Origin of the sequence: Massilia sp. TWP1-3-3, assembly GCF_049897805.1 — a bacterium.
Taxonomy (GTDB): Bacteria; Pseudomonadota; Gammaproteobacteria; order Burkholderiales; family Burkholderiaceae_D; genus Telluria_A.
Map to the genome: position 1 here is coordinate 1 of NZ_JAFCWX010000031.1, position 56464 is coordinate 56464.

Annotated in this window: 52 protein-coding genes (1 of these 52 cut by a window edge); 21 read left to right on the forward strand and 31 right to left on the reverse strand. The window is 64.1% G+C overall.

The genetic code is table 11. The features are described from left to right. The first annotated feature begins 78 nt into the window (after positions 1-78). The 4 genes from ACP7D4_RS22930 (at position 79) to ACP7D4_RS22945 (ending at position 4612) form a co-directional block, all read left to right on the forward strand. A complete protein-coding gene (locus ACP7D4_RS22930; RefSeq protein ID WP_426211507.1) occupies positions 79-1035 on the forward strand; it encodes a DUF4424 family protein in 957 nt (318 codons plus the stop codon). Between the two features lie 405 nt (positions 1036-1440). After that, entirely contained in the window at positions 1441-2559 is a 1119-nt protein-coding gene (locus tag ACP7D4_RS22935) for an acyl-CoA dehydrogenase family protein (protein WP_426211509.1), read from the forward strand. A gap of 9 nt (positions 2560-2568) precedes the next feature. After that, positions 2569-3432 (forward strand): phosphate/phosphite/phosphonate ABC transporter substrate-binding protein, encoded by an 864-nt coding sequence (locus ACP7D4_RS22940; RefSeq protein WP_426211511.1) that lies wholly within the window; start codon positions 2569-2571, stop codon positions 3430-3432. Then, positions 3410-4612, forward strand: coding sequence for a ferritin-like domain-containing protein (locus tag ACP7D4_RS22945; RefSeq protein WP_426211512.1), 1203 nt, complete (start codon positions 3410-3412; stop codon positions 4610-4612). Before ACP7D4_RS22940 ends, ACP7D4_RS22945 begins: the two co-directional genes overlap by 23 nt. 9 nt (positions 4613-4621) lie before the next feature. On the opposite strand, the gene ACP7D4_RS22950 is transcribed toward ACP7D4_RS22945, so the two are convergent. The 3 genes from ACP7D4_RS22950 to ACP7D4_RS22960 form a co-directional block, all read right to left on the reverse strand. Further along, positions 4622-5341 (reverse strand): hypothetical protein, encoded by a 720-nt coding sequence (locus ACP7D4_RS22950; protein ID WP_426211513.1) that lies wholly within the window; start codon positions 5339-5341, stop codon positions 4622-4624. 43 nt (positions 5342-5384) lie between these two features. Continuing rightward, positions 5385-6251, reverse strand: coding sequence for a restriction endonuclease (locus tag ACP7D4_RS22955; protein ID WP_426107693.1), 867 nt, complete (start codon positions 6249-6251; stop codon positions 5385-5387). An 89-nt stretch (positions 6252-6340) separates the two neighbouring features. After that, positions 6341-7162 (reverse strand): surface-adhesin E family protein, encoded by an 822-nt coding sequence (locus tag ACP7D4_RS22960; protein ID WP_426211515.1) that lies wholly within the window; start codon positions 7160-7162, stop codon positions 6341-6343. Positions 7163-7448: 286 nt separating this feature from the next. Between ACP7D4_RS22960 and ACP7D4_RS22965 the strand changes: the two genes are divergently transcribed. The 5 genes from ACP7D4_RS22965 (at position 7449) to ACP7D4_RS22985 (ending at position 10392) form a co-directional block, all read left to right on the forward strand. After that, on the forward strand, positions 7449-8255 hold the full coding sequence (locus ACP7D4_RS22965; RefSeq protein WP_426211516.1) for a TorF family putative porin: 807 nt from the start codon (positions 7449-7451) through the stop codon (positions 8253-8255). 13 nt (positions 8256-8268) lie between these two features. Then, a complete protein-coding gene (locus ACP7D4_RS22970; protein ID WP_426211517.1) occupies positions 8269-8679 on the forward strand; it encodes a hypothetical protein in 411 nt (136 codons plus the stop codon). Between the two features lie 78 nt (positions 8680-8757). After that, positions 8758-9240: a PDC sensor domain-containing protein gene (locus tag ACP7D4_RS22975; protein ID WP_426107697.1), complete on the forward strand. Its 483-nt coding sequence runs from the start codon at positions 8758-8760 to the stop codon at positions 9238-9240. Between the two features lie 15 nt (positions 9241-9255). Continuing rightward, positions 9256-10035, forward strand: coding sequence for a methyl-accepting chemotaxis protein (locus ACP7D4_RS22980; RefSeq protein ID WP_426211519.1), 780 nt, complete (start codon positions 9256-9258; stop codon positions 10033-10035). A 3-nt stretch (positions 10036-10038) separates the two neighbouring features. Continuing rightward, positions 10039-10392: a hypothetical protein gene (locus tag ACP7D4_RS22985; RefSeq protein ID WP_426211520.1), complete on the forward strand. Its 354-nt coding sequence runs from the start codon at positions 10039-10041 to the stop codon at positions 10390-10392. A gap of 12 nt (positions 10393-10404) precedes the next feature. Here ACP7D4_RS22985 and ACP7D4_RS22990 read toward each other — a convergent pair whose 3' ends face one another. From ACP7D4_RS22990 to ACP7D4_RS23020, 7 genes are all read right to left on the reverse strand, one after another. Continuing rightward, positions 10405-11277: a hypothetical protein gene (locus ACP7D4_RS22990; protein ID WP_426211522.1), complete on the reverse strand. Its 873-nt coding sequence runs from the start codon at positions 11275-11277 to the stop codon at positions 10405-10407. Positions 11278-11336: 59 nt separating this feature from the next. After that, positions 11337-11816 (reverse strand): hypothetical protein, encoded by a 480-nt coding sequence (locus ACP7D4_RS22995; protein WP_426211524.1) that lies wholly within the window; start codon positions 11814-11816, stop codon positions 11337-11339. Between the two features lie 306 nt (positions 11817-12122). After that, the gene (locus ACP7D4_RS23000) at positions 12123-12740 is read right to left on the reverse strand and encodes a tetratricopeptide repeat protein (protein WP_426211526.1); all 618 of its coding nucleotides are present in this window, start codon (positions 12738-12740) and stop codon (positions 12123-12125) included. 95 nt (positions 12741-12835) lie between these two features. Continuing rightward, positions 12836-14935: a bifunctional 2',3'-cyclic-nucleotide 2'-phosphodiesterase/3'-nucleotidase gene (locus ACP7D4_RS23005; protein WP_426211527.1), complete on the reverse strand. Its 2100-nt coding sequence runs from the start codon at positions 14933-14935 to the stop codon at positions 12836-12838. A gap of 100 nt (positions 14936-15035) precedes the next feature. Continuing rightward, the gene (locus ACP7D4_RS23010; RefSeq protein WP_426211528.1) at positions 15036-16022 is read right to left on the reverse strand and encodes a DUF535 family protein; all 987 of its coding nucleotides are present in this window, start codon (positions 16020-16022) and stop codon (positions 15036-15038) included. Positions 16023-16178: 156 nt separating this feature from the next. Continuing rightward, the gene (locus ACP7D4_RS23015; protein WP_426211530.1) at positions 16179-17594 is read right to left on the reverse strand and encodes a heavy metal sensor histidine kinase; all 1416 of its coding nucleotides are present in this window, start codon (positions 17592-17594) and stop codon (positions 16179-16181) included. Next, complete coding sequence (locus ACP7D4_RS23020) at positions 17572-18246, reverse strand: heavy metal response regulator transcription factor (protein WP_426107704.1); 675 nt, start codon at positions 18244-18246, stop codon at positions 17572-17574. Before ACP7D4_RS23020 ends, ACP7D4_RS23015 begins: the two co-directional genes overlap by 23 nt. A 195-nt stretch (positions 18247-18441) precedes the next feature. Here ACP7D4_RS23020 and ACP7D4_RS23025 point away from each other — a divergent pair, with 195 nt between their 5' ends. Then, positions 18442-19275 (forward strand): universal stress protein, encoded by an 834-nt coding sequence (locus ACP7D4_RS23025; protein WP_426211532.1) that lies wholly within the window; start codon positions 18442-18444, stop codon positions 19273-19275. A gap of 137 nt (positions 19276-19412) precedes the next feature. Here the strand turns inward: ACP7D4_RS23025 and ACP7D4_RS23030 are convergent, their stop codons facing one another. Then, on the reverse strand, positions 19413-19931 hold the full coding sequence (locus tag ACP7D4_RS23030) for a TadE/TadG family type IV pilus assembly protein (protein WP_426211534.1): 519 nt from the start codon (positions 19929-19931) through the stop codon (positions 19413-19415). A gap of 216 nt (positions 19932-20147) precedes the next feature. On the opposite strand from ACP7D4_RS23030, the gene ACP7D4_RS23035 reads away from it, so the two are divergent. After that, on the forward strand, positions 20148-23198 hold the full coding sequence (locus ACP7D4_RS23035) for a PAS domain S-box protein (RefSeq protein WP_426211536.1): 3051 nt from the start codon (positions 20148-20150) through the stop codon (positions 23196-23198). A 58-nt stretch (positions 23199-23256) separates the two neighbouring features. On the opposite strand, the gene ACP7D4_RS23040 is transcribed toward ACP7D4_RS23035, so the two are convergent. The 5 genes from ACP7D4_RS23040 to ACP7D4_RS23060 all read right to left on the reverse strand — a co-directional run bounded on the left by ACP7D4_RS23040 (position 23257) and on the right by ACP7D4_RS23060 (position 30274). Beyond that, positions 23257-24390, reverse strand: coding sequence for a sensor histidine kinase (locus ACP7D4_RS23040; RefSeq protein WP_426211538.1), 1134 nt, complete (start codon positions 24388-24390; stop codon positions 23257-23259). A 157-nt stretch (positions 24391-24547) separates the two neighbouring features. Next, entirely contained in the window at positions 24548-26899 is a 2352-nt protein-coding gene (locus tag ACP7D4_RS23045) for a phosphoketolase family protein (RefSeq protein WP_426211539.1), read from the reverse strand. Further along, positions 26896-28101: an acetate/propionate family kinase gene (locus tag ACP7D4_RS23050; RefSeq protein ID WP_426211541.1), complete on the reverse strand. Its 1206-nt coding sequence runs from the start codon at positions 28099-28101 to the stop codon at positions 26896-26898. The genes ACP7D4_RS23045 and ACP7D4_RS23050 overlap by 4 nt, the downstream gene beginning before the upstream one ends. Positions 28102-28134: 33 nt before the next feature. Beyond that, the gene (locus ACP7D4_RS23055) at positions 28135-28704 is read right to left on the reverse strand and encodes a hypothetical protein (RefSeq protein WP_426211543.1); all 570 of its coding nucleotides are present in this window, start codon (positions 28702-28704) and stop codon (positions 28135-28137) included. Between the two features lies 1 nt (position 28705). After that, positions 28706-30274 carry a L,D-transpeptidase family protein gene (locus tag ACP7D4_RS23060; RefSeq protein WP_426211545.1) on the reverse strand — a complete coding sequence of 523 codons (1569 nt, stop codon included), beginning with the start codon at positions 30272-30274 and terminating at the stop codon, positions 28706-28708. Between the two features lie 269 nt (positions 30275-30543). On the opposite strand from ACP7D4_RS23060, the gene ACP7D4_RS23065 reads away from it, so the two are divergent. Next, entirely contained in the window at positions 30544-31473 is a 930-nt protein-coding gene (locus tag ACP7D4_RS23065) for a DnaJ C-terminal domain-containing protein (protein ID WP_426211547.1), read from the forward strand. A gap of 23 nt (positions 31474-31496) precedes the next feature. Here the strand turns inward: ACP7D4_RS23065 and ACP7D4_RS23070 are convergent, their stop codons facing one another. Continuing rightward, positions 31497-32849 (reverse strand): glucoamylase family protein, encoded by a 1353-nt coding sequence (locus ACP7D4_RS23070; RefSeq protein ID WP_426211548.1) that lies wholly within the window; start codon positions 32847-32849, stop codon positions 31497-31499. A 264-nt stretch (positions 32850-33113) separates the two neighbouring features. Between ACP7D4_RS23070 and ACP7D4_RS23075 the strand changes: the two genes are divergently transcribed. Further along, complete coding sequence (locus ACP7D4_RS23075) at positions 33114-34256, forward strand: sensor histidine kinase (protein ID WP_426105658.1); 1143 nt, start codon at positions 33114-33116, stop codon at positions 34254-34256. A gap of 12 nt (positions 34257-34268) precedes the next feature. Here ACP7D4_RS23075 and ACP7D4_RS23080 read toward each other — a convergent pair whose 3' ends face one another. Beyond that, complete coding sequence (locus ACP7D4_RS23080) at positions 34269-35102, reverse strand: PEP-CTERM sorting domain-containing protein (protein WP_426211549.1); 834 nt, start codon at positions 35100-35102, stop codon at positions 34269-34271. A gap of 373 nt (positions 35103-35475) precedes the next feature. Here ACP7D4_RS23080 and ACP7D4_RS23085 point away from each other — a divergent pair, with 373 nt between their 5' ends. From ACP7D4_RS23085 to ACP7D4_RS23095, 3 genes are all read left to right on the forward strand, one after another. Further along, on the forward strand, positions 35476-35679 hold the full coding sequence (locus ACP7D4_RS23085) for a cold-shock protein (protein WP_426105661.1): 204 nt from the start codon (positions 35476-35478) through the stop codon (positions 35677-35679). 145 nt (positions 35680-35824) lie between these two features. Beyond that, positions 35825-36886 carry an AI-2E family transporter gene (locus tag ACP7D4_RS23090; RefSeq protein ID WP_426211551.1) on the forward strand — a complete coding sequence of 354 codons (1062 nt, stop codon included), beginning with the start codon at positions 35825-35827 and terminating at the stop codon, positions 36884-36886. Between the two features lie 4 nt (positions 36887-36890). Beyond that, positions 36891-37604, forward strand: coding sequence for a hypothetical protein (locus ACP7D4_RS23095; protein ID WP_426211553.1), 714 nt, complete (start codon positions 36891-36893; stop codon positions 37602-37604). Positions 37605-37612: 8 nt separating this feature from the next. Here ACP7D4_RS23095 and ACP7D4_RS23100 read toward each other — a convergent pair whose 3' ends face one another. After that, the gene (locus tag ACP7D4_RS23100) at positions 37613-37927 is read right to left on the reverse strand and encodes a hypothetical protein (RefSeq protein ID WP_426105665.1); all 315 of its coding nucleotides are present in this window, start codon (positions 37925-37927) and stop codon (positions 37613-37615) included. A 160-nt stretch (positions 37928-38087) separates the two neighbouring features. Here ACP7D4_RS23100 and ACP7D4_RS23105 point away from each other — a divergent pair, with 160 nt between their 5' ends. Further along, positions 38088-41225: a diguanylate cyclase domain-containing protein gene (locus ACP7D4_RS23105; protein ID WP_426211554.1), complete on the forward strand. Its 3138-nt coding sequence runs from the start codon at positions 38088-38090 to the stop codon at positions 41223-41225. Here the strand turns inward: ACP7D4_RS23105 and ACP7D4_RS23110 are convergent. After that, positions 41222-42682, reverse strand: coding sequence for a PLP-dependent aminotransferase family protein (locus ACP7D4_RS23110; protein WP_426211556.1), 1461 nt, complete (start codon positions 42680-42682; stop codon positions 41222-41224). The genes ACP7D4_RS23105 and ACP7D4_RS23110 overlap by 4 nt on opposite strands. Before the next feature lie 190 nt (positions 42683-42872). On the opposite strand from ACP7D4_RS23110, the gene ACP7D4_RS23115 reads away from it, so the two are divergent. Continuing rightward, positions 42873-43499, forward strand: coding sequence for a glutathione S-transferase (locus ACP7D4_RS23115; protein ID WP_426105669.1), 627 nt, complete (start codon positions 42873-42875; stop codon positions 43497-43499). Positions 43500-43560: 61 nt separating this feature from the next. Here the strand turns inward: ACP7D4_RS23115 and paoC are convergent, their stop codons facing one another. From paoC to ACP7D4_RS23145, 6 genes are all read right to left on the reverse strand, one after another. Further along, positions 43561-45756 (reverse strand): aldehyde oxidoreductase molybdenum-binding subunit PaoC, encoded by a 2196-nt coding sequence (paoC, locus tag ACP7D4_RS23120; protein ID WP_426105670.1) that lies wholly within the window; start codon positions 45754-45756, stop codon positions 43561-43563. 3 nt (positions 45757-45759) lie between these two features. Then, entirely contained in the window at positions 45760-46713 is a 954-nt protein-coding gene (locus ACP7D4_RS23125) for an FAD binding domain-containing protein (RefSeq protein WP_426105672.1), read from the reverse strand. Further along, entirely contained in the window at positions 46710-47393 is a 684-nt protein-coding gene (gene paoA, locus ACP7D4_RS23130) for an aldehyde dehydrogenase iron-sulfur subunit PaoA (protein ID WP_426105674.1), read from the reverse strand. Before paoA ends, ACP7D4_RS23125 begins: the two co-directional genes overlap by 4 nt. A gap of 140 nt (positions 47394-47533) precedes the next feature. After that, the gene (locus ACP7D4_RS23135) at positions 47534-48610 is read right to left on the reverse strand and encodes an NAD(P)-dependent alcohol dehydrogenase (protein ID WP_426105675.1); all 1077 of its coding nucleotides are present in this window, start codon (positions 48608-48610) and stop codon (positions 47534-47536) included. Positions 48611-48728: 118 nt separating this feature from the next. Further along, the gene (locus ACP7D4_RS23140; protein ID WP_426105677.1) at positions 48729-49406 is read right to left on the reverse strand and encodes a glutathione S-transferase family protein; all 678 of its coding nucleotides are present in this window, start codon (positions 49404-49406) and stop codon (positions 48729-48731) included. Next, positions 49403-50302, reverse strand: coding sequence for an alpha/beta fold hydrolase (locus ACP7D4_RS23145; protein ID WP_426211558.1), 900 nt, complete (start codon positions 50300-50302; stop codon positions 49403-49405). The genes ACP7D4_RS23140 and ACP7D4_RS23145 overlap by 4 nt, the downstream gene beginning before the upstream one ends. 102 nt (positions 50303-50404) lie before the next feature. On the opposite strand from ACP7D4_RS23145, the gene ACP7D4_RS23150 reads away from it, so the two are divergent. From ACP7D4_RS23150 to ACP7D4_RS23160, 3 genes are all read left to right on the forward strand, one after another. After that, positions 50405-50902 carry an acyl-CoA thioesterase gene (locus ACP7D4_RS23150; RefSeq protein WP_426211560.1) on the forward strand — a complete coding sequence of 166 codons (498 nt, stop codon included), beginning with the start codon at positions 50405-50407 and terminating at the stop codon, positions 50900-50902. 9 nt (positions 50903-50911) lie between these two features. After that, complete coding sequence (locus tag ACP7D4_RS23155) at positions 50912-51151, forward strand: hypothetical protein (RefSeq protein WP_426211561.1); 240 nt, start codon at positions 50912-50914, stop codon at positions 51149-51151. Positions 51152-51212: 61 nt separating this feature from the next. After that, positions 51213-51407 (forward strand): hypothetical protein, encoded by a 195-nt coding sequence (locus ACP7D4_RS23160; protein WP_426105680.1) that lies wholly within the window; start codon positions 51213-51215, stop codon positions 51405-51407. Positions 51408-51535: 128 nt separating this feature from the next. On the opposite strand, the gene ACP7D4_RS23165 is transcribed toward ACP7D4_RS23160, so the two are convergent. The 5 genes from ACP7D4_RS23165 to ACP7D4_RS23185 form a co-directional block, all read right to left on the reverse strand. Beyond that, positions 51536-52726 (reverse strand): hypothetical protein, encoded by a 1191-nt coding sequence (locus ACP7D4_RS23165; RefSeq protein ID WP_426211563.1) that lies wholly within the window; start codon positions 52724-52726, stop codon positions 51536-51538. Between the two features lie 148 nt (positions 52727-52874). Beyond that, positions 52875-53612 carry an SDR family oxidoreductase gene (locus ACP7D4_RS23170; protein ID WP_426105682.1) on the reverse strand — a complete coding sequence of 246 codons (738 nt, stop codon included), beginning with the start codon at positions 53610-53612 and terminating at the stop codon, positions 52875-52877. Between the two features lie 52 nt (positions 53613-53664). After that, positions 53665-54396: a phosphatase PAP2 family protein gene (locus ACP7D4_RS23175; protein WP_426105683.1), complete on the reverse strand. Its 732-nt coding sequence runs from the start codon at positions 54394-54396 to the stop codon at positions 53665-53667. After that, positions 54374-56014, reverse strand: coding sequence for a phosphoethanolamine transferase (locus ACP7D4_RS23180; protein WP_426211564.1), 1641 nt, complete (start codon positions 56012-56014; stop codon positions 54374-54376). Before ACP7D4_RS23180 ends, ACP7D4_RS23175 begins: the two co-directional genes overlap by 23 nt. A 139-nt stretch (positions 56015-56153) precedes the next feature. Further along, on the reverse strand, positions 56154-56464 hold the 3' end of the coding sequence (locus ACP7D4_RS23185; RefSeq protein WP_426211566.1) for a sensor histidine kinase. 952 nt of this gene lie beyond the right edge of the window; only the last 311 of its 1263 coding nucleotides appear in the window; its start codon lies beyond the right edge, outside the window; its stop codon occupies positions 56154-56156.

Here is a 56464-nt window from a genome sequence, read left to right on the forward strand (position 1 = left end):
CCGGCCCCCGCTGCGACGATGCCAGCCGGTCACGAGCGGTCGCGTCGCGGCAGAGCGTCCGATTGACCATCAGATATCGTGACCATCAAGCCATCAAACATCTTGCACGCGCTCACCTGGCTCGTCTTGGCACAGCCGGCCGCGAGGAGCGCCGCATTGCCTCCTGCAACAAGTCCGGTCGCGCTCAAGAAGCAGGTCCTCGATGTTTCCGCCACCTGGATCGATAACCAGCTCGACTTCGTGAACGAGTCAAACGCCGAGGTGACGCAGCAGATGGTGTATGCGCTACCGCAGTACCGGTCCCGGCTCGGCTCAACAAGCAGGCTTGTCGAGCCGGGCTTCGACCCAGAAAAGCCGCGGTGGCACAGGTTTGCGGTCGAGGTTGATGGCAAACCGGTGCCGTTCCAGCGTACGGTGGATGCCATCTACCAAGGCCGCTCCATCAAGACGAAACTTCAGCAGCTCGGCCTGAACGAAGACCAGATTGCCTACGGTTCAGTCGAAAATTTCGGCGCGATCAAGCAGTTGAGCGCCGGCCAGGTGCGGCAGCTGGTCGCACTCGGCTTGATGACCGGCAAGCCCGACCGAACCAGCGGCGCTTACTGGAGCGTCAAGGTCAGTTATACCTGGCAGCAAAAGTTCCTCCCTCATCAGAGCGTCCATGTCGGCCACAAGTTTGCCCCCAATGTCGTGCGCGGACTGGACGAAGTGCCCCGGTTGGCCGGCTTTTCCGAAAAATACTGTGCCGATAAAAACTTTATCACGGGTTGGAACAAGCTGCGCACGCATTCAGGCAGGCCCGTCAACGCCTTCTTCGTGTCGCACCTGCTGGTCGGATCGCCATACCATGTGATCGAAGATTTCACGCTCAAGCTCCGCAAAAATTTTGCCGACGACCTGGTTACACTGTGCTTCCCCGGCAAGGTTAAAAAAATTGGGGAGATGCAATACCAGCTTCATCTGCAAAACTTCCGCCCGGTCCAGGATCTGGAAGTGTACTTCGGGGCTGGCGAGCTGGGCCGAGGGGCTGGATAGCCTTGATCACTGCCTCGATCTCGACCAAAGATCGTGCGCCCCGATCGCATGGCCGAGAATTTCGCCGTGCTCGAATGTGCGTAATTCCCGCAGCCCGCAGGGCGACTCTGCTAAACTGCGCCAACTCTTGTGTTTGATTTGTACCGGCCCGCCGTAGCGCCGATGTCACCGCCACCATGGTGCATCGGGTCCGACGGCCCGCGTGTGGCTGGTGCGAACGTCCGGCACGAGGGTATGTACCGTTTCCAAGCGCTGCCACGGGCAGGTCGAGCAGAACATAGAGAGGTGCGCCGTGTGGATCGGGCCAATTCCGGTCGTCCGCATGCGTGTCCGGCCTTGTGCGCCGCCAAGCCCCATCTGTATTGCTCACCTGCATGCCGCGCCCTCCATTGAACAAAGGGACCCATGCCATACCTGCAAACACTCGACCAGATTATCGCCGCCACCATCGCCCCGGCCGCAACTGCCCTTGACCGCGACGCGCAATTTCCCCGCGCCGCCATCGATGCGCTTGGCAAAGCCGGCTTGCTGGGCTTGATCAGCAGTACCGACGTGGGCGGGATGGGACTGGGCCTGCTTGAAGCGGCCGGCATGATCGAACGCATCGCCAAGGCTTGCCCGTCAACCGCGATGGTGGTCTGCATGCACCTGAGCGCCACCACCGTGCTTGAAAAAACCGGCAGCGAACAGGTACGGCGCGACATCGCCGCCGGGCGCCACCTGAGCACCCTGGCCTGGTCCGACACCGGCACCCGCAGTCACTTCTGGGCGCCGGCCGGCACTGCGCGCAACGTCGCCGACGCCATCGCCATCGACGCCAGCAAGACCATGGTCACGTCCGCGGGCGAAGCCGACTCGTACATCTGGTCGACCAAGCCGCTGGCGCACGAAGGCGCCAGCACCTTGTGGCTGGTCGACAGCAAGAGCGCCGGCCTGAGCGAAGTCAAACCGTTCGACGGCATGGGTTTGCGCGGCAACCGTTCCTCGCCGCTGATTGCCGACGCGGTGCGCGTGTCGGCGGCCAACATGCTCGGCGCCGACGGCGGCGGCTTCGACATCATGATCGGCAGCGTGCTGCCGGTATTTTCAGTGCTGATCGCCTCGTCCTCGCTCGGGCTGATGGAAGCGGTGCTGGAAGCGGGCTGCGCGCACGCCAGCGGCAGCAAGCTGGAACACCTGGGCAGCACGCTGGCCGAGCTGCCGACGATTCGCGCCTACCTCGCGCGCGCCCGGATCGAAGCGGACCAGGTGCGCACGCTGCGCGACGACACGCTCGCCGCGCTGGCGGCCAACCGTCCCGACGCGATGCTGCGCGTGATGCAGGTGAAAGCGGCAGCGGCCGAAGCGGCTTTGACCGTCACCGACACCGCCATGCGCGTGTGCGGCGGCGCGGCCTTTCGCAAGGACGTGGGCGTGGAGCGCTATTTCCGCGATGCGCGGGCAGCGTCGATCATGGCGCCAACGTCCGACGTGCTGTACGACTTCATCGGCAAGGCCATCTGCGGCATGCCGGTTTTCGGATAAGGGGGCGCGATGAACACACCACTGATGATGGGCGCGGTCGCCTACGCGCCCAAGGTCGTCACGATCTGGGAAGGCTTCAAGGCCTGGTTTCGCGAGAACGGCGTCGAATTCGACTACATCCTGTATTCCAACTATGAACGCCAGGTCGAGGCGCAATTCGACGGCAGCATCGCCCTGGCGTGGAATTCGCCGCTGGCGTGGGTGCGCGCCGAGCGCATGGCGCGCGCCAGGGGCCAGCAGGTGCGCGCGCTGGCCATGCGCGACAGCGATTGCGACCTCACCTCGGTGCTGGTTACGCGCGTGGACGCGGCCGGCGGCGCCGGTTCGCTTGACGCGCTGCGCGGCAAAGTGATCGGCTTTGGCGCCATCGATTCTCCGCAGGCCAATCTGATCCCGCTGGACTATCTGCGCCAGCACGGCATGCTGGCCGGGACCGGCTTTCAGGCGCGCCGCTTCGACGTTTTGGGCGGCAAGCACGGCGACCATATCGGCGGCGAGCGCGATGCGGCGCTGGCCCTGATGGCCGGCGAGATCGACGCCGCCTGGATGATCGACAGTAACCACATGGCGTTCTCGCGCGAGGGCGTGCTGCCGGCCGGCGCCACGCGCATCATCGCGCGCACTGCGCACTTCGATCACTGCAATTTCACCGTCAGTCCCGGCGCGCCGGAGGCGCAGGTCGCGCGTTTTGGCGAGTTGTTGATGGCGATGAGCTGGGACGATCCGGTCGTGCGCCCCTTGCTGGAACTGGAAGGCTTGCGCGCCTGGCTGCCGGGCCGCACCAGCGGCTACGACGCCCTGATACGCGCGGTTGACGATGAACGCTTTTACAGCCCGGAGGGCATCATCCTTGCAAGCGATTATCGATATTGAGGAACTCGGGTTTGATGCCGGCGCCCACATCCTGCTCAAGCATGGCCTGCAGGGCGTGGCGCCGGGCGCCGAACTGGCGGTCGTGGGCAGCGCCGCCGGCTGGCAGGACCAGCTGGCGACCTGGTGCCGCAACCAGGGGCACCAGTGGCGCACCGAGCAACGCGATGGCCGCATGCACGCGCTGGTACGGCGCGGCGACGCGCAGGCCGGACGCTGGCGCGGCGCCATGCACAGCGGGCATGCCGATCCGGCGCAAGATGGCGCCGTGGCGCCGCTGGCCCAGGCGCGCTGGGGCCTGGCCGCGCGCGGCGCCACCATCGAGGCGGGCGCGCCCGAGATGCACTTCCGGCTCAATCAAAAAAGCGAAGTATGGGTCGAGCGCGCCGCCGACCTGTACGCGCAGGCCGCCGCGCTGCAATGGAATCCGGCCACCGCCATCGACTGGGATGCGCAGTTTACGCTGCCCGACATGGTTGAAGATGCCGTGGTCCAGGTACTGACCTACATGATTGAAAATGAAGTGGCGGCGCTGGTGGTGCCGGCGCGCTTTTTGGGGCAGTTGCATCCGCACTTTCGCGAAGTGCAGGCGGTGCTGGCGATCCAGGTCGCCGACGAGGCGCGCCACATCGAGGTGTTCACCCGGCGCTTGCGCCTGAAGGGCAGGGAGCCGGCGCTGTCGACCGCGGGCGGGCAAAATTCGCTCAAGACGCTGCTCGACGAGCCGGATTTTTCGATTGCCGAATTTTTGCTGTCGGTACTGGGGGAGGGCACCTTCGTGAGCCTGCTGCATTTCCTGCACTTGCACGCGCCCGACCCGGTCACGCGCCAGATCGCCCGCCTGGCCGCGCGCGACGAGGCCCGGCACGTGGCCTTTGGCATGATGCACCTGCAGGGGCGCATCGAACAGGAACCGGCGTTTCGCACGCGCCTGGCCAATGCCGTGCAGACGCGCAACGATGCGTTGGCGGGCACCTCGGGGCTGAATGAAGCAGTGTTCGACGCGCTGATCTTGCTGGCGGCGGGGGCATTGACCCCGAGCGCGATTGCGGACGGCTACGCCAAGGTGCAGCAACTGATGGTCGACATGGCCGACGGGCGCCAGGCGCGGCTGGAAAAGCTAGGCTTCGACAAACACGCGGCGCAGCAGCTGTCGGCGCTGCACACGCGCAATTTCATGTAGGGGCGCGCCCTATCGCTTGCATCTTGCCACTTCTGCTTGGCGGTCACGGATATTCTGTTGGGCTTCAGCATTCCCACGGAGGTAGTAATTGCTGGCGTCGATGTCCAGCTTTCGCCTTGCGCGCTCGTCTGGACAGGGGATGACAAGCGGTGCACTGCGGGCCCCCGTGTCAATGCGAGTGACGATGTTATTCTGCGTGTAGACATAGATGATTCGCCCCGGCCGCTCAAAGATGAGTTGATCCATCGTTGAGGACGCTGAGACGCTGCTGTTGCTTCGTGCAGGGTTCCCAAGTGCATCGCGCAGCTCATCACGCGTCATTCCAACGAGCGCTTCTCGCCTCGATATTGCGTCGCGGACGTGTTCACGCTCTGCAAGTCTTGTCGCCTGCCTCTTGTAATCCTGTACGGTCGAGGACTCGTTGACCGGTGTAACTGAAGGCGCCCTAATGGCTCGCTGGTCTCCTGAATCACAGGCGGTATTCTGGTACGCCATCTTCCCGCCAGCTTGAGTGCAGCGAAAGATTTCGGCGTGCAAGGAAGGTAGCAAAAGTAGTAAGGGAATTAAAACGGTGGGTTTTAGCCATCGATCCACAATTTGCTTCGACATTTTTTCTCGTTTAGGGTGCGCAGTAACATGGTAACTTTTGTTTGCTTTTTTGGCAATACGCGAATTTTTACCAAACGCATCAGTTCCCTCCGCAACTAACACGACGGCTGGCGTCCTCACGGTTTAGTCAGCAGAAAACATGTGAACGGGCTGACCGAAAGCGCTAGCCTGGCAATGTTCCCTTGCACTTTGGATAGCCGCTGCAGCCCCAGAAACGCTGGCCGATCGTGGCGCCACGCTTGGCAACCCGCTGCACCATCTGTATCCCGCACACGGGGCAATGCGGGATGGTTCGGCTATGCTCGGGTGCTGGCGCGGCGCTGCGATTGGGCGACGTTGTTTCCAGCGGCATTGTCGGCGGACTTGCCGTCTGGATCATGCGCGCAAGGCAAGCGCCGTCGAGCAGTTGCACCTTGCGGCCATCGGCAAAGCGCCGGGCATCGGGAGTGAAGGTGCCGGACGTAATCACAAAACCGCCGGTCGCGCCGTGCGCCGCCATGACGCCGTACAGCTCGCGCACGACATTGACGCTGACCTTGATCGTGCGCCACTGCTTGCACTGGACGAAGAACGTCTCGTTATCCTTGTTGAGAACGAGATCGATGCCGCCGTCGGCACCGCCGCCGCCGCGCTCGCTTACCGCATAGCCTTGTTGCCGGAACCACTGGCCGACAACCAGCTCGAACTGCTGCCACGTCATCGCGTTCAGTGCGCTGACACCGTCACCTGCAGCGACATCGTTCAGCAGCGTTGCACGTTGCTGCGCGCGCCGCGCGGAAACGACTGCGCCAACCAGGCAGATGAACGGCAGCAGGTACTGGCCAAAGCCGGCGAGGGTGCGCAACATGATCGCAGCGGCCAGGTTGCCCATCTGGCTTGAAGTAAGTGGCCCGGTCGCCGTCGGGGCGCCGGCAAAGGCGTGCAGGACGAGGTAAAACACGGCGGCAAGGACGACGCCAACCCACCACGGAAAATGGGCTACGATGTCCATCGCGTCTTCGGCGGGACTGGTTTTTCTTTGGCGCGACATGACTAATTGTTTCCGGCTTGGCCCTGATGAGGAAATACCATCGCGCTGGCGAGGCTTGTAGTTGGATCCTAACGGGCCAAGCCCACCCCTTATTTGCTTGCCAAATACTGCTTGTATTTGCAAACCACGGCGAGCTGCGTTGCATTCAAACTCTGAGGGGTGACCGCTTTCATCTTCTCGAGCGCTAACTCTGATGGTTTCACCGACTGCACAATTTTTCCGCTGAAGTCTGCTGCCACAAAGGCTGTCATCGACAGTGGCAGCATTTGTCCTCTGGCGCAGTCATAGTCGGCGAGCGCCTCAATCGATTGATATGAGTACGACTTCGCGCCCGGGATCGCCAACAGTTTTGGCGCCGGGTAGGCGATGCGAACCGCTGCTCGTACCATATTGCCTTTTACGACAACGCTTGCCCGGTCGAGAAATGCCTCGAGGGATGTGGACTTTCCAGCCGAAATCCAGTCGGAAGGCGTGACTTTGGCGCCACCGTTGGCCGCTTCGCACGCTACATCGAGCTGAACTTCGCCGATGGTCTCCGGCACTACCGCATCCATTTTTTCGGCCCGCGTTTGGTCTGGCTCAATTGCGTCGACTGTGCCCCCCAGACCATTGGCTCCCGCAGTCAAAAATCCCTGGATGAGGGCAGATTCCCGGTTTTTGCAATGGTATTTTCGAAGGATGAGTTCGGACTGGTATTGAATCCCTGTCCGTGGCTCTTTTTTCGGTTCAGCGTAGGAAGTGCGAACCCACGCTCGAACCGCGCCATCCTTCACAAGCACACTCGATTTGTCGATGGACATCTCAAAATGCACGTTGTTGCGGACCAGTTCCCACTCTGAAGCGTGCGCACTGACAGCGCAACTTCCACCAATTGCCAGTACGAGCAGCGATTTCTTTACTTTCTTAATCATTTTGCATCCCCATAAAATCTTATCATAGCGCACCAATAAATTGATACAAAGCAATATTTGTTTTTTATTTGTACAGGCCGGTGAATCCCCACACGGCGGACATCGACGAAAAATCCGCAAAACAACATTTCACACAATTGCCCTGAGTTCGAGTGGACATGGCGCAATCAGGAAGTCTATTCTTCAGCGTGTAAATATCCATTTCGCATAACGGCATAGCCGGGCGGTTGCGCCATCGCTGCCGCAACGGCCCCGGCAAACTTGCCGTTTTTTTACCATGAGCACCATGCAATTGTTAATTATCAGCCTGGCATTCGCCGTTTGCCTTGCGCCTCTGACCTCTCCCCGTGCCCTTGCCGCAGAAGCCCCACCGGCTGGCGCCGCCGCGCCGGCCGTTGTGCTCAACGCCACACTGGCATCGCAATATGTGTCGCGTGGCCTGCGTCAGAGTTGGGGCAAGCCGGCGCTGCAGGTCGGTGCTGACTTCACCCATCCCAGCGGTTTCTCGGTTGGCACCTGGATGTCGTCGGTCAGCAACCGTTTCGTGGAAAACGGCACGGTCGAATGGGACTTGTACGGTGGCTACGCGGGCACGGCCGGCGAGATCGCCTACAGCGCGCAGCTCTACTATTATCTGTACCCGGGCGCCGCATATACCGATACCGCTAGCGCCACCGCGACCACCTACAATGATGGCGAGCTGGCGCTAGGCCTCGCTTACAAGTGGCTGTACGCGAAATACATGCCTACCTGCACAGCCGAATTTTTCGGCATCGCCAACGCCCGCGGCACCGCTTACCTGGACTTCGGCGCCAATGTCGACCTGGGTGATGGTCACACGCTGATGCTCCACATGGGCAATGGCCGGGTGGCGGGCAAGGGCAACGATATCTGGAACTGGTGCGATGCGAAAGTAGGCGTCAGCAAAACTTTTGCCAAGGGCTGGAGCGCCACCGCGGCGTACACGCGCGCCTGGGGCAAGACCGATGTCTATGACAGCTACACGCTCGGCAAACCGAATGGCGCCGGCGTGACCGAGTCGTCCAAAGTCGGCAAAGGCACGCTGCTGGTCTCCATCGCCAAGACGTTTTAAAAGGAATTTGAGCATGAAAAATCTACACGGCGACGCCAACACCGCCAACACCGCCAGCAGCGGTGTGCTGCGGCTGTCGCTCAACGCCAAGATCTGCGTCGCGGCAACCGCGCTCGTCGTGCTCAGCCTCGGGGTGACGGCGGCGGTGATCGGCGTCAAGAGCAGCGCCAGCGCCCAGTCCGCAGCAATGCAGCTGACCCGCACGACTGCGCGCGAAGTCGCCGGTGCCTTGCAAACGCGCATCGGCGCCACCCTGGCAACGGTGATCAGCGTCGGCGACATGGTGCACTCGACCAATACGGCCAAGCTTCCACTGCAGCGCGAGCAGATCAATGAAGTGATCAAGTCCACGCTGGTAGCTTCCGGCGACCTGGTCGGCGCATCCGTGTCCATGGAGCCGGACGCGCTCAATGGCAAGGATTGACAATTTGCCGACCAGAAACCGCTGCACGACGCGAGCGGACGCTTCATCCCTTACTGGTCGCGCGACAGCGCCGGCGCCATGCACGTCGAGCCGATGGTCTTTGGCTCCGCGCCCGGCGCCAACGACTGGTACGACATTCCCAAGCGCAATGGCAAGGTGTTCTTTTCCGAGCCGTTCGAGTATCCGATCGACGGCAAGCAAGTGCTGATTGCCTCGCTGGTGGCGCCGATCATGATCGGCGGCGTCTTTCACGGTGTGTCGGACGGCGACTTCATGCTCTCGCGCTTGACCAAGATTTTGGCTGAACAAAAGGTGATGGCGGGCGGCAAGTTAAGCCTCATTTCCAATGGCGGCGTGTATGCCAGCCACCCAAGCGCCGCGCTGCTCGGCAAGAAAGCGGCCGATATCCCGGCGGCCGGTCTGGAGCGGGTGCGCCAGGGCCAGACGTTCGAATTCGAGGACGCCCAGGGTTACCTGCACCTGCTGCAGCCCATGCACATTGATCCCGACATTGCGCCCTGGAGCGTGGATCTGAGCTTTCCGAAGGCCTTGGCCACCTAACCTGCGCGCGAACTGGTGCTCTACACGCTGATGGTGGCGCTGCTTTGCGCGCTGGCCACCGCCGGCATCCTGGTGATGCTGGTCAACCGGCTGACCCGGCCGCTGCGCGTTCTCGGCAAGGCCATGACCCCCATGTCCAGCGGCGACGCCGACCTGCGCGTGCGGCTGGAGGTCAATGGCAAGGATGAGCTGGCCGTGATCGGCAAAGGCTTCAACGATTTTGTCGCCAGGATTCACGCGGTGCTGCTGAGGGTGCAAGCGGGCGCGGCGAACGTGGCCGCATCGAGCGCCGAGATTGCACAGGGCAACAACGACCTGTCGGCGCGTACCGAACAGCAAGCCAGTTCGTTGGAAGAAACTGCCGCGTCGGTCGAACAGTTGACCGGCACCGTCAAGGAAAACGCCGGCAATGCGCGCCAGGCCAATGAGCTGGCGGCCTCGGCCCAGGAGGTGGCAAAAAAGAGCGGCGCGGTGGTGTCCAAGGTGATCGAAACGATGACGTCGATAAATGCATCGTTCAACAAGATCGTCGACATCATCAGCGTGATCGATGGCATTGCCTTTCAGGCCAACATCCTGGCCTTGAACGCGGCGGTTGAAGCGGCGCGGGCCGGCGAACAGGGGCGCGGCTTTGCCGTCGTGGCCGCCGAGGTGCGCAATCTGGCGCAGCGCAGCGCAGCGGCCGCCAAGGAAATCAAGGTGCTGATCGATGATTCAGTGAACAAGGTTGCCGTTGGCAGCAAGCTGGTCGACGAAGCGGGCCTGACCATGCAACTGGTGGTCGACAGCGTCTAGCGCGTGACCAGCATCATGGCCGAGATTACCGTGGCCACCGACGAACAGAGCCAGGGCATTGCCCAGGTCAACGAAGCGATCGGCCACATGGATGGCGTGACGCAGCAAAATGCCGCGCTGGTCGAGCAAGCCGCCGCCGCCGCCGAGAGCTTGCAAGACCAGGCCGCGCAGCTGGAGGAAGCGGTGAGCCTGTTCAAGCTGGGCGAGCAAGCGCAGGCCAACACCAGGCCGCAGACGCGTCCGGTGCCAGCGCCGGCGGCCCGGCAGCTGGGGACTCTGGGCGCTGGCCGTGCAACGAAGCCGGCAGCCAGACGGCCAGCGGCGCAGGCGCCCGAGGAGGATTGGGAACAGTTCTGAGCGGCCAGTCGTTCAGCTATGGCATGCCTGCTGGGCCAGGCGAGATCCCATTTGCATGCCTTCGGCCACGTCCGCCTCCGAAGGTTCTTCGTCAAACTGTGCGCGCAGCTGGCGCATGCTGCGCGGGTGTTTTGCCGCAAGGCCGTTGGCGGCGCTGTAGGCGATTGCCAGCTTTACATTGCGTTCGCCCAATTGCCCGGCGTCGTAGGCGGTTGACAGCAGGCTCAGCGCAAAGTGATCGCACTGCTGCGCTGCGCGCAGAAGATGGGCAAGCGCTTCTGCTTTCCACTGGCTGCGCGCGGGGTCATCCGCATCGCCTTCCGGTGTCTGTCCTGGGCCAGGTCGGTCCATGTAAAAATCGATCTGCGCGTCGCTCTTTCCAGCGGTCGCGGCAATGGACAGGAAACGCATGCGTTCTTGCACTTCAGCGGGAGAAATGTTGGTACAGACTGTCTTGATTGCATCGCGCTCAAGCATATCGATCTTGCGCTCGCTTTGGTCGGCATAGTCCGCCACCGGCTCTTCGAGGTTGGCGCAAATGGACAGCGCCTGATACACCGCGTACGCGGCCTCGCCATTTCCGACGCGCGCAGCGCTCGCATGCAAGGCAAGCCATTGCGCCACGCTCAGGCCGTTCAACGCGATCTGGCGGCCGTTGCGTCCAACGTAGCGCCGCTGCGCCTTGGACTGGGGTGGTGCCGCCAGCGTCCACTGGCGCGCAGCAGCGCTGGTGGAAAAAGGCGATGACAGCGGCGTGCCCGGGTAATCTGGTGACACAGTCACCGTCGCAGCTGCGGCTGGCGTATCGTTGGTGCACAGGTACAGCGTGCCGTAGCAGGCGGCAACGAGTATCAGCATTGCGGTGATGAATTGCGCTCGATTCATTGCCCTCTCCTGTGGCGCGCAGCCGTAGCGCGGCGCGCGCCTGTCATCTCACCGTGAAATTAGTTCCAGAGGTAGCAATAGTTCTGGCTGCGTTCCAGGTTGATGCCTGGCGTGCCATCGCTTGCCAGATGCTTCACCCAGCCGTTTGGCTTGGTCCGTGTGGGCGTCGCGTTGCAGTTGCTGTGCACCCAGTGAATGCCGGTGCCGCTGGTGTAAGTAGCACCGCACAATTCCAGGCGTTCGTTGACCCGAATTGCTGCCAGCGAGGCCGGCATGGCTTGCGCATTTTTGATGTAATCGACGGCGTACACATTGTCCATCGCAACGTCGTAGCTTTTGCCATCCTGGTCAGCGCGCAGGTAAAGGCGGGTGTGGGACAGCATCACGCCGTTGATCGACGAACCCGACGCATAGCGCGGTGCCGAGGTCACGGTGCCGGTGATGAATGAGCCGCCGTTCGCAGTGCACATGCTTTGTTCGCTTGCCGAGGCTGACAGGGCGGGCAATGACAACAGCAGGACAATCAAAGATTTCTTCAATTTTTTCTCCGGTGCTTGGTGGAAGACGCCACAAATAAAGCTGCGCAGTCTGCGGCGTTGCGGTCAGCGAAATTGCCGATCGACGGGGTAAGTGTAGTACCTAAAACCACCGCAAAAACAATGGTTTTACTTTATCAACATTTGTCGATGCGTTTACGCGACAAGCGCCCAAATGACATTTTCTCGTCATAAACGTGGTGTATCGATGGGCGCACAGTTTTCGTTTAGTGCGATCGCTTAGTGCGATCGCTTAGTGCGATTGCTCAGTGCGATCGTTCAGCGCCCTTTTGCCCCATCACTGCGCACTTAAAAATGATTCCAGTTGTTGTGGCGGTGCTCGTTCGCTTCCTTGAGCAAGTGCTGCGCGCGCAGTGCGTCTTTGGACGACTGCGCATCGCCGTGCTGCATGGTCAGCGCCAGTTCCTGCATCGCCGCCGGGTACTCGTGGTCGGCCGCCTGTTCCAGCCAGGCGCGCGCGCGTACCGGATCGGCTCTGCCGGCCTCGCCGTCGCGCAGCATATTCGCCAACAGAAACATCGCGTGCGCGTTGCCGCGTCCGGCTGCGCGGTTCAGCCACGCCATGGCCAGCGCCGGATCGCGCGCGACGCCGTCGCCATTGCGGGCCAGCAGGCCCAGCATGAGTGCCGCGCGCGCGTGTCCCAGTGCTGCTGCACGCGCGTACCATGGCCACGCCGCACCGGGCGCCGGGGGGATGTGCGTGCGCAGGGCGTCGCCCAGCGCACAGGCAGCCTCGGCATCGCCACTGTCTGCGGCCCTAAGCAGCCAGCGCATGCCGTCGGCCGCGCGGGCAGGGCGCTGCGCGTACAACAGCCCCAGCTCGCGCTGCGCCGCCACCGCTCCCTGTTCGGCCCATTGATGCAAGCGCCGCTCGGCGGCGGTTGATTGCTGTTGCGATGCCTGCATCGCGAACGCTTCAATGCGTGCTGCGCTCGGCGCCTGCGGCGCACAGCCGCCCGCCGCCAGGAGCGCTATCCACAGCACAGCGCAAGGGCCATGCCTCACTTGCTCAGGTCCACGGCATACTTGGCAAAGCCGCCACTATCGAGCGCGCCTTCGGCGACGATCGTGGTGATGCCACTGGCGCGTGCCAACGCCAGGTGGCCGGGGGCCGAACGCAGGGTCACCACACCTGCCGTCGCCACCTTGACGAAGCTCCAGCTGCGCGCGCTGCCATGCGTGGCCAGCGTGACCTTGCCGCTGGTCTTGCCAATTTGCCGCAAGTAACTGCTCACGATCGCCTGGTTCGCGTCGGGCGAGCGGATGATGGTCTTGGAACCGTCGATCCCGGGGACGTTGCCGCCGCCGCCTGCGCGGTAATCGTTGGTGGCCACGATAAAGTCATCCGTATCCAGCACGGCCTTGCCCAGGTAAGTCAGGTTGACGACGCGGCTGCCGCCCGGCTTGGTCACGTCAATCTGGTACTTGAGGGCATTGTTTTCGCCATAAAACACGTCGAAATTGTAGATTGTGCCGTAAGACGGTACCAGGTCCTGTTCACTCGCGAGCGCCGGGTTGATCTGTGCAAACTGTTTCGCGGACGCCTCAAGCCACGCTTTCAGGTCGGTGCCCTTGATCTTTACGGCTTGCAAATTGTTATTGCCGTACAAGTAGAGGTCGCCGGGGTTGCGCACCTGCAGGCCGACCGGTGCCGCCGCGCTGGCGCCGGGTGCCACATCGGTGAAGTCGGTCGGGCCGTTGCGCCCCGCCTTGAAGGGCGCGCTGCACGTGATCACGGGGATCGCCTTGTAGCTGGCCAATACCGGATCGGTGCTGGTGGCGATCATGTTTTTCACGTAGTCGAGCTGCGCCTGGTTGACCAATTCGATCGCGCTGACATCGCCCACCAGGGCGAAATAGGCCGACATTTCAAAGTCGGTGGACACGCCCAGTGGCTGCGCGGCATACGCCATGGCGGCGGCGTGCTCATTGGCGACGGTTGCGGCAATGGCGGCGTCGGCGCCGACGTTGGTGTTGCCATCGGTATATTTGAAGCCGCGCGCTTCAACCGTGGTCTTGGCTGGCTGGGTCACCCATTTGCCGCCCTGGTAAGCCATGGTCATCCTGATGATGCCAAGGCGCCGGCCCCAGCTTTGCGCCATGACGGTTGGCACGCCATTGACGAAGCCGTTGACGGCGTCGACACTGGCGGCGGCCGGAATGGCGGCGAGCGACGGGTCGAGGGCCGGGCCGCCGGCTTCCTTCGCTTTTGGAAAGATAAGGTGCGAGTGACCGATCAGCAAGGCGTCGATGCCGGTCTTGGCCAGGTGGTAGCTCTGGTTCTCCATTTTCGGGCTATACGGACTCATGTCCAGACCGCCGTGCGACAGGGCCACGACGACATCGGCGCCCTTGTTGCGCAGTTCGGGCACGTACTGGCGCGCCGCTTCCTGGGCGCCGCCGACGGCGAGCTTGCCGGCCAGGTTCTTCTGGTCCCATTCCAGGATCTGGGGCGGCACGAAACTCATGATGCCGATGTTGAACTTGACCTTCAGCTTGCCGCCGTCCGGGGCGGTCGCGTCGAAATCGCGCGCCAGCAGCGCGTAGGGGGCGAAGATCGGTTTCGCGCTAGCCACCCCAGTTACGTTGGACAATACGAGCGGGTAGGCCGGCGCGCCGCAAGCGCCAGCCGGTTTGCTCACGCCGGGGATGCCAAACTCGGTGTTGGTAACCTGGCTCAGGAACGGCAGGCCGTAATTGAATTCGTGATTGCCCATGCCGCCGCCGTCGAACTTGAGCGCGTTCATGGCTTTATGGATGGCTAAAGTCGCGCTGCACGGCACCGGCGTCGCTACTGCTTGCAGGTCGCCGAGCATGGTGCCTTGGATATTGTCGCCATTGTCGAGCAGTATATTGTTCGGGTTTTCGATGCGTGCGGCGTTAATCAGCGTGGCGGTGCGTTCGAGTCCGAGTGTGACGTCCGGCGTCAGCGCGTAGTAGTTGTAGCTCAGCACGTTAGCGTGCAGGTCGGTCGTTTCTAGCAGGGCAAACGTGACAGTTGTGCCTTCGGGAATGACTGGACCATGGTCCTTGGGGCTGCAAGCGGCCAGGCCTGCCGCCGCCAGGGCGACGATCCACGTTGATACTGGTTTCATTGGCATCCTTGTCGTTATGAGAACAAAGGCGCCACTCTAGTAGCCGATTGTGACCGTGCAATGACCGTGCAATGACGCTCAAGTACAGCTCCATTGGTGCAAGCAATCAGGCCAGTGCGCTGCAGGCAGCATCGGCCACGCTCACCAGCAAGTGGTGGCGCTTTTTCGCTTCCGAGCGCTTGCTGGACGCAATCTGCGTCAAGTCCGGCGGCGCCGGGGCCATGCAGGCCAGTGCGAAGTTGCCGTCGCTTTGGCGCAGCGCGCCAAGTTCGCGCCAACTAGTGTCATAGTCAGCCAGCACGCGGCCCTTGCGGATTTGTTGCAACATCACGCGGTTGGCGTTCCCAACCAGTACCAGCGAGTCACAGGCGAACGCGCTGCCAACTTGTTGTATCAGGCGCATCAGCAAGGTGTGCGGACGCAGGCCATGCCAGTCGCGTGTTGCCAGCCGGATCCGCTCGCGCGCATCGGGCGCGCGGCCGCCTTGCAGGCATCCCACGGCAAGCTGATGGTGCTGCCCCGCGCGCATCACCGTAAAGGCGACGGAAAAAATGACGGCGGCACTGTCGCACAGTTGCAAGACCAGTTCGCCCTCGCGTTCCATGCACGTGATGGCGACCAGTTCGAGCCGGTAGTCCAGACCCGATTTTCCGGTAAATCGGGTCAGCACGCGTGGTGCTTGCGCGGCGAGCGCCACGAGCGCGCCGAGCTGGCGCTGCACGATGAAATCGTAGTGCGCACACAGTGCGGCCACGCGTTGCGGGCAATCGAGTCCGCGAAACAGGTACGGGCGGTAGATTTTCTTCAGGATCGCCGGCTGCGCGCCGGCCAGTTGCGCCAGGAACAGCGACGAATTCCAGTAGCTCAGCCACGTACGCGTCGCGCGCCAATTGAAGGCGACCCTGGCGCCAAGCTTGAGCAGTTCGCGCAAGTATGGCAAGCCGGGGGGCGCGCTCGACAAGCTCGCATCCCACGCAATGACGGGAAGCGACAGCGCTATGTTTTTCTCGACGGTGCCGCCGCACACTGCGCCGGGCGCCGCTGATGGGGCGGTGGAAGGGCCAATCATGCTCGTAGGTAGGGCTTGGTTCACGCGATGTCCTGTGGTCAGTGCAGCGAGCGGCCGTCGTGGCCGCCCTCGGGCAAGCGCGGGCGCGAGCTGTACTCATGCTCGGCAGGCCGGCGTGCACCAAACCAGAATCATGGCATATTGACATGGCGGGAGCATGACCCGAAGCTGACCGTTTGGTCAGGTTGGGTTGGCGGCGACGCCCGGAAAGACCAAGCGCGCCACGGTGCCGCGCCCCGCCACGCTGCTGAGCGAAGCGCTGCCCCCATGCAGTTGCATAATGGATTGGACGATGGCCAGGCCCAGGCCTGCGCCGGCGCCATGGCCGGAACGGGCATGGTCGGCGCGATACAGGCGGTCGAAAACGTAAGGCAAGTCTTTGGCGGCGATGCCTTCGCCGTTATCGCTGACCGTGATCTGCGCGCCATGTCCGGACAGCGCTTCGAGCGCGATGCTGATGCGCCCGCCAGAGGGCGTATGGCGCAGCGCATTGATGATCAGATTGGCCAGCGCGCGCCGCAGCAAGCCTGGATCGGCGGCCAGCACGGCAGCGCCACTGATGTCAAGCGCGGTTTCCTGCTCATCGGCAAGCGCCTGGTAAAAAGCGCATACACTGCCGACTTCGTCTTCAAGCACCAGTGTTTGCTTGTCCGCGAACGACTCGGGCGAATCGGTGCGGGCCAGGAACAGCAAGGCGTCGACCATGCGCATCAGGCGCGCGTATTCTTCAGTGGCCGAAACGATGCATTCGCGGTAATCGTCGCCCGAACGCGTTTTTGACAGCGCCAGCTCGGCCTCGCCGCGCAGGATGTGCAGGGGCGTGCGCAACTCATGGGCGATATCAGCGGAAAAACGCGAGACGCGCGCAAACGAATTGTCCAGGCGTGCCAGCAACTGGTCGAAATTGGCCGCCAGGGGACCGAGTTCGCGCGGCCAGCCATCGTCTGCAATGCGGCGGCACAGGTGCGCGGCGCCCAGTTCGTCGATGATGGCCGCCAGGCGCGATACCGGCTCCAGGCTGCGCCGCGCGATCAGGTGGCCGCCAACGATGGCGACCCCCAGCGCGGCCGCCAGTACGCTCAACATGATGCGCTGGTAGGACTTGAGCGTTTGTTCCTCGTCGCTGCGGTCGATCGCCACCTGCACCGTAAAGCCGGACCCGGCGCGCACGCGCGAATACATCACGCGAAATACGGCGTCGCCTCGCCTCCAGTCCCGGCCGCGGTCAGGCTTGCCCGAAACGGCATCCAACGCGGCCGCCGAATTGCCCGTCAAATTGCCGCCCTGCGCCGCCGTTTCCATCAATTGCTTGCCTTCGGCATCCAGGACCCGCATGGACGAGCCGGGCAGCATCACCGTGTCGCGATGCAGCCCCGCCGCGTTGCTCGGGTGCAGCGTCAACAAACGGCTGATGTCGGCGATCTGGCCCGTGAGCCACTGGTCGTCGTCGCGCCGCAGGCAGTCGGCCAGCACCAGATACAACATGGTGCCGGCCGCCGCCACCAGCAGCAAGCTGAGCACGGCATACCAGAGCGTCAGCCGAAAGGCGATCGAGCCGCGCCGGCCGGCGCCGTCAAGGCCTGGCCTCGAGGACATAGCCGACTCCCCGCAATGTGTGAATCAGTTTGCGCTCGCTGGGGTCGTCGACCTTCCTGCGCAAGCGGCGCACGGCCACATCGACGACATTGCTGTCGCCGTCAAAACTGATGTCCCAGATCTGTTCGGCCAGCCGGGTCCGCGTCAACACCTCGCCGGCATGGCGCAGCAGGTATTCGAGCAAGCGGTATTCCTGCGGCGCCAGGTCCAGCAGCTGGCCAGCGCGGGTCGCCTTGTGCCGGACCAGGTCCATGTCCAAATCGTCCAGGCACAGCATGTCGGCCTGGCGCGCCGGACCGCGGCGCGCGGCATTGCGTACCCGGGCGTGCAGTTCGGAAAAGGCAAACGGCTTGATCAGGTAATCGTCGGCGCCCAGGTCCAGGCCCTTGACCCGATTGGCGACCGCATCCAGCGCGCTGAGCAGGATGACCGGTTGGCGCGGCTTGCGATGCTTGATATGCGCCAATACCGCCCAGCCGTCTTGCCCCGGCAGCATCACGTCGAGGACGATGATGTCGTAAGCGCCGCCCAGGGCCAGGTCGAGGCCTTCCACGCCATCGACGGCGACGTCGACCACGTAACCTTCCTCCATGAAGCCGCGCTTGACGAACATGGCGGTCTTCGGTTCATCCTCGATGATCAATATCTTCATAGCTTCCCCGAACGGCACCGTTTGCACAGGCGTATTCTCGCAGAAAAGTCGCGCCCGACTGCCATTGGTCTTTGCATCGGCCGGGCCAGACCCGATTCTGGTCAGCATGGTCGGCGAATTTGATGCACATCATGGATGCTTTTGTAACAAAAGCTGTACATTTTGCTGTGATCAAAACTCAGTGAGGTGCTTGCAATGTACAAGACTATTCTGGTTCATGTCGACCAATCGCCCCGTTCGGCCGTGCGTACCGATATCGCCGCGCGCCTGGCCGCGCTGCACGACGCCCACTTGGTGGGGGGCGCCGTCACGGGCCTGGCTTCCTATCTGTTTCCACAAACCGGGCTCGATCCTGGCACGCCTGCCATTGCGTTTCCGATCGCCGAACTGCATGCCGAAGCCGACCGCGTCCTCGACCTGTTCGACCAGCGCGCCAGCCGGGCTGGCGTGAACTCCTTCGAACGGCGCCGCATTGACGACGAGGCGGGGGCGGGCATCAGCACGCATGCGCGCTATTGCGACCTGGTCGTCATCAGCCAGTCGGCCTACGATGAATTCACGCCCCGCCTGCGCACCGATTTCCCGGAGTACGTGGTGCTCAACTGCGCGCGGCCGGTGCTGGTCGTGCCGGCCAAGGGCGCCATTGGCGAGGTGGGCACGCGCATCACGGTGGCATGGAACGGCAGCAGCAATGCGGTGCGCGCGATCACCAGCGCCATTCCCATGCTGCAGCGCGCGCAAGCGGTGAATTTGGTGGTGTTGAACTCAGAAGGAGGCGACCAGCACGGCGACACGCCCGGTGCCGACATCGCCCTGTATCTCGCGCGCCATGGCATCCGGGTTGACGTCACCGCCGCCCAGGCCAGCGGCGACGCCGGCGAATCATTGCTGTCGCTGGCGGCGGACCAGGGCGCCGACCTGATCGTCATGGGCGCTTACGGGCATTCCCGCTTCAGCGAGATCCTGCTTGGCGGGGCCAGCCGGACCGCCTTGCTCACGTCCCCGATACCGCTGTGGATGGCGCACTAGGCGCAACGGCACGCTGGAATGCAAAACAACCCGCACGCTCGGCCGAGACGGCGGGTTGTTTTAAGGTTTTTCAAACTTGTTGAACGCAACTGCGTGAACGCAACTGCGTGAATGCAACTGCGTGAATGCAACTGCGCCTACTGGGTAGTTGGTGATCCAACGTAGGGAACATTCATCTCCGCTGTCACCAAAACCCCTTGATCGCCAACGATGCGCCACGTACTGTCGCTGAAAAATTCGTCAAACATGAGCATCTGGACGGTGACACGGATATTCTTGGGCTGTTGCGGTCCGCAGGGGAAACCGTTACACGACACGCCGACATAGACGGGGGAGTCCATCCCGGGCCTGAGCTCAGCTAATTCGATGGTGGCAATTTCCTTGGCAATGGCCACGTTGGCGCCGAACATCGATTGATTCCAAACCTCGTAGGCTGGCACGCGCGCCAGGTACAAGGCGGCATCATGCGCCGCCTTTTGCGCTACCGAGTAATGCATCAGTACGCGAGAGATAAAAATCGGCAACGCGAGCAGTAGCAGGAGGACGGGCAGGATAATGCCGAACTCAATCGCCGCAACGCCGGCCTGGCGCCGCCTTGAGACCGGCTTATCTCCGGGGGGCAGGCGTTTCCCCGTCAGGTGCAATGTATCAGTCATGTTCTACGCTCCCGTTTCCTTGGCGCTGCCAAGGTTTTGTCAAGTGTCACATCGATTGTAGGGGGCGGCCAAAGATCGAGATTGATCGAAGCCAATGATTGCAAGGCCGAAAATGAAGCGATGGGATGCCGCAAGCGCACGTGTGAAACAATACGTATCGTTGTTTGTTGGCAATAGGGGCTACAATCGAACTCACATCAGCCAAGGCGGTAAGCCATGTCCTCACCTTCTCCGAACGTCGAACGCGATCGCCTGGAAGCGCTGCACGCGACCGGCATGCTCGACACGCCGCCGGAAGAGCGGTTCGACCGCATCACCCGGCTTGCCGCGCAGTTTTTTGACGTGCCCATCTGCCTGGTGTCGTTGATCGATGAAGATCGGCAATGGTTCAAGTCGCGCTACGGGCTGGCCGAGAGGCAAACGGCCCGTTCCGACGCGTTTTGCGCGCACGCCGTCGAAAAACGCGAGCTGATCGTGGTGGAAGATGCGCAGCTCGACCCGCGCTTTGTGCACAATGTGCTGGTCACCGGCGCCCCGCTGATCCGCTTTTACGCCGGTCAGCCGGTCTTTGGCGTGGACGGCCACGCGCTCGGCACGCTGTGCATCATCGACAGCAAGCCGCGCCAGTTGACCGTCGCGCAGATTGCCGCCTTGCGCGACTTCGCGCTGCTGGTGCAAGAAGAATTCACCAAGGCCGCCGTCGCCGAATACGCGCTGCTGCGCAGCAAGGCGCTGCTCGCGTCCGAGGCCAAGTTCCAGGCCACGTTCGAGCAGGCGGCAGTGGGCATCGCCCACGTCGGGCTGGACGGCGCCCTGTTGCACGTGAATCGCAAGTTCGGCGAGATCGTCGGCTATCCCGAGGGTGCCCTGCGTCAACTGACGTTTCAGGACCTGACTCACCCCGACGACTTGCCCATCGATATGCAGTTGCTCAACGAAACCTTGGCCGGCGCGCGCCAGTGGTACTCGATCGAAAAACGCTATATTCACCGCCAGGGCCATTTTGTCTGGATCAACCTGACCGTCGCCCTGCGCCGCGACGAGCACGGCGCGCCCGACTATTTTATTTCGGTCATCGAAGACATCGGGCAAAAGAAGCACAGCGAACTGGCGCTGCATCGTCTCAACGACGAACTGGAAAGCCGGGTTGCGGCGCGCACCGCCGAACTGGAAACGAGCCTGGCCGAACTTGGCTGCGAAGTCGCGCAGCGCATTAGCGTGGCGGCGAGCCTGCGCCGCAGCGAAGAGCACAACCACACCATTCTGGAGGCGTCGCACGACGCCTTTATCGGCATCGACAGCAACGGCATCGTCAACAACTGGAACCGCGCCGCCGAGTTGATGTTCGGCTGGAGCGCCGACGAAGCGATGGGAATCGACCTGGCCGCCACCATCATCCCGCCCGAATACCACCAGGCGCACGGCGCGGGCCTGAAGCGGTTCTTGCAGACCGGGCAAGGGGACAACGTCAACCAGCGCCTGGAGTTGCTGGCGCTGACCAAGCGCGGCGTCGTCATCCCGGTGGAGATGACGATCAGCGCCTACAAGGTCAACGACCAGGTATTCTTCAGCGCCTTTCTGCACGATATCACCGAGCGGCGCGACGCCGCCGCCGCGCTCGAGCAAAAGCAAGCCTTGCTCGACGCCGTACTCGACGCGGTCGACGTTGGCGTACTGGCCTGCGATGCGCAAGGTGAACTGACCCTGTTCAACCGGGCGGCGGCGCAGTTTCACGGCCTGGCGCCAGGCGCGGCCGGCACCACGGCTTGGGCCGCGGTGGCGCGCAATATATACCGGGCCGACGGCAGCACGCCGCTGGCGCGCGAGGAATTGCCGCTGTACCGGGCGCTGGCCGGCGAGAGCGTGGCCAATGCGGAGATCACCATCGTGCGCGAGGGCGAGGCGGCGCGCTTTCTGTTTGCCAGCGGGCAGCGCCTGCTCAGTTCCAGCGGCCAGAGTATGGGCGCGGTGGTCGCCGTCAAGGATGTCACGGCCCTGAAAAACGCCGAGACGCTACGGGCAACCAATGAAAGCCGGCTGCGCGGCATCACCGAGAACCTGCCGTCGCTGATCGGCCATATCGACAAGGATGAGCGCTTCCTGTTCCTGAACGGGCATGCCTTGCGCTTTTACGGCAAGACCGCCGACGAACTGATCGGCAAGGAAGTGCGCACCCTGTATGGCGCTGCCGAGTATGGCGCCGTCAAACCCTACATCGATCAGGCGAAAGCGGGCGCCAAGGCCTCGTTTGAAAGCCAGATGGTGGTGGGCGGCAAGGTCCGGCACTTTTCCGCCGTGTATATCCCTGAAACTGGCGGCCAGCCGGGCGCGCGCGGCTTTTACGCCATGGCAATGGACATTACGGCGCGCAAGAACAGTGAAATCACCCAGGCCGAAAGCGAAGAGCGCCTGCGTACCATCACCGACAACTTGCCGGTATTGATCGCCTACATCGACAGCGACGAAGTCTACCGCTTTGCCAATGCCACGCATGCCAAGTGGTACGGCATCGCGCCGCAGGATATGCTGGGCAAATCCGTGATGGCGGTATTCGGCGCCGAACGCTACGCCGCCGTCAAGCCTTATTTGACGCGCCTGATGGCGGGCGAAGCCACGCAGTACGAGGCCACCGATGCCAGTGCCGCTCCGGTGCGCACCAGCCTGTTGGCCGGCATTCCGCACCTGAAGGACGGGCGCGTCGTCGGCGCTTACCTGATGACCACCGATATCAGCGCCGCCAAGCAGTACGAGGCCCAGCTTCAATTGCTCGCCAGGTCCGATCCCTTGACGGGACTGCCCAACCGGCGCAGCTATGAAGAACGCTTGCGCGAGGCGGCGCTGCGTGGCGTGCGCTCGGGCCGCGCGCTGGCGCTGATGTTCCTCGATATCGATTACTTCAAGCAGATCAACGACACGCTGGGCCACGCCGGGGGCGACGAGGTACTCAGAGAGTTCGCGCACCGCCTGCGCGCGGCGGTGCGTTCGACCGACACCGTGTGCCGTCTGGCCGGGGACGAATTCACGATCATCCTCGAAGGCGTGCTCGAGCTGTCCGAAGCGATTCCCGTGGCCGAGAAAATCCTCGCCGCCGTGCGCGCGCCGTTTTACGCCGAGGGCAGCTTTCGCACCGTCACCGCCAGCATTGGCTTGTCGTGCCAGGGTGCGGACGAGATCGACACGGCCGCGCTGGCGCGCGATGCCGACGCCGCCCTGTACCTGGCCAAAGCGGCGGGGCGCAACCGGTACGCCATTGCCCCTGTGGCGTGATGCCGTAACGCTGCGCGTGGCTGTCCTATCGCAAACGCGCCAGCAAGTGCGACGGACACTAGGTCGGCAATGTATGGCGCGGCAGGCTGATGGTAAAAACGCAGCCTTGCTGCGGCACATTGCGCACGCTCAGCTCGCCGCCGTTGGCGGCAATGCCCTGCTTGGCGATCGTCAGCCCCAGGCCGACGCCGGTGCGGTCTGTGCCGGATTGGGAAAAGGGCAGGAACATGGTCTCGGCCACGCCGGGAGCCAGGCCGCCGCAATGGTCCGCCACATCAATATGGATGTGCTCGCCCGACGCATAGGCTGTCAGCTGCACTTCGGAACCGGGTTTGGTGAACTTGAAGGCATTTTGCAGCAGGTTCGCCACGGCAGCGAACAGCACATCGCGCGCCCCGCCCAGGGCCAGGTCGGCATCAACTTGCTGGGAGCGCAAGGTGCACCCGCTGGCAGACGCCGACAGCGACGCGGCCGCGTGGAGTTCGGCGATAAAGTTCGCAAGCGAAAACGCGCCCAGGGCGAGATGGTCCTGGTAATCGGTGCGCACTTCTTCCAGCGAACTTGCAATCAATTTTTCAAGGCTGCTCAGACTGCGTTCGAGGATCGATCCGGTCGCCCCTGCAAGGCCTAGCTGGCCAGCCCTGGCGGCGGCAAACGCGAGCGATGCGGTGCCGAGCAAGTTTCTGACTTCATGCGCGAAAAATCCCATTTTTTTGCCGGACTCCAAGGCATGGGCCTGGGCAGCAAGGGCGTCACGCTGAAAGCTGAACTCGGTGACAGCGTCGCAGATGGCGTTGTCCAGGCAGCGGTTGAGCGTACGAAATTCGTCGACATGGAACGGCACGCCGCGCTCCACGGCCAGGTCGGTGATGGCCTGGCACAGGTCGCCGTAGTCGTGCACGACCTGGTCGACCGTGAGTCCAAGCTCCAGCAAGTCCTTTCCATGCTGGGCAGCCGACACGCTGACCTCCGACAAGGCTGTGCCGCCGCCGGCCGGGCCGGAGACGCGGCGGCTGTCAAGCGGGCGCTGCGTTTGCTCGATCTGCAAAGTACGGATCAGCTGGTCCAGGAACATGGGAATGCCATCCCTGAGCTGGGTTTCGCTGGCCGAGCGGCCAACCCGCTGGCCAACCTTGACCCGGCAGCGCTGCGCCAGCTCTTCGCGGTTGTTGGACAGGAAATCGTGCATCATGCGGGCCTCCTTTGCTCAAGCCCATTGTTGAGCCATACCGCAGAAATGCGTAGCAATCTAAACGATGAATAAGTCTAGCACGACATTTCCTGTTGTAAAACATACAGTTAGTGGCAATAAGGCGAATACCAGATGACGGTCAATGCGCGCGGCCGCGTCAGCCTTGCCACTGCCAGTTCAGAATCGCCGGCATGTCGATGCCGTGCTCGGTGATATGACTGCGGTGGGCGGCCAATTGTTCCTCGACAAACAGGCGCGCCTGCGCTTGAAACGGCGCCAGCAGCGGCGTGTGTTCGACCACGGCGGCGTACAGGCGGAAACGGTCGACCCGATTGAGCACCACCATGTCGAATGGCGTCGTGGTCGTGCCTTCTTCCTGGAAACCGTGTACGTGGAAGTTGTCGTGGTTGGCGCGCCGGTAAGTGAGACGGTGGATCAGTGCGGGGTAGCCGTGATAGGCGAACACGACCGGTTTGTCGACCGTAAACAGGTCGTTGAATGCCCGCTCGTCCAGGCCGTGCGGATGGGCGTGCGGCGGTTGCAGCGTCATCAGGTCGACGACGTTCACGAAGCGCAGCTTCAGTTCGGGAAAGTGCGCGCGCAGCAGTTGCACGGCGGCCAGCGCTTCGAGCGTGGGCACGTCGCCGGCGCAGGCGAGCACGGCGTGCGCGTTGTCGTCGCAGTCGTTGCTGGCCCATTCCCACACGCCCGCGCCGGCGTTGCAGTGGGCGATGGCCGCCTCGATGTCCAGCCACTGCGCTTCGGGCTGCTTGCCGGCGACAATCACGTTGATGCGGTTGCGGCTGCGCAGGCAATGGTCGGTGACGGCCAAGAGCGTATTCGCGTCCGGCGGCAAATACACGCGCACGATGTGCGCTTTCTTGTTGAGCACATGGTCGATGAAGCCGGGGTCCTGGTGGCTCGAACCGTTGTGGTCCTGGCGCCAGACGTGCGACGAGAGCAGGTAGTTGAGCGAGGCGACCGGCGCGCGCCAGGCAATCTCGCCGGCCGCCTTGAGCCACTTCGCATGCTGGTTGAACATCGCGTCGATGATGTGGATGAACGCTTCGTAGCACGAAAACATGCCATGCCGCCCGCTGAGCAGGTAGCCCTCCAGCCAGCCTTCGCACTGGTGTTCGCTGAGCATTTCCATCACCCGGCCATCGGGCGCGAGGTGCTCGTCGCCGTCGATGATGGCGCCGGTAAAGCAGCGCGCGCTGACCTCAAACACCGCGTCCCAGCGGTTCGAGGCCGCTTCGTCCGGACTGAAGAGCCGGAAGTTGTGCAGGTTCAGGCGCATCACCTCGCGCAGGAATTGCCCTTGCACGCGCGTCGATTCGGCCACCGTCATGCCCGGCGCTGGCACGGCAACGGCGTGCGCGCGCAGGTCCGGCATGGTCAGGTCGCGCAGCAGTTTGCCGCCGTTGGCGTGGGGGGTTGCGCTCATGCGGCGCGCGCCGGCCGGGGCCAAGGCGCGCAGCGCGGGCAGCAGGCGGCCTGCTTCGTCAAACAGCGTCTCGGGCCGGTAGCTTGCCATCCATTGCGCCAGGATCTCCAGGTGCCCCGGTTTGTCCATCTGCCCCATCGGCACCTGGTGCGCGCGGAAGGTGCCGGCGCTCGGCTTGCCGTCAATCTCAAGCGGGCCGGTCCAGCCCTTGGGCGAGCGCAGCACGATCATCGGCCAGCGAGGCCGTCCGCTAAAACCGTCCGTGCGCGCCGCCTGCTGGATGGCGTGGATGCGCGCGGTGACGGTGTCGAGCGTGTCGGCCATCAGGCGGTGCATGGTAGCCGGATCGTCCCCTTCCACGAAGAACGGCTCGTAGCCGTAACCGGTCATCAGGGCGGCCAGTTCGTCGCGCGGGATGCGCGCCAGGATGGTGGGGCTGGCGATCTTGTAGCCGTTCAGGTGCAGGATCGGCAGCACGGCGCCGTCGTGCACCGGGTTGAGAAATTTGTTCGAGTGCCAGCTGGTGGCCATGGGGCCGGTTTCCGCTTCACCGTCGCCGATCACGCAGGCGACGATCAAGTCCGGGTTGTCGAACGCGGCGCCGTAGGCGTGCGAGAGCGCGTAACCGAGTTCGCCGCCTTCGTGGATCGAGCCTGGCGTGTCTGGCGCCACGTGGCTGGGAATCCCGCCGGGGAACGAGAACTGGCGAAACAGTCGCTGCATGCCGGCGCCGTCTTGCGCAATGCCTGGATAGACTTCGCTGTAAGTGCCGTCCAGGTAGGCGTTGGCGACCATGCCGGGCCCGCCGTGGCCCGGACCGGCGACATACAGCACCGACAGGTCGTGCCGGCAAATGGCGCGGTTCAGGTGCACATAAATGAAGTTCAAACCGGGCGTGGTTCCCCAGTGCCCCAGCAAGCGCGGCTTGATGTGTTCGGGCCGAAGCGGCGCGCGCAGCAGCGGGTTGGCCAGCAGGTAAATCTGGCCCACCGACAGGTAGTTGGCGGCGCGCCACCAGCCATCCATGGCTTGCAGCGTTGCGTCGGAGGTGGTGTCAGTCATGCCGTGCTCCCTTGATGTGGCGCTGCCAGCAGCAGGCGTGCTTCCTCGGCCAGCATCCATTGTTCGTCGGTGCGCATGACGCGCACCAGCACCTGGCTCTGGCCGCCTGAAATGACGGGGCGGTGGGCATTGTTGTGGTCCGGGTCGAGCACGATCCCCAAGTGGTGGAGGCGTGCGCAAATGCGCGCGCGCACTTCGGCGCTGTGTTCGCCCACGCCGCCGGCAAAGACCAGCGTGGCGACGCCGTCGAGCGCGCCGGCCATCGCGCAAATGGCCTTGCGCGTCTGGTAGACGAATAGTTCGACCGCGTCGGCGCAGCCGGTCTCAAGGCCCTGGTTTTTCAGCAGCACTTGCAGGTCGGCGCTGCGGCCCGAGACCCCGAGCAAGCCCGATTCATGGTTGAGCATGTGGTGGAACTGGGCTTCGCTCATTGGTTCTTGGCGCATGCAATGGCGCGCCAGGCCGGGATCGATGTCGCCGGAGCGCGTGCCCATTGGGATGCCGCCGGCCGGCGTCAAGCCCATGGTGGTGTCGCAACTGGCGCCATGTTCGACCGCGGTGACGCTCGCGCCCCCGCCCAGGTGCGCCAGGATGAGCTTGCCGTTGGCCGCGTCCGGCCCGTCCAGGCGCGCCAGTTCGCGCATCATCCATGCACACGACAAGCCGTGGTAGCCGTGGCGGCGCACCCCGGCCGCGCTGAACCGGTGCGGGATGGCGAGCGTGCTGGCCGCCGCCGGCATGCAGGCGTGAAAGCTGCTGTCGAAGCAGGCGACGTGGGTGGCGTCGGGAAAGCGCCGGCGCAGCGTTTCGATCAGGTGTACTTCTTGCGGCAAGTGTTCGGGCTCGTCGCGCACGGCGTCATGCAATTGGCCCAGCAGGGCCGCGTCGATTTCCCGGGTGCTGCTGTGCGCTGCGCCATGCACGATGCGGTGGGCGACGGCGCGCAGGCTGCCTGGCGCGATCCGTTCGCCCAGCCAGTCGAGCAGGACGTTGACGGCGGTGACGCGTTCGGGAATCGGGAAGTGGCGCGTGACGGTGTCGGCCGGGTCACCCTGTACGCGCAAGCAAGCCTGCTTGCCGCCGATGCCGTCGATGCTGCCGGCAAACACCAGGTGCAGCGCCGGCTCGGCGCGGTACAGGGCAAATTTGATGCTGGATGAACCCGCGTTGATGGCGAGGTAATGCGATGCGGTGCTGGCCATATAGTCTCCGTTGCGCTAGTTGCGCTAGTTGCGTTACATGATGGGATGGTCCGATCGCGCGGTGTTGGCTTGCACCACGCTCACGCGCGCCTGGCGCAGGTTCTCGAACACCCTGATGCGCCCCTTCAGGGGCCACCAGTCGTACAAAAAAATTTGCACCGGGCGCCACATGGCCACCCAGCCGATGATGGTCAAGCTTTCATGGGCAATTCTCGCGCTCTGGCCGGGAAGAACGCTGGCCAGCGCCTCGGCCAGCAGCAGGCAGGCGATGACGAACACCAGGCCCACGGCCAGGCTCAGGCGGCCCAGGCGCAGCAGTTGCCGCAGTTCGCCGCGCACCAGCTCAATCTTATAGGCGTAATGGTTGTGGACGGCGCCCGCCACCAGTTCCCGGGCGTCGCCGGTCTCCGGCAACTGCTCGACATGGATGGTCAGGTGCAGGCATCTGTCATGCGGCAGCGACAGGGCCCAGTTTTCGATGAATACTTCGCATGCGCGGTCGAGGTCCTTGTTGAGAAAAGGCGTCGGGTCGAGCGAATTGAACAGCTGGCGCAGTTCGCGCACGCGCAATTCCAGCGTCTCGGTCGGGTGCGCGCCATGCATCTCAAGGCGCCCCAAGCGCCTGCGCCAACTTGTCGTCGCGCTGGTAGATATCGTTGGCGAACAGGGCGCGTCCGCTACGGTCGGTGGCCGCGGTGGCATAAAACAGCACCACCGGAATGGTCTGGCCCAAACGCACGGTGCGGTTGGGGCCGGGCGCCATGGCCGTCGCGATGGCCGCAGGCGACCAGTGGGCCTGGTCGGCCAGCACGAAGGCGGCCAGCTCGGCCGGACGCTCGACCCGGATGCAGCCGTGGCTCAAGTCGCGCCGCACCTTGCCGAACAATTCCTGGGCCGACGTGGAGTGCAGGTAAATGTTCATCGTGTTGGGCATGGCGAACTTGACGGCGCCCAGGGCATTTTGCGGGCCCGGGCGCTGGCGCACGCGCACGGCGCCGCTGCGCAGCGCGGCCGCCGAGGCGCCGCCCTGCACCTGCCCGTTGGGGGCAACCAGTTCCATGTTGTTTTGCCTGAGGTAGCCGGGATTGCGCGCCAGCTTGGGTGCAATTTCGGCCACGGCTATACTGCGCGGTACGTTCCAGTAGGGATTGAATTCAAGATAGCTCATCTGCCCGATGAATAGCGGCGTCTGGGTGCGCGCAGCCTTGCCCACGATCACGCGCATCTCGAGCGGCTCGCCAATGTCGGCGGCGCTGGTATCGAACGCCCACAGGCGGTAAGCGGCAACGTTGACGACGATGACGCGGCCCGGGCGCAGCGGCGGCAGCCAGCGCATCCGTTCGAGCGTGAGCGCGAGCTGGCGCACGCGACGGCTGAGCGGCACCTTGAGCGCTGCGATGGTGTCGCGGCCCGGCTGCCCCGTTTCATCCAGGCCGTGGCGGGCCTGGAAGTGCTTGATGGCGGCGGCCAGATCGTCGCTGTAGCGGTCGGGTTCAGTAGCTGCGTCGCTCCCGTCCAGGTCGCCCAGCAACTGCAGGCGCTGGCGTAGCAAGCCCAGGCCCGGGTAGCGCGATCCCGCGACCAGCTTGCCGTTGGCGGGCAAGGCCGGCGGCGACCAGGCGCCGGTTTGCCCGGCCTGCGCGGCCAGGGTGCGGTACTGCTGCAGCGTGGCCTGGATGCGCTTGTACTGCGGCAAGGCGGGCGCTGCGGCACTGACCGCTTCGCTCAGGCGCTGTTCTGCAAGCGCCTGGCGCAAGTACGCGACAGCGTCGAAGCGCGCTGCCCCCGCCGGCGGTGTGGGTACCCGCACATCCGGCTTGACGCGTCCGCCATGCAGGTCGGAGATGAATTGCAGCATGGCCTGGCTGAGCGCGTGGTCAAAAGCGTCGGCGTCGGCCGGGTTGCGCGACGCATAGCGGGCGGCCAGCGCATCGACGTCGTAGTAGGCGCCGTCCAGGCCATGCTCGCTCGCCGTGCGCAGCAAGTCCAGCGCCAGAGCGGCCTGGCCGCTGGCGCTCCACAACAGCGCCGGCTGCTCGCCGTTGTACAGGCGGGGCAGCAACAGCGCGGCATCGACGGCGGGCGTGCCCCGGGGCGCAGCCAAGGCGCAGGGCAGGGCTAGTGCAAGCAGCGCGACGGCCGCCGCCAGGCGCAGGGTAAATGGGCGGCTCATGCAGGGCAAGGGCGCGCGACCAGACCCGTCGGGGCAAAGAAAATGGGAGAAATCATGTGGTGCTCCAGGGTGGCGATCAGGCTGGCGCCGACGGAATCGGCAAATAGCCATGCTAGGTGGCGAGGTCCTATAAATCGTTGATCCACATCAAAACGCGCGGAATCGGCTACTCTAGGTGCACTAGGTCAATTTTGATGCGCATCAACGTTATGTCACTGCTGTGTTCGTAGACTGGCCCTTTTTAATGCCCTCGCTTCATCAGGAACCACGTGAAATTCAAGGATTATTACCAGACCATGGGCGTTGAGCGCACCGCCAGCGCCGACGACATCAAGCAGGCGTATCGCAAGCTGGCCCGCCAGTTCCACCCGGATGTGTCCAAGGATGCTTTAGGCAAGGAGAAATTCCAGGAGATCGGCGAGGCATATGCCGTGCTCAAGGACCCGGAAAAGCGCGCAGCCTATGACCAGTTCGGCAAAGCGCCAGCGGGCGCCGGCATGTCGCCCCCGCCCGGCTGGCAACGCAACAGGAATCCGAACGGAGCCGGCTTTGACGACCTCGATCTGGGCGACCTGTTTGCCGACTTTGGCCGCGCCGGCAGAGGCGGCGCGCGGCGCAGGCCGTCTGCCGCGCGCGGGCAGGATATCGACATCACCGCCACTGTCTCGCTTGAGCAGATCCATGGCGCCGGTGAAATTGAAGTGCGTGCCAGCCTGCCCGAAGTCGATGCGCAAGGCGCACCGCGCCGCGTCAGCCGCACGTTTCGCATTTCGGTGCCGCCCGGCGCGGCCGATGGGCAGCGACTGCGCCTGGCGGGCAAGGGCGGTCCCGGCCAGCACGGCGGCCCGGCCGGTGATTTGTATGTGGTCTTGGCGGTGGAGCCGCACCCGCTGTACCGCGTCAGCGGGCGCGATCTGTACATGGATCTGGCGCTGGCGCCGTGGGAGGCGGTACTGGGCGCCGCAGTGCGGGTCCCCACGCTCGACGGTCCGGTGGAGCTGAACGTCAAAGCCGGCTCCAGCGGCGGGCAGCAATTGCGCCTGGCCGGGCGCGGCTTGCGCGCCGCCGACGGCAGCGCCGGTGCGCTGCATGCCGTGATCGTGATCAAGGTGCCAACGGTCGTGAGCGACGCCGAGCGCGCCCTGTACCGGCAATTGGCCGATGCATCGGACTTTCAGCCGCGCGCGCGCGCCGCATGAGGCGCGGACAAGTCACTGTGCAGCTAGGGCATGCCAGGCGCGGCGTCAAGCCAGCCGCCGCGAAAGCCGGCGCGCCGCAAGCCTGAACCGATGTAGGGACAAGCGCGCATCAGGCGCCAGGGCAGGCCGCTGCGGTAGTTTTCAATCATCAGCAAGACCGGCCCCTGGTCGATGCCGAAGTGCCAGGGCGACACCCAGCCGTGCGGCATGGCTTTGCTGCGGAAGGTCGCGTTGAACGTGGTTTTATAGCCATAGCGGCAATGCAGCGCCGGCGTGCGCGCGAACTGCGCGATGGTCGGCAACACGATTTCGGGGGCGAAGGGGAGCGCGGCGATCACCGCCCATGGCGCGATGGTCCCGTCATCCGGGCCGTGCGGCACGCCGCGCGCGACATAGTCGAAGAACCGGCGCTTGACGCCATCGATGACCCGGGTCGCCGGGCCGGGCCCGTCGCTGGCGGTAATGCCCCAGCAGGTTTGGCCGTAGCCGATCAAGCGCTGCGGATTGTCGATCGCGTAGCGTTGCTGGACCAGCGTGGCGCGGCGGCTGTTTTCAAAGTAATCGATGCCGTGAGCGCGCATGAACTGGTCATCGATGCCCCGAAAGTCAATCCAGACATGCGAGAGCTGGTGCGTGAACAGCGACCCGGACTGCAGGTAGGGCACGCCGTAGCAGTGGTCCCAATGGTAGAACGCGCACCATGCCTGGTAGCTGGCAGAAGGCAGCGGGAAGGTGGGTGAACCCAGGCCCAGGATATACAGCAGCAGCGCTTCGTTGTAGCCGGTCCAGCGATGCTTGAGAAAGCCGCGGCCGCTCTTCCAGCCCATCGTGACGGTGTCGCCCCTGTTTTGCGCCCACTGCCAGTCGGCGCGCCGGTACAGTGCGTCGGCCAGCGTGCAAAGTTCCTGCTCGTCTGCGTCGGGCCGATTGAAATAGCACGCCGCGCCCAGCGCGCCGGCCAGCAGGAATGCGCTGTCGATGGTCGACAGTTCGCACGTACCCGCGCGGCGCCCGCTTTCCATGTCCAGGAAGTGATAGTAAAAGCCGTGGTGGCCGGTGGCGTCGGCCTGCGGTCCTTGCGGGCTGTTCCAGAAAAAGCGCAGCGTGGTCAGCACAACGCGCAGCGCTGCTTCGCGCCCGATGAGTGCACGCTCGACCGCGACCGGATAGGCCAGCAACGCCATGCCAACGGCGGCGATGCTGGCAGGCCAGCCGGGAACGTTTTTGTCGCGCACCAGGCCGTTGGCCGGGTTGGTCTGGTCGATAAAGTAAGCGAACGAGCCGCGCTGCAGGAAATCGAGTTCCGCTTCGTCGGACTGCATGAGCGCAGGGACGTCAATCATGCGCGCGGGGACGTCGTGCTGATGCGTGGGCATGGTGGATTTTGGCGTTGGTGGAGCATCGTCACAGCGTTGCATACTAGCCTAAACGAAACGCGACGAGACGGTGCGCTACTGAACGGACGGTGTTTTTTTATACTCTTGGTTTCTTTTTCCGCACTACCAAGACCGAACGCGATTTTTCGGTTGCAACAGTGTAAACTGAGCGCAGAGTGACGTTTGATCGCGCAAGCACTGGCAGCGTCACGTTACTGGATTCCTTGGGGTTTTATGCGGCTGTCAAAATTTATCCTGAAAAACATGGAAGTTATTCTGCAAGAGTGGGAAGACTTCGCTGAAACCTTGTATCCGGTGACGTCGGCCAGCAAGGCAGAGTTGCGCGACCATGCGAAAGAGATGTTGAAAGTCATCTGCATCGACCTCGATACGGCGCAGGCGACGCAGGTGGGAATCGAAAAATCGCAGGGACTTGCTCCTGCTGACGAAGCCGAAACAGCGGCCCAGTCCCACGCCGAAGATCGCTTGCTGTCCGGGTTCTCGATCGAACAGTTAATGGCCGAATACCGCGCCGTGCGCGCCAGCGTTTTGCGCCTCTGGCAAGAAAAAATGCAAAAGGCCGATGAGCTCGACTTGCAGGACATGCTGCGCTTTAATGAAGCGATCGATCAATCGTTGACGGAGGCGATCGCCAGGTATTCAGCCATGTTGCGCGATTCGCAGCATATTTTTCTATCCATTCTGGGCCATGATGTACGCAACCCGCTGGGCGCCATCAGCATGGGAACCCAGCTCATCATGCAAGATGAGGCCCTGCCCCAAAAGCACCAGCGCGTCGCATCCCAGGTTCTCAAAAGCGCGCAGCGCGTCTCCGAAATCGTCGCTGACCTGCTTGATTTTTCCACCAGCCACCTGGGCGGCGGCATTCCCGTCACGGCTGCGCCTATGGATTTTCGGGTTGAATGCGAAACCGTGGTCGATGAAATGAGGATTTTCCATCCCGGACGGATGTTCGAACTTGCCATGCATGGCGACCTGCATGTGCATTGGGATCGCGCGCGCATCGCCCAGGCACTCTCTAATCTGGTCGCCAACGCCGTACAGCACGGCGCGGCCACGGAGCCGGTATGGATCACGATCAGCCGTGAGCAAAGCGATGTTGTCTGGGTCGTCCAGAACGCGGGAGCGGTGATCGCACCAGCCCGGCTAAGGACGATGTTCGACCCGGTAAAGACGTTTTCGATCAAGTCAGCGAGCGAACGCAGCGCGAGCCAGACTCACAATCTCGGCCTGGGCCTGTACATCACGCATGAAATCGCCACCGCGCACGGCGGCAAGATCCGGGTAACTTCCACCCCATCGCACGGCACCACTTTCACCTTGCGCATTCCGGCCAACGCCGTGCCGGCAGCATCGGCCCATGCGCGCCTGACCGGCAACGCTTAAGCGCTGGCGCGGTTAGCTTCGTCGGCGCAGGCGCGTGGCGCCAAAGCCGGCCAGGCCCAGGGCAAACAGCAGGGTGCTCCCTGGCTCGGGCACGGCGGCGGCGGCGGGGGCCGTCTCAAAATTAAACACCGTTTTCTGGTTGCCGAAGCCGAAGCCGACATTGTCGACAAAGCCGCCAAAGCTGCCGTTCCAGCCTGAACCGATGCCAAATTCAATGCCGGTGATCGCCGTCGCCGCGCTCAGCTGGTCGGCCGGACCGGCCGGACGCGGACCGTTCATCCATTCGGCCAGCGTGGTGCTGTAATCTTCGACCGTGTTTCCCGGACTGGTTTGGCGCTGCCAAAAATTGCCGTCCACGATATTGCTGCTGTTCCATTGGCCGGTGACCATGCCGCCACCGTTGTAGACCTGCTCCCACACCAGGTAGCCGCGGTCGGTTGTGGTGCGGCTGTCGCCATCGGTGTCGTAAGCCAGGCGCAAGGCCGGCTGCAGGTGAGCGGGTGCGCCGGCACCGCTGTTGCGGTACCAGTCGTAGCTCAGCGCGTCCAGCGTGCCCAGCGTGCGACCGCCGACAAAGCCCCAGTAGTAGGCAAAGTCTGCCTTGCCGCTGCCATCGGTCAGGCTCATCGCGACCGACCCGTTGCCGCTGCGCGGCGCGCTGGCGGTGATGCCGGCGGCGGTGGTGGAGGTGTAGCCGTTTTGCGTGCTGCGCAGGTTGGTCAGATACCAGGCATTGAGCGCGGGCGAGGCGCTCATGTCGGCCGGCGTCACGGTGATCACGGCTGCATGGGCCTGGCCGGCGAGGGCGGCGGCAAGCGCCAGGCTCTTCAAGACAAAAAATTTCATGGAATCGGTCTCCGTAGTGTATCGGCAAGCGCTGCCCAACCGCGCATCTTAGCGCAACTTGAGGTAATAGTGAGTTCTATTTGGAAACACTCCCGCGCTCGTTCAAGTAGTCGGCGGCGCCGTCGACGCCATCGGCATGTGCGTCAATATCGGCCCGCGCACGCGAACGGAGCGCGCAATGGCGTGTTTCGAGGCGTTGCAGGCCGTCGGCGCAGCAAAACACCGACAAAAATTGCAAATAAACCGGTTTTTGTGAAGTGCGTGCGACTCAGGCTGGCAATGTAGACTTATAATCACGGCAGTTGGTCGCTTGTGCATCGGTCCACGATGTGCATAGTTGGCGCCACACTTTATTATTTTGGAGATAGACATCATGGCATCAGGTATCGTGAAGTGGTTTAATGACGCAAAAGGTTTCGGTTTCATCACGCCGGACGATGGTGGCGAAGACTTGTTCGCGCACTTCTCGGCAATCAATTCCGCCGGTTTCAAATCGCTGGCCGAGAACCAGCGCGTCACGTTCGAAGTAACCGCGGGTCCTAAGGGCAAGCAAGCATCGAACATCCAGCCGCAGTAATTTTGCGCGCAGGACTAAATCAAGCCTCTGTGGAGGCTTTTTTTTCGCCCGTCTTTCCGTGGCGCCGTTTGGCCAGCCAACAGCTTGCAGAACAAGACCTTGCAATAGCGTATGCTGCCATGATCCTCACTTTGCGTTTTCATCCATGAACAATTCAGATTTACAGGCCAAAACCCTCGTTCTGCTGCTCGTTCTCGTCACGCTCGCGTTTTTCTGGATACTGACGCCGTTTCTGGGCGCCATTTTCTGGGGGACGGTCCTGGCGATCATGTTCTCGCCATTCCACCGCTGGGTGCAGCGCAAGCTGGACAAAAAGCCCGTGCTGGCGGCGCTGACCACGCTGGGCATCTGCCTGTTCCTGGTAATTTTGCCGATGATACTGATTGCCGTGAACCTGGCCAGCGAAGGCACGGTCCTGTACAACAAGCTCGAGTCGGGCGAAATCGACGTCCGCGTCAGCCTGCAAAATCTCTTTACCGCGCTGCCGGCGTGGATGCACGATTTGATGGCCCGTTTTGGACTGGACAGCATCAGCACGCTGCAAGCCAGGCTATCGCAGGCCGCAGTGCAAGGCAGCAAATTCATCGCCACCAATGTGCTCAACTTCAGCTTGAATGCGTTTGACTTCATCGTCAGTTTTTTTGTGATGCTGTATCTGCTGTTTTTTCTGCTCATGGACGGCCCTGCGCTGGCCGCGCGCATCCAGCGCGCCATTCCGCTCAGTACGGTGCACAAAAAACATTTGTTCGACAAGTTCACCACCGTGATCCGGGCCACGGTCAAAGGCAATTTTCTGGTCGCGGCCGCGCAGGGCGGCCTGGGCGGCCTCGCGTTCTGGGGGCTGGGCGTGCAGGGGCCGCTGCTGTGGGCGGTCGTTATGGCTTTCCTCTCGCTGCTGCCGGCCGTTGGCGCGGCCATCATCTGGGCCCCGGTGGCGCTGTATTTTCTGGTCACGGGCGCGATCTGGAAAGCGGTGATCCTGACCGCCTTCGGCGTGCTGGTGATCGGCATGGTCGACAATGTGCTGCGTCCCATTCTGGTGGGCAAGGACATCAAGATGCCCGATTATCTGGTGCTCATTTCGACCATCGGCGGCATGGCCATTTTCGGGCTGACCGGTTTCGTGGTCGGGCCTGTGGTGGCCGCACTGTTCATTGCGCTGTGGGACTTGTTTTCCATCCAGCATAACGACCAGGTCCAGGGTTGATGCCATGCTGAAACTGCGTGCGCAATTGAGGCGGCTGTACCTGCTTGAGGGCAGTTTGCCGGCAGACCAAGCCGCCGGCCCCGTCCTGCTGACCCATGACGGGCATACCCGCGCCATCGTCATTGACTTTGACAAGCTGCCGGGCGAGGACGACGCCCATTGGCGCCTGTTATGCCTGGTGGCCAATGGTTTGCAAGGCGAACTCGATCTGCCGGCGCCGGCGGTGAGTATCTCGGGCGAACACGGCTTTCGCCTGTGGCTGTCGCTGGCAGCGCCGATTCCCCTCGGCGTGGCGCGGCAATTCGTGACGCTGCTGCGCGAAAAGTATTTTCCAGACTTGCCCGTGCCCCCTGACGCCATCAGCCGGCCGGTGGCGCTGCCGCCTTGCCTGCATCAAGGCAGCGGAAGGTGGGCGGCGTTTATCAACCCTGGTCTGGGCGCCTCGTTCGCCGATGAAGCGGGCCTGGAAATGGCGCCGCCGTTGGCCGGGCAAACTGCGCTGCTGGAACACCTGGCGTGCATCAGCGAGCCGCAATTTATGCACGCCATGGCTTTGCTGCAACCTGCCCGTGGTGCGCCGCCGGCGCAAACGCGCGCGGCAACGCCTCACGGCTTGCTGCTGAAAGATGCAACTCTGGAAGAGATCGTCAATCATTTGCATGCAATGCAGATCGAACCGACGTTCCGGCACTTGATCGCTCGCCGGCCGGACGCGTAACCGGCAGTTCAGGAAACGGCGAACGGCGTGCCGAATACGCCTACCGCAAGCGCCACCCAGACCAGCAGCACGGCCAGGACCAGGCCGGCGCCAACGAGCGCGCGCTGCCCGGCGCTGCGTAGCTGGCGCGCGACGGCGACATATATCAGGCCGCTGCCGGCGAGCAGCGCTGCCATCACCGAAAAATCGGACAAGCTCCAGTTCACCTCGCTGCTGAACTGCATGGCCACCAGGGGCAGCATCAAAACCGCCGCCGTGCCTGCCAGTAGGCGCAACAGGTTGCTGCCGAGTGTTCGCTGGTCGTTGCCGCTCGTGCTGTTCATGATCTTGCTCCTGGTAGATGGATTGCGCTAAAGATCGCAGCGAAATAGGAACGCACCATGCGTTCCGTGTGAAGTTGCGCTGGACAAACGTGCGGAAACTTTATTGGGAGCAACCGGCGCGATCCGATAGAATGGTTTCAGTCGCATTGAATGAAGCCCAATGGAACTCTTGACCTACTTTCGCTCTGCAAGATCGGCACCGCTCGGGCGGCACATCGTGGCGCTGCTGCTGTGCGCCATTGCAGGCGCTGCTGCCGGCTCCGCTGCGGCGCAGTCGGCCAACCACATGCGCTTTACCCGTCCGCCCAACCTCGTCACCGACGATCCGTCGATCGTCTCCATGCTGCAGGACCGCCAGGGTTTCATCTGGCTGGGCGCGCTCAACGGCGGCCTGTACCGGTACGACGGCGGCGAGGTGGTCAAGTTCCTGAATGACCCCAAGGACGACAAAAGCTTGCCTGGCGAGCGCGTCAATACGCTGTTCGAAGACAAGGCCGGCAGCATCTGGGCCGGCACCACCCATGGACTGGCGCGCTTCAATCCCGAGACGAGCGACTTTACCCGCTTCGTGTCCTCAAACGCGGCCGGCAAGCACCAGGTCATCCGCAAGATCATATCGGACGGCAAGGGCGGCATGTGGCTGGGCACCTGGGGCGGCTTGCAGCACTTCGACAGCGCAACGGGCAAGTTCACGCTGTACCTGCTCAAGCCTGGCGCGCCTGATGCGATTCGCTCCGACAGCGTCGAGGCGCTGGCCTTGGACGCGCGTCTTGGCCTGTGGATCGCCCTGTATCCGAGCGGGCTGGACTACCTGGCCCCCGGCGGCGCCAGCTTCCAGCACTTCCGGGTCGACTCGCCGGAAAAACCGGACAGCGTCGTCGACAAGGTCGAGGCCTTGCAGATGGATGCCCATAACCGCCTGTGGATCGGCACCCGGCGCGGCGCCTACCGCTGGCGCGACGGCAGCGCCTGGGACACGCGCATGCGCATGCCGTCGCCCGACGTCAGGATCAACAATTTTTATCCCGCGCGCGATGGCGGCATGTGGGCCGCCACCATGAACGACGGCGTGCTGCGCTGGTCGGCCACGGCCGACGAGCCGCTCAACTACGGCTACCGGCCCAACGATCCGTATTCGCTGCCCACGCTCAGCTTCCAGTCGGTCATGCAAGACCGTTCGGGCATCTTGTGGGTCGGTTCGTACAACGCCGGCGTGATGGTGGCCAACCCCGCCAGCAAGGGCTTTGCGCGCATCATCCCGCCTGAATTGCCTTTCGGTACCCGCCAACCCAACAACACCACGGTGGCCATCGCCCCCGCGCCGAACGGGCGCATCTGGCTGGGCGGGCTGAACGGCCTGGCCTTGCTGGACCCGGAGACCGGCAAGGTTGACCAGTATCTGCGGGCCGAAGCGGGCCGACCGGGCGCGCTCGGTTCCGATACCGTGGTCAGCTTGTACCAGCAGAGCGATGGCCCACTGTGGGCCGGCACCGTGGCCGGCCTGAACCGGTTCGACCCGGCCAGCGGCAGCTTCTCCGCCATTCCCTTTCCAAATACGAACAATTCGATTACCGCGATCAGGCCCGGCTCTGGCGGCAAGCTGTGGATCACCACCAACGCCAGCGTTATCCATTACGACCCGGCCAGCGGCGAGCATCGCATTTACGCGGCCGAGAAGAACAATCCCAAAGGGCGCACCATGCTGCGCGCTAACTGCGTACTGGAAGACAGGCAAGGCCGCGTCTGGATGGGTTCGGAGTATGCCGACGGGCTCGACATGCTCGAGCTGCGCAGCGGCGTGTTCCGCCATTTTTTGCATGACGATGCCGACCGCGCCAGCATGGCCTCGAACTTCATCACCGCGCTGCACGAGGATGGCGCCGGGCGCCTCTGGGCCGGCACCGCGCAGGGCCTTAATGAAATCGTCACCGCCGCCGACGGCAAGATCAGTTTCAAGGCTTACCCGGCGGCCGGGGGCGACAAGGTGTTTTCGGTCCAGAGCGATGTGCGCGGCCATCTCTGGCTGACCACCTTGTCGGCGCTGATCCGGCTCGATCCCGCCACCGGCCGGGCCAGCAAGTATGGCGCCGCCGATGGTTTGCTGGACAGCTACCGGGTCGGCGCGGGCTATGCCGGAGCGGACGGCAAGCTGTATTTTGCCGGCGGCAGCGGCGTGATCGTGGTGCAGAGCGACGCGGTGCAGGTGGACGAAAGCGCGCCGGGCGTGTCGATTACCGACGTGAGCGTCTTTAACCGCTCGCTGACGCTGGCGCCGCGCCCGGCCGGGGTGCAATTGAGCGGGCCGGTCACCGCACCGCGCAAGCTGGTGCTCACGGCCGAGCAATCGGTGTTTTCCATTGGATTTGCGGCCCTGCAATACAGAAATCCCGGCAAGAGCACGTTCTTGTACAAGCTTGAAGGGTTCGACCGCAACTGGGTGGGCGCCGACGCATCGCACCGCAGTGCAACCTATACCAATCTCGATCCGGGAAACTATGTGTTCAAGGTCAAGGCGGCCAATGAGCGCGGCGTGTGGAGCGAGGAGGCCGCCAGCCTGGTGGTGACGGTGTTGCCGCCGTTCTGGAAAACCTGGTGGTTCCGCCTGCTTGGCGGCGCGCTGGCCGTCGCGGCGCTGGCGCTGGCCTACCGGATTCGGGTGCGCGCGCTGACGGGGTACAAGCGCAAGCTTGAGTCGGTCATTGCGGCGCGTACGGCCGAACTGGCCGAGAGCAACGCCAAGCTGGCGGCGCTGTCGCTGACCGACGGCTTGACGGGCCTGACCAACCGGCGCGGCTTCGACGCCGCCCTTGCCGACGAATGGGCGCGCGCTTGTCGCAGCGGCACGCCGGTGGCGCTGGCGATGCTCGACGTTGACCATTTCAAGTTGTACAACGATGCGTATGGCCACCAGGCCGGCGACCAGTGCCTGCGCGCGATCGCCGACGTGATCGCCGCGCACGCGCGCCGTCCCGGCGACGTGGCGGCGCGCTACGGCGGCGAAGAATTCGCGCTGCTTACGCCTGCCACTGACGGCGCGGACGCGACCGCGATTGCGCACATGGTGTGCGAGCGCATTGCCGCGCTGGGGCTGGTGCATGCCGGGTCGTCGTACGGGATCGTCACCGTCAGCATCGGCATCGGCTCGCTCATTCCCGATGCGGGCAATGGCCCTGAAATGCTGATCCGGCTGGCCGACGACGCGCTGTACCGGGCCAAGCGCGAGGGGCGCAGCCGGGCGCTATTGAACCTGGCGACCGGCGAGACCGAGTTGCCTGACGTGCCTGACGTAATCCGCTAGCGCCGACTGGCGCGCATCACCCGCACCAGCATCTTGACGCGTTCATCCATGGCAGCTTCGTCCACCTGCGAATACCCAAGTACCAGGCCATTCCAGCCATGCTGGCGCAGGCCGGTGGCATGCGCGCTCAAGGCGCGCGCGACGATGCCCTGTTCCAGCGCGGCGGCGGTGACATCGGCGTCCACCAGCGCCGCATCGTTGAACTGCAGCGACAGATGGATCCCGGCCGAGCTGCCATGCACCGAGACCGCCTCGCCCGCGCGGCGCGCCAGCGCGGCGAGCAGCAGGTCGCGCCGGCCCAGGTACAGCCTGCGCATGCGGCGCAGGTGCATGCCGAACTGGCCGCTGCGCATGAAGTCGGCCAGGGCCAGCTGGTCGGCCACGCGCCCGTGCGGCGCCATGCGCGCCAGCACCGCGCGCAGCGGCGCCGCCAGGTTCGCCGGCACCACCATGAAACCGGTGCGAAGGGCCGGGAACATGGTCTTGCTGAAGGTGCCCAGGTAAATCACCGGTGCGTCCGGCGTCAAGCCCTGCATTGCGGGCAAAGGCGGGCCCTCATAGCGAAATTCGCTGTCGTAGTCATCCTCGATGATCAGGGCGCCGGCCGCCTTGGCCTGCTGGAGCAAGGCCAGCCGGCGCGGCATGTCGAGCACCGTCCCGGTGGGATACTGGTGCGAGGGCGTGGTGTAGATCAGTTTGGGCTTGTACTGCTGCCAGTCGTGCGCGGTCGGCGCGATGCCGCCCGCGTCCACCGCGATGCCGATGGTGCGCAGCTGCGCGGCGCGAAACGCCCCCAGCGCGCCTACGTAGCCCGGGTTCTCGATCCACGCCGTGGCGCCGGCGTCGGCAAACGTGGCGGCGCATATTTCCAGGCTGGACTGGGTGCCGTTGGTGATAAACACCTGGCCGGCGTCGCAGCGCACCGCGCGCGAGGCGCCGAGGTAGGCGCTGATTTCCTCGCGCAGCGACAGTTCGCCCGCCACGTCGGCGTAGTTCAGTTCATGCTCGCCCACGCCGCGCCAGGCGCGTTCGAGCGTGCGGCGCCACAAGGGCACGGGAAAGGCGGCCAGCGCCGGCACGCCCGGCGCAAAAGCGCCCACTTCGGCTCCCGATGCGGGCAGGGCGGGCACACCCTGCATGCGGCGCGCGATGGCGCCACTGGCCGGCGCAGCGGCGCTGCTGCGTGTCTTGGGCAGCGCCAGCGGCGCGACGACGGTGCCGCGCGGGGTGGCCAGGATCAGTCCTTCGGTCGCCAGCTGGTCGTACGCATAGAGCACGGTATTGCGCGCGATGCCCAGATCGGTGGCCAGGGCGCGGCTGGCCAGCAGGCGCGTGCCGGCGGCCAGGCTGCCGTTGACAATCGCCGCGCGCAGGCAAGCGTGGATGATGCGCTGGCGCGGCCAGGCGTGCATGTCCTGGGTGTGCTCGAAACTGGTCAACAGGACCTTGTAATCCATGTGGGAGTTCGTCGAATGGCTGGAGGGGGCGAGTGTAGCGCGTTTTCGCGGCGGCCGGTGGTTCTAAAAAATGCGCACTAGTTGGCTCTATCCGTGGGCCAGCTCGCGCCGCCATCTTGCGACATGGGGAGCGCATCGGCGGCGCGCGGCCAATTGAGGTAAAGTGGTCTTTTTCATCACGAAGGCCGCCATGCGCTTAATCGGTATGCTCGACTCGCCCTATGTGCGGCGCGTTGCAATTTCCCTGGACCTGCTCGGCGTCGCGTTCGAGCACGAATCGGTCTCCGTGTTCAGCACCTTTGCGCAGTTCCAGGCCATCAATCCGGTCGTCAAGGCGCCCACGCTGGTGTGCGACGATGGCGGCATGGTCATGGATTCGTCGCTCATCTTGCAGTTCGTCGAGGCGGGCGCGGGCCGCTCGCTCTGGTCCGCCAATCCGCGTGACCTGCAGCAGGAGTTTGGCGCCGTCAGCCTGGCGCTGGCTGGTTGCGAAAAAGGCGCGCAGATCGTCTATGAACGCAGCCTGCGCCCGGCGCAAGCCCAGTATGAACCGTGGGTGGAACGTATCACCGGCCAGATGCTGGCCGCATTCGGCGCGCTGGAGCAGCAAGTGCAGCGCCGGCCGGCCGTGTTTGACGACCCGGCAAAGCAGGCCGCCATCACTGCCGCCGTAGTGTGGGATTTTACGCGGACCATGCTGGCGCCGCTGCTGCCCGCCGCCCACTACCCGGGCCTCGCGCGACTGAGCGAACGCCTCGAGCAGACAGCGCCGTTTTTAAAGTATCCGTCGGCCGGGCCGGGGGTTGCAGGCCTATGAAACGAGCAGCTTGTTAAACGAGCAGATTGTTAAACGAGCAGATTGTTAAACGAGCAGATTGTTAAACCAGCGGCATCTTGGCGAGCAGCTTTTCCAGCGTCAGCGGATAGTCGCGCACGCGGATGCCGGTGGCGTTGTAGACGGCGTTGGCAACGGCCGCGCCAACGCCGCACAGGCCCAGTTCACCCACACCTTTCGCCTTCATGGGCGAAGACATCGGGTCCGTTTCGTCTAGAAAAATGACTTCCTGGTGCGGGATGTCGGCATGCACCGGTACTTCATAGCCGGCCAGGTCGTGATTGACGAAAAAGCCGCTGCGCTTGTCGACGACCAGGTGCTCCATCAGCGCGCCGCCCACCCCCATCGTCATGGCGCCGATGACCTGGCTGCGGGCTGACTTGGGGTTCAGGATGCGGCCGGCGGCGCACACCGCGAGCATGCGCCGCACCCGCGTTTCGGCCGTGTAAAGATCGACGCCCACTTCCACGAAATGCGCGGCGAATGTCGACTGCTGGAACTTTTTGTCCAGGTCGCCGTATTCCATTTTGTCTTCGGCCACCAGTTCGCCCGCCTCGGCGGCCTGGCCCAGGGGCAGCGTGCGCCCGCCGGCGCTGACCTGGCCCGCCGCGAACTGCGCGTCGGCTGGCATGCCGAGTTTTTGCGCCACCGCTTCGCGCAGCTTGATGCAGGCGGCGTACACGCCGGCGGTGGCGCTGTTGGCGCCCCACTGGCCGCCGGAGCCGGCCGAGACGGGAAAATCGGAGTCGCCCAGGCGCACGACGACCTTGTCCATCGTCACGCCCATCATTTCGGCTGCGGTCTGGGCGATGATGGTATAGCTGCCGGTGCCGATATCGGTCATGTCGGTTTCGACCGTGACAACGCCTTTCTTGTCCAGGCGCACGCGCGCTGCCGACTTCATCACCAGGTTGTTCCTGAACCCGGCCGCCATGCCCATCCCGACCAGATAGCGCCCGTCGCGCGTGACGCCCGGCATGCTGCTGCGCTTGTCCCAGCCAAAGCGCTGGGCGCCGCTGCGCAGGCAGTCGATCAGGCGCCGCTGCGAAAAGCGCCGGTCCGGTTTTTCCGGGTCGACCTTGGTGTCGTTGAGGATGCGAAAGGCAACCGGGTCCATCTTGAGTTTCTCGGCCATTTCATCCATGGCGATTTCCAGCGCCATCAGGCCCGGCGCCTCGCCTGGCGCCCGCATCGCGTTGCCTTCAGGCAGGTCGAGCACGGCCAGGCGGACCGCCGTCATGCGATGCGCGCCGGCGTACAGCAATTTGGTCTGCTGCACCGCGTTTTCGGGTTGGCCGCCGGCCAGGTCGCCAGACCACGATTCGTGGCCGATGGCGCTGATCTTGCCGTCGCGCGTGGCGCCGATGCGGATGCGCTGGAGGGTGGCGGGGCGGTGCGTGGTGTTGTTGAAGATGAGCGGACGCGCCAGCGCCACCTTGACCGGGCGCTTGGCCGCGCGCGCGCCGAGCGCGGCGAGCAGTGCTTCGGCGCGCAGGAACAGCTTGCCGCCAAAGCCGCCGCCGACATACGGCGAAATCAGGCGCACCTTGTCCTTGGCGATGCCGAGCGTCTTGGCCAGGTCGCCGCGGCTCCAGTCGACCATCTGGTTCGAGGTCCACAGCGTGAGCTTGTCGCCGTTCCAGGAAGCGGTGGACGCGTGCGGCTCCAGCATCGCGTGGCTCTGGTCCGGGGTGCTGTATTCGGCGTCGAGCTTGACGGGGGCGGCGGCAAAGGCGGCGTTAAAGTCGCCCGTGGCATGGTCCGGGTTTTCCTTGTGCTTGGCCACGGCGCCGCTGTGCCGGGCGGCGGCCAGGTCAAACGCGCCGTCCGCCTTGTTGTACTTGACGTCGATCAGTTTGGCCGCCGCGCGCGCCTGCTCGAACGTGTCGGCCACCACCAGCGCGATGGCCTGGTGGTAGTGCTCGATGCCCGGGCCGCCGAGCAGCGTGGCGGTATTGAATTTGCCTTTGCCCAGCTTGCCCGCGTTCTCGGCGGTGACGATGGTGATCACCCCGGGCGCGCGCTTGGCGTGGCTGACATTGATCGACGCGATGGTCCCCTTGGCGATCGCCGCGCCCAGCACGTAGCCATGCGCGGCGTTGGGGGCAGCCTGGTGCTGCTCGTACGCGTAGGGCGCGGTGCCGGTGGTCTTGAGCGGGCCGTCGATCCGGTCATGCGCGCGGCCGACGACCTTCAACTGGTCGATCGGGTTGGTGGTGGCGGGAGTGTCGAATTTCATGGGTCAGCCTTTCTTCGCGTCGGCGAGCACCGCGGCAAGCGTGCGTTGGACCAGGGTTATCTTGAACACGTTGTCGCGCGTGGGCTTGGCGCCGGCCAGCAACTGGTCGGTCACGGCCTTGGCGCCGCCCGGCAGTTGTTGTTCCGCAGCCTCGCTGCGCCACGGCTGGTGGGCCACGCCGCCCAGGGCCACCCGGCCGCTGCCGTTGGGCTGGACGATGGCCGCCACCGAGACCAGCGCAAACGCGTACGACGAGCGGTCGCGCACCTTGCGGTAAAAGTGCTTGCCGCCCACTGGCGGGGGCAGGGTGACGCTGGTGATCAGTTCACCCGGCTCCAGCGCATGTTCAAGGTGCGGCGTATTGCCCGGAAGGCGATGGAACGATGCGATGGGAATGACGCGCACGGAACCGTCGGGCCGTACCGTGTCGACCTGGGCGTCGAGCACGCGCATGGCGACCGCCATGTCGCTCGGATGGGTGGCGATGCAGGCGTCGCTGGCGCCGATGATCGCGTGCTGGCGGCTGAAACCGCCCAGCGCCGAGCAACCGCTGCCGGGCACGCGCTTGTTGCACGGCTGGTTGGTATCGTAAAAGTAGGCGCAGCGCGTGCGCTGCAGCAGGTTGCCCGCCGTGGTGGCCTTGTTGCGCAGCTGGACCGAGGCGCCCGACAGCAGGGCGCGCGCCAGCACGCCGTAGTGGCGGCGCACGTTGGCGTCGGCCGCCAGGTCGGTATTGCGCACCAGCGCGCCCACCCGCAGCGCGCCCGAAGGCAGCTGCTCGATCTTGTCGAGGGCCAGGCCATTCACATCGATCAGGTGCAGCGGCGTTTCAATTTCCAGCTTCATCAGGTCGAGCAGATTGGTGCCGCCGGCGATGAACCTGGCGCCGGGCGTGCGCAGCGCCGCGGCCGCTGCTTCGGCCGGACTTTGCGCGCGCTGGTAGGTGAAGGCCCTCATGCTGTTCCCCCGGCCACTTCGGTGATGGCGTCGATGATGTTCGAGTAGGCGCCGCAGCGGCACAGGTTGCCGCTCATGCGCTCGCGGATTTCCTCGGCCGTCACGCGCGGGCTCTGGTTCAGGTCGGCGCTGACATGGCTCGGAATGCCTTGCTTGATTTCGTCCAGCACCGACACGGCCGAGCAGATCTGCCCCGGCGTGCAATAGCCGCACTGGAAGCCGTCGTGCTTGATGAAGGCAGCCTGCATCGGGTGCAGCTTGTCCGGCGTGCCCAGGCCTTCGATGGTGGTGATGGCCGCGCCCTCGTGCATCACGGCCAGGCTCAGGCAGGCATTGATGCGCCGGCCGTCAACGATGACGGTGCAGGCGCCGCATTGCCCGTGGTCGCACCCTTTCTTGGTGCCCGACAGGTGCAGGTGTTCGCGCAGCGCGTCGAGCAGCGTGGTGCGGGTGTCCAGTTCGAGCGCGTGGCGCTGGCCGTTCACCTGCAACGTGACCTTCGCCATGACCGGCGGTGCTGCAGCGGTAGGTGCTGCGGTAGGTGCTGCGGTAGGTGCTGCGGTAGGTGCGGCGCCATCCGACGCCAATCCGACCGTGGGCACGGCTGCCGCCGTTGCGCCCAATGCGCCTGCAATCAGCAGGCCGCGCCGGGAGATTCTGGTTTCAATGAAGTCGTCCATGTGGTGCGCATCCTTTGGCTGATGTATTGACGGCCCATGCGAGGCTTGTGGGCTGCAGTGTCCACGATTCTAGAATACATTTGGTATTTGCCTGGCACGCCTGGACTGGCGCCTCGTGGCCGAACCAGTGCGGCGCACATTCAAGCGCTCGCAACGGGCCCGTCAGTCTTCAAGGACGCCATGTCGATCACAAAGCGGTACTTGACGTCGCTCTTCAGCAGCCGTTCGTAAGCCTCGTTGATCTGGCCGATATCGATCATTTCGATGTCCGACGTGATGCCATGCTGGGCGCAGAAGTCGAGCATTTCCTGGGTCTCGGCAATGCCGCCGATGAGCGAACCGGCCACCGACTTGCGGCCCATGACCAGCGGGGCCGAATTGAGCATTGGTTCGAGCGGCCCCAGGTAGCCGACCAGCACCAGCGTGCCGTCCACGGCCAGGGTGGGGAGATAGGCGTTCAAGTCGTGCACGTAAGGGACGGTATCGATGACCAGGTCGAACTGGCCGCGCAGCGAGGCCATCTGCGCCTTGTCGGTCGACAGTGCCACCCGGTGCGCGCCCAGGCGGCGCGCGTCGTCTTCCTTGCCGGGCGAGCGGGTCAACAGCGTGACGTCGGCGCCGAGCGCCTTGGCCAGTTTCAGCGCCATGTGGCCCAGGCCGCCCAGGCCGACCACCGCCACCTTGCTGCCCGCGCCAACGTTCCAGTGGCGCAGCGGCGACCAGGTGGTGATGCCGGCGCACAGCAGGGGCGCGGCGCCTTTCAGGTCCAGGCCAGCGGGCACCTTCAGCACGAATTTTTCGGCCACGACGATGTTTTCGGAGTAGCCGCCGAAAGTGGGGCGCGCATCTTGCCGGTCGACGCCGTTGTAGGTGTAGGTCGAGCCTTCTTCGCAGTATTGCTCGTAGCCTTGTGCGCACGGCTTGCAGTGCCGGCACGAGTCCACCATGCAGCCCACGCCGACATGGTCGCCTTGCTTGAAGCGCGTGACGGCCTCGCCCACGCGCGCCACGCGCCCGATGATCTCATGGCCGGGCACCATGGGGTAGGTGGCATTGCCCCAGTCGTTGCGGGCATTGTGCAGGTCGGAGTGGCACACGCCGCAGTACAAAATGTCGATCAGCACGTCGTCAAGGCGCAGGTCGCGCCGTTCGACGCGCAGCGGGGCCAGGTCGACATCGGCCGCCGTGGCTGCGTAGGCAAGTACTTGGTTTGTCATGCTGATCCCTTTCATGTGTTCACAGGTCTTGTTGCGAATAGGAATGGCTATCGCAGCAGGGCATGGCAATAGTGTACTCGCGATAAATGCCATGATTAGGGGTGCAATCGGCATGAGCCTATGAGCTGGGCGCATGAATGGCGGGCGCCGGCAGCGCACTGACCCCTTGCGCAAGTGCCGCCGCCACTTCCGCCGCGCAGGCCCGTTGATAGCCATCGCGTTGCTGCAACCGTTCCCAGTAGCGCCGCACGGGTGCTGGAAACTCAGCTTCAACATCAAGAAACTGCGCCAGCCGCAGTGCATAGCCGACCGAGATATCGGCCATCGTGAAGCGGCCGGCGCACAGGTAATCGTGCTGCGCCAGCAAAGGCTCGAGCGTGCGCAGGCGGCCCAAAAACCAGCGCCGGTAGTCTTGCGCGGCCTGCGGCAGGCGCCGCTCGGCCGGCTCGAAGCGCTCGTAGCGCAGCACGATCGTCTGCGGAAACGTCAGCGTCGCTTCCCCGAAATGCAGCCAGTTCAAAAAGGCGCCGAAATCGGTTTCGTCGGCGCCGACCACCAGCGGCGACGGCCCGTACTTCACGCCCAGGTAATGGCAAATGGCCGCCGATTCGGTCATGCGGGTGGCGCCGTCGAAAAAGGCCGGCACCGTCCCCAGCGGATTAATTGCCAGAAAACTGCGCTCGTGCACCCGGGGCGGAAAGGCGAGCACCGTCAGCTGGTACGGCAGCTGCAATTCTTCCAGCGCCCACAAGGGGCGGAACGAACGCGCCGCCACGCTGTGGTACAGCGCGATCATCGCGCCGGCCGGCCCAGGAAGGTGCGCACTTCGGCCTGAAACTGTTCCGGCTGGTCCCACATCATGAAGTGTGCGCTGGCGGCAATGCGCTTGAGCGTGACGTTCCTGATGGGCGCATACGCTTGCCGGTAGCCGGCGTCGATGGCCGCGTCGCTCATGCCCGGTCCCTTGGGCGTGACGTACAGCACCGTCACCGGAACCCCGATGCGCGGCAATTCGCCGCGCAGGTCGGTGACGACCAGCTCGTGCATGGCGCGCGCGACCAGCTCCTGGTCGCTCGTCATCGAGTCGTCCAGCGCGCCCTCGCGCATGGCGACGTTATCGATCATGCCGGCCAGCGTGGCGCTCGAGCGCACTTGGCGCGCCACGGGATCAGGCGTGTTCATCGTAGCCTTGATCGCATCGGCCACGGGCCGGATACTGTCGGCGGTGGTGCCGGGCGGCCCGAACAACGCGCCCAGGAAGGGCACCATGTCGAGCACCATCAATTTGGACAGGGCGTCCGGATGCCTTGCCGCGATCATCAAGCCAATGGTGCCGCCCATCGAGTGGCCGATCACGGCCGGGCGCACCAGGGCGCGCTCGGCGATGTAGCGCGCCACTTCCTCGGCCACGGGCGCGGCCACGAAGCCTTGCGTATTTTGCTCCGGGGCCCGCCCGGCAAAGCCGGCGACATGGACGATGTGGTAGCGGTAGCCCGGCACGGCGCGCACCATTTCGCGCCACACGCGCGGCGACGAACCCAGGCCTGGAATGAGGACTACGTCACTGCCTTGGCCCTCGGTGGTGACGCTGATGCGCCCGGAAGTAAAATCGGCGCCGAAGGCGGGCGCCAGTGTGGCGAGCGCGGCGCCAAAGACGGTGGCGAGGAAAACGCGGCGACTGAAAGTTGACATGGTGACTCCTGATTGGACCAGGACATACTCGACCAAAATGTTCCAGACTGTCAAGTTCTGCCTGAGATATCATGCAGAGCAGACGAACCATAAGGAAACACGATGACCGAAGATACGCAGCGGACCCACGCGCCCGGCTGGCTGGCCCACGAGCTGACGATGACGGTCTTGATGACGCCGGACATGGCGAACTTCTCCGGCAATGTGCACGGCGGCACCATCCTGAAATACCTCGACAGCGTGGCCTATGCCTGCGCCAGCCGGTATTCGGGCAGCTATGTGGTGACCTTGTCGGTCGACCAGGTCATGTTCCTGCAGCCGATCCATGTCGGCGAGCTGGTCACCTTCCTCGCGTGTATCAATTACACGGGCAACAGTTCGATGGAAGTGGGCATTCGCGTGGTCACTGAAAACATCCAGCAACGCGTCGTTCGCCATGCCAACAGCTGCTACTTCACGATGGTGGCGGTCGATGCCGAGCGCAAACCGGTGCGCGTGCCCACGCTCGAACCTGCCAACGACGAACAGCGCGCGCGCTGGGTCAGAGCCGAGCAGCGCAAATTGTCGCGCCAGGCGCTGCACGGGCAGCATCGGAAATAGGGACCGGGCATGAGCGAGCGCACCAGCGTGATCTGCGCGATGCCGGCGATGCTGGCGGCGGCCTTGGCGTGCCCGGCCGCGGCCGCAACGGCGCCGATGGCTGTGACTGCCGTCGCCCCGGTCAGGCTGGTGGCGGACGACTGGTGCCCCCAGCATTGTGAAGGCGACACGCTGCGCAAGGGTTATATCGTCGATATTGTCGGGCATGCGCCTCGCTTACCTGAAGGAAGCGGGCTTTGGCGACCTTGAAAAATATATTGCGGCGAACAGGCACCGGATCCGAACCGAAGAGTTCATAGGTTCACGCGGCATGACCAAGCGCATTTTCCAGTTCCTGGCGGCCGGGCGCGCCGATGCCGTGCTCATGACGTCCGACGTGTACGACATGGGCGTGCGCGACAGCAAGGAGCCGCTCCAGTTCCGGGAGGCGGGCTGCCTGCCCAATCAGAAGCTGGCGGTCGGCTTGTCGACAGCGAACCCGCAGCGCGCGCCTGATCGCCGATAAGCTCGACAGCGGGATCAGGAAGCTGCGCCGGTCGGGACAGCTCAACGCTATCCTGGCCCGTTATGGCATTGCCCAGTGGCCTAAGGCAGAGGGGAGAGGAAGCAATTGATGCCCCGCAGCGCTTGGCGTCACTTCAGGTTGCTGTACGGATCGCTACTTTTGCGCGCGACGTACAACTCGTAATCGCGCATGCGCAGGTCGCGTTCGGCTTTGTCATATACGCTCGGTTTGGCTGCGGGCTTGGCCGCCACCAGCGGCGCGTTCACCACCGCCTGGGCGCGCGCTTCGTCGGACGGTAGCAGCACCAGCCAGTCCGCCTTGGGGTAGTTGCCGGGCGACTTGGCCACCGGCTCCGCTTTTGCCGTCAGGCGTGCAGTCTCGGCCACCGGCTCGGCCTTGGCAACGACACGCGCTGCCGCGGCCACCGGTTCGGCCTTTGCCACCATGCGCGGCGCTTTTAGTGCAGGCTGGACGGGAGATTGTTCAATTTTTGCCATGATGCGCGGTGCCTGGGGTGCCGCCTGAACCTTGGCAACCATGGGTGGCACCGGGGCCGCAGCCTTGAGTGCGATGCGCTGCGGTTTTGGCGCCGTGTCCACCTTGGCCAGGTTGACTACGTGATCCACGACGCGCGCGCTCTTGAGTGCTGGCACGGCCTTCGCCACCAGGCGCGGCTGCGGCACCGCTGCCCTGGCCGCAAGGCGCGTGAAGGGTGCAGTCTTTACGGCGATGCGTGACGTCACTGCCGCTACCGGCTTGACCATCGGATGCGCCCTGGCCGCCATGCGTGGTGCCACGACCGGGACCGGCTTGGCCACCGGTAGCGCCTTGGCCGCCAAGCGCGGCGCGCTCATCACGAGGGCTGCCTTGACGGGCACCTGCGGCGGCTTGGCCACCGGTAGCGCCTGGGCCACCATGCGCGGCGCCTTGGCCACCGGTACTGCCCTGGTCACGCTGCGCGGCGCCAGTGGCGCCAGTGGCGCCGGCGGCTCCAGTGGCGCCGGCTCTTCGTACTGCACAAATTGAGCAGGCTCGGCGCTTTGCTGGTCGCGGTAGTCGGGGTAGCGCCGTTCCCGAGGTTCAAGGTCCGGATACTGCCGCGCGTCGCGGTAGCGCCGGCCCGCATCGCCGTCGCCCCGGCAGCGGCGCCGCTCCACCAGTTCGCCATCGCGATTGACCCGCTGCTCAATCCTGCAGTGTCCATCCCAATACACTTGCCTGGGCGCGCGGTCGTAGCGCTCGTCCGCAAAGGCATGCGGGGCGGCAAACGGCGCCGCAAGCAAGGCGATCGGTAGCAAGAAGCGTTTCAGGCTGGTCATGGCGGACTCCTCCGGGTTAGGCCGACGATCCTACGCCAGTCGGTCCGGCCAGGCCGTGGCCAGTCTGTATCACTCGTAAGCAAAGGTTTCAAAACCTCGATATAGGCTTGTCGCGTCGCGCTTTACCGTCAAGCGCAGGCGTTGTTAACTATTCTGCTACGGCGCGTAAATCTTCCACCGGGTGCCGGCCAAATGCGGCGCTGAGCAAATAGTCGACCAATCGCGTGGCGCATGCTTGCGGCGTGCTGAGCTGCCCGCTGCGCTCCAAGTCGATAAAGCGCTGGCGGTTGGGGAAATGCTCGACCGGCGTGGCCCGAATTTCCGCCTGCATGGCGGTGTCGATCACGCCCGGCGCCAGGCTGCACACGCGCAGGCCAGGCACCTCGTCGAGCGCGGCGCAGCGCGCATGGTGGTCGAGCGCGGCCTTGGTGGCGCCATACACGCTCCAGCCCGGGTAGCCGCTGGAGCCGGCCCCGCTTGATACATGCAGCACGCGCCGGACCGCCAGCGGCGTGGCGGCCACGACGGCGGCCGCCAGCATCAGCGGCGCGGCCACATTGAGCGCCACCGCGCGGCCTACCGCCAGCGGATCTTGCTCGTGCAGCGGCCCGACCGGCTGCACGGTTCCCGCGTTGTTGACCAGCAGCGCCAGGGAGGCATCCTCAAAAAAATCCTTGAGCGCGCCGCCGGCGATCCAGTAGGCAAGGGCGGTACTGTCGCCAAGGTCAATCTCGACCTGGTCGAACAGTGCCGGAAATTGCTCATCGAGTTCAGCAGACTTTCCGCGCGCCAAGCCGAGCACGGCCACGCCCCGGTTCAGCAGTTCGCCGGCGATGGCAGCGCCCAGGCCGCGCGTATGTCCGGTGACGATCGCTTTCATCTTCATGCGTCTTCCTTTCAAGAGAAAACTGCATGGTACATTTTTCCCTCGCCCCAGCTTACGCCTTCGCCAACCGTGCCAGGAGCGCGTACAGGGCGCCGATGGTGGCGCACGCAATCCACATCGACCACAGTGTATGGGTCAGGAAGTGCGCGCCGCGCATCTGCTGCATCCAGCCCACCAAAAAACCGGCGCCGAGCAAGATCACGGCGGCCATGGCGGCGGCGCGCGGTCGGGCGGGCAACAGGAACACAGCCAGCGACACCATCCACAGCGCCGTCGATGCGTGGCCGGCGGGCATGCAGTTGCCGGCAATGATTCCATGCGGCATGGCGTCAAGCAGTCGCACATAGGGCTCGACGCCGCCGTAGCGCTGCAAGTCCCAAGGGCAATGCGACTTGCTCATGTGCTTGAGCAGCGAAATGGCGGTCGGCACCAGGATCGCCGACAGCGCCACCAGCCGCATCTGCAGGCGGCGCTGGGCGCTCCAGGCGCGCGGCCAGATCAGGTCCCACGCCGCGGCCAGGATGAAGAGGACGCCGAGCACGGTCAGCGCGCGCTTGAGCGCCACGTGGGCAAATACTTCGGTCAGCCACGCGTGGCGCCATGGAAACGCCATCGCCGTCCGGTCGAAGGCAGCGTCGGCAAGTGTCAGGTCGATGTCGGTAAAAGCGCCAATCCACACAATGACCAGCGCGGCGGCCAGCAGCGCGCCCAGCGCCGGCAGCCACCCGTTGGCCGTGGCGCCGGGCGCGTCGAGCAGCGGGTCAGCGTGCATGGGTGCACGCATTGAACAGGTCCAGTTTCGGGTTGTAGATCGCGGTATTTATATCGAGCATGCCCAGCGCCGAGTGGAAGATATTGTCGTGAGAAAACTCCTGGTCGGCGCGCGCGGCCAGGCATTGGCCGTCAAGCTTGAAGCGCTCGCGAAAGCCGTCCGACAACCACAGCATGAAGGGCACGTGGCGCTGTTCCTGCGGCGCGATCACGTACGGGGCGCCGTGCAGGTACAGATTGTTTTCGCCGAGCGACTCGCCATGGTCCGAGAAATACATCAGCGAAGTGTCGACGTCGTCGCGTATTGCGCTGTCCCTGAGCAGATCGATCGTCTTGCTCAGCACGAAGTCGGTGTACAAAATGGTGTTGTCGTAGGCGGCCACGATCGCTTCGCGCGTGCATTTGGACAAGTCGTTGGTTTCGCACTGGGGACCGAAAACCTTGAAGCGGTCGGGATAGCGCTTCCAGTAGGCAGGCCCGTGGCTTCCCTTTTGGTGCAGCACGATCACCAGGTCCTGGCGCGCGTTGTGTATGATTTCCGGCAAGTCGCGCAGCAATCGCTCGTCGAAGCACTCCTCGCTGTTGCACAGCGGGTCGCCCTTGACCGGCACCGACACGTCTTGCTTGCGGACCCGGTCGCACACGCCCTTGCAGCCGGAATTGTTATCCAGCCACAATACATCGAGGCCGGCGTGCTGGAAGACATCGAGCAAGCCTTCCTGGCTGCGCGCCCGGGTGTCCGTATAATTGTGGCGCCCCAGCGCGGAAAAGACGCAAGGGACCGAGACTGCGGTGGCTGTGCCGCACGACTGCATATTGCTGAAATTAACCAGTCCCGCCTGCTTGGCCAACAGCGGGTTGGTTGGGCGGGCATACTTGTTGAGCGAAAAATTGGCGGCGCGCGCCGTTTCACCAACCACGATGACGGTGACGGTGCGCCGCGTCTGGCCGCTCCAAAGCGGCCCTTTGCGGGCATCGGTGCCCAGCGCCGCGACCACCACCGGCGCCGTGAATTTGCGCTGCGCGTAGCCGTTGACCGCCTGGATGACATTGGTTGGCGTGAGCAAGAAACGCAACTCGCGATGTTCGCGCAGCGCCGGGGCCAGCGACTTGAACATCAGCATCAGGAGCAGCAGCGCCACCACCGCTGCCCCGGCCAGCGTGCCCAGGTTGACGGCGATCTGGCGCCGCACACTGCCGTAGCGCAGCGGCGCCAGGCACAGCAGGACCGCCGGCAGTACGCCCAGCAGCAGAACCGACAGGACCATTTGCCAGCTAAATAGTTCGACGCTCTCGCGCGTGTCGGTCTCCATGATGTTTTGCACCATTGACCAGTCGATCGGGGTGCCATAGTGGTTCATGAAGTAACTGGCCACCGACGTGACGATCAGCAGCAGCAGCAGCACTGGTTTGAGGACGTAGCGAAAGTTGATCAGCGCCAGGAAAGCAGTAAAGGTGAGCACCAGCAGCAAGAACATGCCCACTTGCACCGGCACGCCAGCGAGCGGGCCGCCGGCGGTGGCGCCGATAAAACTCTTCCAAAAGGCAAAGTTGTCGACGGCGACCAGGAACAGGGAAGCGATCAGCGGCAGGAAATCGGCAAGAGTGTGACGGGTGAGGCGAAGCTTCAAAGCGGCATTCCAGAGTGACCGGAGGGCCCCGAACACCGCGCTGGCATGCGCAAGCCCACTCCTTGGGGCGCAGCCTACGCCTTACCGCGTCAACACAGTGTGATGGCGGCGTTAAGATTGCGTTAACTGTGAGTAAGAACTACATCTTCGAGGCAAATGCAGGATGGATTGATTTAGGCGGAAAGCGTAGCGTAAAGACAGTGCCGCAAGCAGCCGTATTGTCCACCCGCAACGTCACGTTCAGCTGACGGCAAATGCGCATCACCAGCGCCAGGCCGATACCGGTGCCTTCCGAACCGTGCAGCGGGGCGGCGTCGGGCTCGCCGTTCAGCATGGCGCGGATGGCAGAGGGCAAGCCCTTGCCGGTGTCATGCACGATGATGGCGCGCTCGGCCAGCGCGACGCTGACGGCGCCGTCACTGGTATACAGGCAGGCATTGCGGATCAGGT

What these genes read in the sequence shown, in the direction of transcription:
- ACP7D4_RS23030 (WP_426211534.1), bottom strand. Translation starts at nt 19,931, where the DNA reads ATGACTGATACATTGCACCTGACGGGGAAACGCCTGCCCCCCGGAGAT.
- ACP7D4_RS23150 (WP_426211560.1), top strand. Translation starts at nt 50,405, where the DNA reads ATGACCGAAGATACGCAGCGGACCCACGCGCCCGGCTGGCTGGCCCAC.
- ACP7D4_RS23135 (WP_426105675.1), bottom strand. Translation starts at nt 48,610, where the DNA reads ATGACAAACCAAGTACTTGCCTACGCAGCCACGGCGGCCGATGTCGAC.
- ACP7D4_RS22960 (WP_426211515.1), bottom strand. Translation starts at nt 7,162, where the DNA reads ATGATTAAGAAAGTAAAGAAATCGCTGCTCGTACTGGCAATTGGTGGA.
- ACP7D4_RS23115 (WP_426105669.1), top strand. Translation starts at nt 42,873, where the DNA reads ATGCGCTTAATCGGTATGCTCGACTCGCCCTATGTGCGGCGCGTTGCA.
- ACP7D4_RS23090 (WP_426211551.1), top strand. Translation starts at nt 35,825, where the DNA reads ATGAACAATTCAGATTTACAGGCCAAAACCCTCGTTCTGCTGCTCGTT.
- paoC (WP_426105670.1), bottom strand. Translation starts at nt 45,756, where the DNA reads ATGAAATTCGACACTCCCGCCACCACCAACCCGATCGACCAGTTGAAG.
- ACP7D4_RS23100 (WP_426105665.1), bottom strand. Translation starts at nt 37,927, where the DNA reads ATGAACAGCACGAGCGGCAACGACCAGCGAACACTCGGCAGCAACCTG.
- ACP7D4_RS23170 (WP_426105682.1), bottom strand. Translation starts at nt 53,612, where the DNA reads ATGAAGATGAAAGCGATCGTCACCGGACATACGCGCGGCCTGGGCGCT.
- ACP7D4_RS22935 (WP_426211509.1), top strand. Translation starts at nt 1,441, where the DNA reads ATGCCATACCTGCAAACACTCGACCAGATTATCGCCGCCACCATCGCC.
- ACP7D4_RS23070 (WP_426211548.1), bottom strand. Translation starts at nt 32,849, where the DNA reads ATGCCCACGCATCAGCACGACGTCCCCGCGCGCATGATTGACGTCCCT.
- ACP7D4_RS23145 (WP_426211558.1), bottom strand. Translation starts at nt 50,302, where the DNA reads ATGTCAACTTTCAGTCGCCGCGTTTTCCTCGCCACCGTCTTTGGCGCC.
- ACP7D4_RS23075 (WP_426105658.1), top strand. Translation starts at nt 33,114, where the DNA reads ATGGAAGTTATTCTGCAAGAGTGGGAAGACTTCGCTGAAACCTTGTAT.
- ACP7D4_RS23110 (WP_426211556.1), bottom strand. Translation starts at nt 42,682, where the DNA reads ATGGATTACAAGGTCCTGTTGACCAGTTTCGAGCACACCCAGGACATG.
- ACP7D4_RS23155 (WP_426211561.1), top strand. Translation starts at nt 50,912, where the DNA reads ATGAGCGAGCGCACCAGCGTGATCTGCGCGATGCCGGCGATGCTGGCG.
- ACP7D4_RS23040 (WP_426211538.1), bottom strand. Translation starts at nt 24,390, where the DNA reads ATGATGCACGATTTCCTGTCCAACAACCGCGAAGAGCTGGCGCAGCGC.
- ACP7D4_RS23165 (WP_426211563.1), bottom strand. Translation starts at nt 52,726, where the DNA reads ATGACCAGCCTGAAACGCTTCTTGCTACCGATCGCCTTGCTTGCGGCG.
- ACP7D4_RS23005 (WP_426211527.1), bottom strand. Translation starts at nt 14,935, where the DNA reads ATGCCAATGAAACCAGTATCAACGTGGATCGTCGCCCTGGCGGCGGCA.
- ACP7D4_RS23080 (WP_426211549.1), bottom strand. Translation starts at nt 35,102, where the DNA reads ATGAAATTTTTTGTCTTGAAGAGCCTGGCGCTTGCCGCCGCCCTCGCC.
- ACP7D4_RS23015 (WP_426211530.1), bottom strand. Translation starts at nt 17,594, where the DNA reads ATGTCCTCGAGGCCAGGCCTTGACGGCGCCGGCCGGCGCGGCTCGATC.
- ACP7D4_RS23095 (WP_426211553.1), top strand. Translation starts at nt 36,891, where the DNA reads ATGCTGAAACTGCGTGCGCAATTGAGGCGGCTGTACCTGCTTGAGGGC.
- ACP7D4_RS22990 (WP_426211522.1), bottom strand. Translation starts at nt 11,277, where the DNA reads ATGAATCGAGCGCAATTCATCACCGCAATGCTGATACTCGTTGCCGCC.
- ACP7D4_RS22965 (WP_426211516.1), top strand. Translation starts at nt 7,449, where the DNA reads ATGCAATTGTTAATTATCAGCCTGGCATTCGCCGTTTGCCTTGCGCCT.
- ACP7D4_RS23020 (WP_426107704.1), bottom strand. Translation starts at nt 18,246, where the DNA reads ATGAAGATATTGATCATCGAGGATGAACCGAAGACCGCCATGTTCGTC.
- ACP7D4_RS23140 (WP_426105677.1), bottom strand. Translation starts at nt 49,406, where the DNA reads ATGATCGCGCTGTACCACAGCGTGGCGGCGCGTTCGTTCCGCCCCTTG.
- ACP7D4_RS23105 (WP_426211554.1), top strand. Translation starts at nt 38,088, where the DNA reads ATGGAACTCTTGACCTACTTTCGCTCTGCAAGATCGGCACCGCTCGGG.
- ACP7D4_RS22970 (WP_426211517.1), top strand. Translation starts at nt 8,269, where the DNA reads ATGAAAAATCTACACGGCGACGCCAACACCGCCAACACCGCCAGCAGC.
- ACP7D4_RS23055 (WP_426211543.1), bottom strand. Translation starts at nt 28,704, where the DNA reads ATGCATGGCGCGCACCCGACCGAGACGCTGGAATTGCGCGTGCGCGAA.
- ACP7D4_RS23000 (WP_426211526.1), bottom strand. Translation starts at nt 12,740, where the DNA reads ATGCAGGCATCGCAACAGCAATCAACCGCCGCCGAGCGGCGCTTGCAT.
- ACP7D4_RS23050 (WP_426211541.1), bottom strand. Translation starts at nt 28,101, where the DNA reads ATGGCCAGCACCGCATCGCATTACCTCGCCATCAACGCGGGTTCATCC.
- paoA (WP_426105674.1), bottom strand. Translation starts at nt 47,393, where the DNA reads ATGGACGACTTCATTGAAACCAGAATCTCCCGGCGCGGCCTGCTGATT.
- ACP7D4_RS23125 (WP_426105672.1), bottom strand. Translation starts at nt 46,713, where the DNA reads ATGAGGGCCTTCACCTACCAGCGCGCGCAAAGTCCGGCCGAAGCAGCG.
- ACP7D4_RS23175 (WP_426105683.1), bottom strand. Translation starts at nt 54,396, where the DNA reads ATGCGTGCACCCATGCACGCTGACCCGCTGCTCGACGCGCCCGGCGCC.
- ACP7D4_RS22940 (WP_426211511.1), top strand. Translation starts at nt 2,569, where the DNA reads ATGAACACACCACTGATGATGGGCGCGGTCGCCTACGCGCCCAAGGTC.
- ACP7D4_RS23060 (WP_426211545.1), bottom strand. Translation starts at nt 30,274, where the DNA reads ATGAGCCGCCCATTTACCCTGCGCCTGGCGGCGGCCGTCGCGCTGCTT.
- ACP7D4_RS23025 (WP_426211532.1), top strand. Translation starts at nt 18,442, where the DNA reads ATGTACAAGACTATTCTGGTTCATGTCGACCAATCGCCCCGTTCGGCC.
- ACP7D4_RS23045 (WP_426211539.1), bottom strand. Translation starts at nt 26,899, where the DNA reads ATGACTGACACCACCTCCGACGCAACGCTGCAAGCCATGGATGGCTGG.
- ACP7D4_RS22955 (WP_426107693.1), bottom strand. Translation starts at nt 6,251, where the DNA reads ATGTCGCGCCAAAGAAAAACCAGTCCCGCCGAAGACGCGATGGACATC.
- ACP7D4_RS23160 (WP_426105680.1), top strand. Translation starts at nt 51,213, where the DNA reads ATGACCAAGCGCATTTTCCAGTTCCTGGCGGCCGGGCGCGCCGATGCC.
- ACP7D4_RS23085 (WP_426105661.1), top strand. Translation starts at nt 35,476, where the DNA reads ATGGCATCAGGTATCGTGAAGTGGTTTAATGACGCAAAAGGTTTCGGT.
- ACP7D4_RS23035 (WP_426211536.1), top strand. Translation starts at nt 20,148, where the DNA reads ATGTCCTCACCTTCTCCGAACGTCGAACGCGATCGCCTGGAAGCGCTG.
- ACP7D4_RS22975 (WP_426107697.1), top strand. Translation starts at nt 8,758, where the DNA reads ATGCACGTCGAGCCGATGGTCTTTGGCTCCGCGCCCGGCGCCAACGAC.